At 72.9% G+C, this 55767-nt stretch carries 58 protein-coding genes and 1 pseudogene (1 of these 59 only partly in view); 35 read left to right on the top strand and 24 right to left on the bottom strand.

Annotation, left to right across the window (positions count from 1 at the left end; translation table 11 throughout):
- Positions 1-537 carry the 3' portion of a CPBP family intramembrane glutamic endopeptidase gene (locus tag C3492_RS37425; protein ID WP_103817064.1) on the top strand. It extends 264 nt beyond the left edge of the window, so the window shows 537 of its 801 coding nt (coding positions 265-801); its start codon lies beyond the left edge, outside the window; it ends in the stop codon at positions 535-537.
- 8 nt (positions 538-545) lie between these two features.
- On the opposite strand, the gene C3492_RS37420 is transcribed toward C3492_RS37425, so the two are convergent.
- Positions 546-1358 (bottom strand): PhzF family phenazine biosynthesis protein, encoded by an 813-nt coding sequence (locus C3492_RS37420; protein WP_103817063.1) that lies wholly within the window; start codon positions 1356-1358, stop codon positions 546-548.
- A gap of 233 nt (positions 1359-1591) precedes the next feature.
- On the opposite strand from C3492_RS37420, the gene C3492_RS37415 reads away from it, so the two are divergent.
- The 4 genes from C3492_RS37415 (at position 1592) to C3492_RS37400 (ending at position 5451) form a co-directional block, all read left to right on the top strand.
- A complete protein-coding gene (locus C3492_RS37415) occupies positions 1592-2227 on the top strand; it encodes a PadR family transcriptional regulator (RefSeq protein ID WP_103817097.1) in 636 nt (211 codons plus the stop codon).
- A 351-nt stretch (positions 2228-2578) separates the two neighbouring features.
- Complete coding sequence (locus C3492_RS37410) at positions 2579-3214, top strand: Clp protease N-terminal domain-containing protein (protein ID WP_258056138.1); 636 nt, start codon at positions 2579-2581, stop codon at positions 3212-3214.
- 84 nt (positions 3215-3298) lie between these two features.
- Positions 3299-4303, top strand: a complete 1005-nt coding sequence (locus C3492_RS37405) for a DMT family transporter (RefSeq protein WP_103817062.1) — start codon at positions 3299-3301, stop codon at positions 4301-4303.
- 200 nt (positions 4304-4503) lie between these two features.
- On the top strand, positions 4504-5451 hold the full coding sequence (locus C3492_RS37400; protein ID WP_103817095.1) for a DMT family transporter: 948 nt from the start codon (positions 4504-4506) through the stop codon (positions 5449-5451).
- A gap of 10 nt (positions 5452-5461) precedes the next feature.
- On the opposite strand, the gene C3492_RS37395 is transcribed toward C3492_RS37400, so the two are convergent.
- Positions 5462-6142, bottom strand: coding sequence for a pyridoxamine 5'-phosphate oxidase family protein (locus tag C3492_RS37395; protein ID WP_103817061.1), 681 nt, complete (start codon positions 6140-6142; stop codon positions 5462-5464).
- A gap of 51 nt (positions 6143-6193) precedes the next feature.
- Here C3492_RS37395 and C3492_RS37390 point away from each other — a divergent pair, with 51 nt between their 5' ends.
- A complete protein-coding gene (locus C3492_RS37390) occupies positions 6194-7525 on the top strand; it encodes an aminotransferase class I/II-fold pyridoxal phosphate-dependent enzyme (RefSeq protein WP_103817094.1) in 1332 nt (443 codons plus the stop codon).
- 92 nt (positions 7526-7617) lie between these two features.
- On the opposite strand, the gene C3492_RS37385 is transcribed toward C3492_RS37390, so the two are convergent.
- On the bottom strand, positions 7618-8559 hold the full coding sequence (locus tag C3492_RS37385) for a DMT family transporter (protein WP_181140752.1): 942 nt from the start codon (positions 8557-8559) through the stop codon (positions 7618-7620).
- A 74-nt stretch (positions 8560-8633) separates the two neighbouring features.
- Between C3492_RS37385 and C3492_RS37380 the strand changes: the two genes are divergently transcribed.
- The gene (locus C3492_RS37380; RefSeq protein WP_103817059.1) at positions 8634-9536 is read left to right on the top strand and encodes a LysR family transcriptional regulator; all 903 of its coding nucleotides are present in this window, start codon (positions 8634-8636) and stop codon (positions 9534-9536) included.
- A 76-nt stretch (positions 9537-9612) separates the two neighbouring features.
- Here C3492_RS37380 and C3492_RS37375 read toward each other — a convergent pair whose 3' ends face one another.
- A complete protein-coding gene (locus C3492_RS37375; protein ID WP_103817058.1) occupies positions 9613-10083 on the bottom strand; it encodes a pyridoxamine 5'-phosphate oxidase family protein in 471 nt (156 codons plus the stop codon).
- A 97-nt stretch (positions 10084-10180) separates the two neighbouring features.
- Here C3492_RS37375 and C3492_RS37370 point away from each other — a divergent pair, with 97 nt between their 5' ends.
- Positions 10181-10825: a cysteine hydrolase gene (locus tag C3492_RS37370; RefSeq protein WP_103817057.1), complete on the top strand. Its 645-nt coding sequence runs from the start codon at positions 10181-10183 to the stop codon at positions 10823-10825.
- A gap of 6 nt (positions 10826-10831) precedes the next feature.
- On the opposite strand, the gene C3492_RS37365 is transcribed toward C3492_RS37370, so the two are convergent.
- Together C3492_RS37365 and C3492_RS37360 are read right to left on the bottom strand one after the other, a co-directional pair.
- A complete protein-coding gene (locus C3492_RS37365; protein ID WP_103817056.1) occupies positions 10832-11293 on the bottom strand; it encodes a Rieske (2Fe-2S) protein in 462 nt (153 codons plus the stop codon).
- Between the two features lie 179 nt (positions 11294-11472).
- Complete coding sequence (locus C3492_RS37360; RefSeq protein ID WP_258056137.1) at positions 11473-12036, bottom strand: fasciclin domain-containing protein; 564 nt, start codon at positions 12034-12036, stop codon at positions 11473-11475.
- Positions 12037-12452: 416 nt separating this feature from the next.
- Here C3492_RS37360 and C3492_RS37355 point away from each other — a divergent pair, with 416 nt between their 5' ends.
- The 3 genes from C3492_RS37355 to C3492_RS37345 all read left to right on the top strand — a co-directional run bounded on the left by C3492_RS37355 (position 12453) and on the right by C3492_RS37345 (position 16108).
- Positions 12453-12938 carry a hypothetical protein gene (locus C3492_RS37355; RefSeq protein WP_146075776.1) on the top strand — a complete coding sequence of 162 codons (486 nt, stop codon included), beginning with the start codon at positions 12453-12455 and terminating at the stop codon, positions 12936-12938.
- Positions 12939-13077: 139 nt separating this feature from the next.
- Positions 13078-15756, top strand: a complete 2679-nt coding sequence (locus tag C3492_RS37350) for a LuxR C-terminal-related transcriptional regulator (protein WP_258056136.1) — start codon at positions 13078-13080, stop codon at positions 15754-15756.
- 154 nt (positions 15757-15910) lie between these two features.
- Positions 15911-16108 carry a hypothetical protein gene (locus tag C3492_RS37345; RefSeq protein ID WP_103817092.1) on the top strand — a complete coding sequence of 66 codons (198 nt, stop codon included), beginning with the start codon at positions 15911-15913 and terminating at the stop codon, positions 16106-16108.
- A 14-nt stretch (positions 16109-16122) separates the two neighbouring features.
- Here C3492_RS37345 and C3492_RS37340 read toward each other — a convergent pair whose 3' ends face one another.
- Positions 16123-16701, bottom strand: coding sequence for an ion channel (locus tag C3492_RS37340; protein ID WP_103817091.1), 579 nt, complete (start codon positions 16699-16701; stop codon positions 16123-16125).
- Positions 16702-17186: 485 nt separating this feature from the next.
- On the opposite strand from C3492_RS37340, the gene C3492_RS37335 reads away from it, so the two are divergent.
- The 11 genes from C3492_RS37335 to C3492_RS37280 all read left to right on the top strand — a co-directional run bounded on the left by C3492_RS37335 (position 17187) and on the right by C3492_RS37280 (position 27318).
- Complete coding sequence (locus C3492_RS37335; protein WP_103817053.1) at positions 17187-18533, top strand: hypothetical protein; 1347 nt, start codon at positions 17187-17189, stop codon at positions 18531-18533.
- Positions 18534-18635: 102 nt separating this feature from the next.
- On the top strand, positions 18636-19103 hold the full coding sequence (locus C3492_RS37330; protein WP_103817052.1) for an SHOCT domain-containing protein: 468 nt from the start codon (positions 18636-18638) through the stop codon (positions 19101-19103).
- Between the two features lie 33 nt (positions 19104-19136).
- Positions 19137-19562 carry a hypothetical protein gene (locus tag C3492_RS37325; protein WP_103817051.1) on the top strand — a complete coding sequence of 142 codons (426 nt, stop codon included), beginning with the start codon at positions 19137-19139 and terminating at the stop codon, positions 19560-19562.
- A gap of 64 nt (positions 19563-19626) precedes the next feature.
- Positions 19627-20580, top strand: coding sequence for a CorA family divalent cation transporter (locus C3492_RS37320; protein WP_103817090.1), 954 nt, complete (start codon positions 19627-19629; stop codon positions 20578-20580).
- Between the two features lie 418 nt (positions 20581-20998).
- A complete protein-coding gene (locus C3492_RS37310; protein ID WP_103817050.1) occupies positions 20999-21781 on the top strand; it encodes a HipA family kinase in 783 nt (260 codons plus the stop codon).
- Positions 21778-22227 (top strand): DUF3037 domain-containing protein, encoded by a 450-nt coding sequence (locus C3492_RS37305; protein WP_103817049.1) that lies wholly within the window; start codon positions 21778-21780, stop codon positions 22225-22227. Before C3492_RS37310 ends, C3492_RS37305 begins: the two co-directional genes overlap by 4 nt.
- A 147-nt stretch (positions 22228-22374) precedes the next feature.
- Entirely contained in the window at positions 22375-23136 is a 762-nt protein-coding gene (gene fabG, locus C3492_RS37300) for a 3-oxoacyl-ACP reductase FabG (RefSeq protein WP_103817048.1), read from the top strand.
- A gap of 21 nt (positions 23137-23157) precedes the next feature.
- On the top strand, positions 23158-23919 hold the full coding sequence (locus C3492_RS37295) for an SDR family oxidoreductase (RefSeq protein ID WP_103817047.1): 762 nt from the start codon (positions 23158-23160) through the stop codon (positions 23917-23919).
- 193 nt (positions 23920-24112) lie between these two features.
- The gene (locus C3492_RS37290; protein WP_103817046.1) at positions 24113-25690 is read left to right on the top strand and encodes an ABC transporter substrate-binding protein; all 1578 of its coding nucleotides are present in this window, start codon (positions 24113-24115) and stop codon (positions 25688-25690) included.
- A 120-nt stretch (positions 25691-25810) separates the two neighbouring features.
- Positions 25811-26494 carry a uracil-DNA glycosylase gene (gene ung / locus C3492_RS37285; RefSeq protein ID WP_103817045.1) on the top strand — a complete coding sequence of 228 codons (684 nt, stop codon included), beginning with the start codon at positions 25811-25813 and terminating at the stop codon, positions 26492-26494.
- A 311-nt stretch (positions 26495-26805) separates the two neighbouring features.
- Entirely contained in the window at positions 26806-27318 is a 513-nt protein-coding gene (locus C3492_RS37280; RefSeq protein ID WP_103817044.1) for a tetratricopeptide repeat protein, read from the top strand.
- A 104-nt stretch (positions 27319-27422) separates the two neighbouring features.
- Here C3492_RS37280 and C3492_RS37275 read toward each other — a convergent pair whose 3' ends face one another.
- Positions 27423-27881, bottom strand: a complete 459-nt coding sequence (locus C3492_RS37275; RefSeq protein WP_103817043.1) for a hypothetical protein — start codon at positions 27879-27881, stop codon at positions 27423-27425.
- A 352-nt stretch (positions 27882-28233) separates the two neighbouring features.
- Here C3492_RS37275 and C3492_RS37270 point away from each other — a divergent pair, with 352 nt between their 5' ends.
- The gene (locus tag C3492_RS37270; protein WP_103817042.1) at positions 28234-29145 is read left to right on the top strand and encodes a Gfo/Idh/MocA family protein; all 912 of its coding nucleotides are present in this window, start codon (positions 28234-28236) and stop codon (positions 29143-29145) included.
- Here C3492_RS37270 and lnt read toward each other — a convergent pair.
- Positions 29063-30637: an apolipoprotein N-acyltransferase gene (lnt, locus tag C3492_RS37265; RefSeq protein WP_103817041.1), complete on the bottom strand. Its 1575-nt coding sequence runs from the start codon at positions 30635-30637 to the stop codon at positions 29063-29065. The genes C3492_RS37270 and lnt overlap by 83 nt on opposite strands.
- Before the next feature lie 178 nt (positions 30638-30815).
- Positions 30816-31280: a nuclear transport factor 2 family protein gene (locus tag C3492_RS37260; protein ID WP_181140751.1), complete on the bottom strand. Its 465-nt coding sequence runs from the start codon at positions 31278-31280 to the stop codon at positions 30816-30818.
- Positions 31281-31375: 95 nt separating this feature from the next.
- Between C3492_RS37260 and C3492_RS37255 the strand changes: the two genes are divergently transcribed.
- Positions 31376-31996 carry a DUF4291 domain-containing protein gene (locus C3492_RS37255; protein ID WP_103817040.1) on the top strand — a complete coding sequence of 207 codons (621 nt, stop codon included), beginning with the start codon at positions 31376-31378 and terminating at the stop codon, positions 31994-31996.
- A gap of 38 nt (positions 31997-32034) precedes the next feature.
- Here C3492_RS37255 and C3492_RS37250 read toward each other — a convergent pair whose 3' ends face one another.
- The 3 genes from C3492_RS37250 to C3492_RS37240 all read right to left on the bottom strand — a co-directional run bounded on the left by C3492_RS37250 (position 32035) and on the right by C3492_RS37240 (position 33852).
- Complete coding sequence (locus tag C3492_RS37250) at positions 32035-32214, bottom strand: hypothetical protein (RefSeq protein WP_103817039.1); 180 nt, start codon at positions 32212-32214, stop codon at positions 32035-32037.
- Positions 32215-32409: 195 nt separating this feature from the next.
- Positions 32410-33285: an undecaprenyl-diphosphate phosphatase gene (locus tag C3492_RS37245; protein WP_103817038.1), complete on the bottom strand. Its 876-nt coding sequence runs from the start codon at positions 33283-33285 to the stop codon at positions 32410-32412.
- Positions 33286-33381: 96 nt separating this feature from the next.
- A complete protein-coding gene (locus tag C3492_RS37240) occupies positions 33382-33852 on the bottom strand; it encodes a helix-turn-helix domain-containing protein (RefSeq protein ID WP_103817037.1) in 471 nt (156 codons plus the stop codon).
- A 106-nt stretch (positions 33853-33958) separates the two neighbouring features.
- On the opposite strand from C3492_RS37240, the gene C3492_RS37235 reads away from it, so the two are divergent.
- Complete coding sequence (locus C3492_RS37235; RefSeq protein ID WP_103817036.1) at positions 33959-35128, top strand: thiolase family protein; 1170 nt, start codon at positions 33959-33961, stop codon at positions 35126-35128.
- Positions 35129-35435: 307 nt separating this feature from the next.
- On the opposite strand, the gene C3492_RS37230 is transcribed toward C3492_RS37235, so the two are convergent.
- Complete coding sequence (locus tag C3492_RS37230; protein WP_103817035.1) at positions 35436-36203, bottom strand: TVP38/TMEM64 family protein; 768 nt, start codon at positions 36201-36203, stop codon at positions 35436-35438.
- Positions 36204-36362: 159 nt separating this feature from the next.
- Positions 36363-37514 carry a glutathione-independent formaldehyde dehydrogenase gene (locus tag C3492_RS37225; protein WP_103817087.1) on the bottom strand — a complete coding sequence of 384 codons (1152 nt, stop codon included), beginning with the start codon at positions 37512-37514 and terminating at the stop codon, positions 36363-36365.
- A gap of 374 nt (positions 37515-37888) precedes the next feature.
- Here C3492_RS37225 and tuf point away from each other — a divergent pair, with 374 nt between their 5' ends.
- Together tuf and C3492_RS37215 are read left to right on the top strand one after the other, a co-directional pair.
- Positions 37889-39058 (top strand): elongation factor Tu, encoded by a 1170-nt coding sequence (gene tuf / locus C3492_RS37220; protein ID WP_103817034.1) that lies wholly within the window; start codon positions 37889-37891, stop codon positions 39056-39058.
- A gap of 60 nt (positions 39059-39118) precedes the next feature.
- Positions 39119-39964: a spermidine synthase gene (locus tag C3492_RS37215; protein WP_103817033.1), complete on the top strand. Its 846-nt coding sequence runs from the start codon at positions 39119-39121 to the stop codon at positions 39962-39964.
- On the opposite strand, the gene C3492_RS37210 is transcribed toward C3492_RS37215, so the two are convergent.
- Together C3492_RS37210 and C3492_RS37205 are read right to left on the bottom strand one after the other, a co-directional pair.
- Positions 39926-41224, bottom strand: a complete 1299-nt coding sequence (locus C3492_RS37210; RefSeq protein WP_103817032.1) for an MFS transporter — start codon at positions 41222-41224, stop codon at positions 39926-39928. The genes C3492_RS37215 and C3492_RS37210 overlap by 39 nt on opposite strands.
- A 60-nt stretch (positions 41225-41284) precedes the next feature.
- Positions 41285-42379 (bottom strand): hypothetical protein, encoded by a 1095-nt coding sequence (locus C3492_RS37205; protein WP_103817031.1) that lies wholly within the window; start codon positions 42377-42379, stop codon positions 41285-41287.
- A 61-nt stretch (positions 42380-42440) separates the two neighbouring features.
- Between C3492_RS37205 and C3492_RS37200 the strand changes: the two genes are divergently transcribed.
- Complete coding sequence (locus C3492_RS37200; protein ID WP_181140750.1) at positions 42441-42902, top strand: DUF4442 domain-containing protein; 462 nt, start codon at positions 42441-42443, stop codon at positions 42900-42902.
- A 191-nt stretch (positions 42903-43093) separates the two neighbouring features.
- Here C3492_RS37200 and C3492_RS44335 read toward each other — a convergent pair whose 3' ends face one another.
- Positions 43094-43231: a hypothetical protein gene (locus tag C3492_RS44335; protein WP_181140749.1), complete on the bottom strand. Its 138-nt coding sequence runs from the start codon at positions 43229-43231 to the stop codon at positions 43094-43096.
- A gap of 270 nt (positions 43232-43501) precedes the next feature.
- Here C3492_RS44335 and C3492_RS37195 point away from each other — a divergent pair.
- A pseudogene (locus tag C3492_RS37195) lies at positions 43502-45034 on the top strand (RICIN domain-containing protein); the annotation flags it as partial.
- Positions 45035-45657: 623 nt separating this feature from the next.
- Here C3492_RS37195 and C3492_RS37190 read toward each other — a convergent pair.
- Positions 45658-46710 carry a lysylphosphatidylglycerol synthase transmembrane domain-containing protein gene (locus C3492_RS37190; RefSeq protein ID WP_103817029.1) on the bottom strand — a complete coding sequence of 351 codons (1053 nt, stop codon included), beginning with the start codon at positions 46708-46710 and terminating at the stop codon, positions 45658-45660.
- 249 nt (positions 46711-46959) lie between these two features.
- Between C3492_RS37190 and C3492_RS37185 the strand changes: the two genes are divergently transcribed.
- Positions 46960-47604 (top strand): DedA family protein, encoded by a 645-nt coding sequence (locus C3492_RS37185; protein ID WP_103817028.1) that lies wholly within the window; start codon positions 46960-46962, stop codon positions 47602-47604.
- A gap of 20 nt (positions 47605-47624) precedes the next feature.
- On the opposite strand, the gene C3492_RS37180 is transcribed toward C3492_RS37185, so the two are convergent.
- Complete coding sequence (locus C3492_RS37180; RefSeq protein ID WP_103817027.1) at positions 47625-48152, bottom strand: gamma carbonic anhydrase family protein; 528 nt, start codon at positions 48150-48152, stop codon at positions 47625-47627.
- Positions 48153-48261: 109 nt separating this feature from the next.
- Here C3492_RS37180 and C3492_RS37175 point away from each other — a divergent pair, with 109 nt between their 5' ends.
- Positions 48262-49026, top strand: coding sequence for an acyltransferase (locus C3492_RS37175; protein ID WP_103817026.1), 765 nt, complete (start codon positions 48262-48264; stop codon positions 49024-49026).
- 11 nt (positions 49027-49037) lie between these two features.
- Here the strand turns inward: C3492_RS37175 and C3492_RS37170 are convergent, their stop codons facing one another.
- A complete protein-coding gene (locus C3492_RS37170; RefSeq protein ID WP_103817025.1) occupies positions 49038-49895 on the bottom strand; it encodes an EamA family transporter in 858 nt (285 codons plus the stop codon).
- Positions 49896-50003: 108 nt separating this feature from the next.
- On the opposite strand from C3492_RS37170, the gene C3492_RS37165 reads away from it, so the two are divergent.
- Both C3492_RS37165 and C3492_RS37160 read left to right on the top strand, forming a co-directional pair.
- Positions 50004-50576, top strand: coding sequence for a helix-turn-helix domain-containing protein (locus C3492_RS37165; protein WP_103817024.1), 573 nt, complete (start codon positions 50004-50006; stop codon positions 50574-50576).
- A gap of 32 nt (positions 50577-50608) precedes the next feature.
- Positions 50609-51166, top strand: coding sequence for a YbaK/EbsC family protein (locus C3492_RS37160; RefSeq protein WP_103817023.1), 558 nt, complete (start codon positions 50609-50611; stop codon positions 51164-51166).
- 41 nt (positions 51167-51207) lie between these two features.
- Here the strand turns inward: C3492_RS37160 and C3492_RS37155 are convergent, their stop codons facing one another.
- Positions 51208-52302 carry a cation diffusion facilitator family transporter gene (locus tag C3492_RS37155; RefSeq protein ID WP_103817022.1) on the bottom strand — a complete coding sequence of 365 codons (1095 nt, stop codon included), beginning with the start codon at positions 52300-52302 and terminating at the stop codon, positions 51208-51210.
- 61 nt (positions 52303-52363) lie between these two features.
- Between C3492_RS37155 and C3492_RS37150 the strand changes: the two genes are divergently transcribed.
- The gene (locus C3492_RS37150; RefSeq protein WP_258056134.1) at positions 52364-52729 is read left to right on the top strand and encodes a metalloregulator ArsR/SmtB family transcription factor; all 366 of its coding nucleotides are present in this window, start codon (positions 52364-52366) and stop codon (positions 52727-52729) included.
- A 5-nt stretch (positions 52730-52734) separates the two neighbouring features.
- Here the strand turns inward: C3492_RS37150 and C3492_RS37145 are convergent, their stop codons facing one another.
- Positions 52735-53964, bottom strand: coding sequence for a 4-hydroxybenzoate 3-monooxygenase (locus C3492_RS37145; protein WP_181140748.1), 1230 nt, complete (start codon positions 53962-53964; stop codon positions 52735-52737).
- A gap of 229 nt (positions 53965-54193) precedes the next feature.
- Positions 54194-54601, bottom strand: a complete 408-nt coding sequence (locus C3492_RS37140; protein ID WP_103817021.1) for a CoA-binding protein — start codon at positions 54599-54601, stop codon at positions 54194-54196.
- A 143-nt stretch (positions 54602-54744) separates the two neighbouring features.
- Between C3492_RS37140 and C3492_RS46355 the strand changes: the two genes are divergently transcribed.
- Positions 54745-55701, top strand: coding sequence for a hypothetical protein (locus C3492_RS46355; protein WP_258056133.1), 957 nt, complete (start codon positions 54745-54747; stop codon positions 55699-55701).
- The last annotated feature ends 66 nt before the right edge of the window (positions 55702-55767 follow it).

The raw sequence follows: 55767 nt of genomic DNA, 5'->3' as shown, positions 1-55767 counted from the left end.
GTGGCCCTCGTCGCCCACCTGCTGCTGCGCGAGGGCGCGGGCCTGCGCACCCTCGGCTTCGACCGCACCCGTCCCTGGCCCGACCTCGCCCGGGGTGCCGGCGTCGCGGCGGTGATCGGCAGCACCGGCATCGCCTTCTACCTCGCCGCCCGCGGCCTCGGCTTCAACCTCACCGTCGTACCCGAGGCACTTCCGAACGTGTGGTGGAAGTACCCGGTGCTGATCCTCTCGGCGCTGCAGAACGCGATCCTGGAAGAGGTGATCGTCGTCGGCTACCTGCTGCGCAGGCTGGGGCAGTTGGGCTGGACCCCGGGGACCGCACTGGCGGCCAGTGCGGTCCTGCGCGGTTCGTACCACCTCTACCAGGGCATCGGCGGCTTCGTCGGCAACATGGTCATGGGCGTGGTGTTCGTCTACCTCTACCGCCGCTGGGGCCGGGTCGGGCCGCTGGTCGTCGCGCACTCCCTGCTCGACATCGGCGCCTTCGTCGGCTACGCCCTCCTCGCGGGCAAGGTGGGCTGGCTGCCGACCGCCTGAGCAAGCCCTCAGGCGCGCAGTTCGCCCTCGATGACCGTCACCGCGAAGCCGGTCAGCAGGGTGCGCTCGCCCCGCAGGCCGGTGCGGACCAGCCCGGTGCGGCGGGAGGCCTGGAGTCCGGTGAGGTCGTCGCGGCCGAGGCGGGCGGACCAGTGCGGGGCGAGTGCGGTGTGGGCGCTGCCGGTCACCGGGTCCTCGTCGATGCCGACGTTCGGGAAGAAGCAACGGGAGACGAAGTCGTAGCCCCGGGACGGGTCGTCGGCGCGGGCGGTGGCGATGACGCCGCGCGAGGAGTGGGCGCCGAGGGCCCGGTGCTCGGGGGAGAGCCCGAGCACGGTCTTCTCGTCGGCGAGTTCGACCAGCAGGTCGCCGACGTCCGGGCCGGTGTCGAACGCGGCGACCGGCCGCGCGCCGAGCGCCTCGGCGACCCCGGCCGGGATCTCCACCGGGGTGAGCGGGGCGGTCGGGAAGTCCAGGGTGACCGAGCCGTCCGCGCCGGGCGTGGCGATCAGCACGCCGCTGCGGGTGGCGAACCGCACCGGGCCCTCGTGGGCACCGGTGGTGTGCAGGACGTGGGCCGTGGCGAGGGTGGCGTGGCCGCACATGGCGACCTCGGTGACGGGCGTGAACCAGCGCAGCGCCCAGTCCGCCTCGCCGCCCCCGGGCAGCCGGTGCGCGAACGCCGTCTCGGCGTGGTTGACCTCCAGGGCGACGTTCTGGAGCCAGTCGTCGGCCGGGAAGACGTCGTCCAGGAGCAGGACTCCGGCCGGGTTGCCGGCGAAGGGCCGGTCGGTGAAGGCGTCGACGATTCGGATGCGCATGGCGCCGACGCTAGCGGCTGCGACGGCCCCTGGACCAAGGCCAATCCGGGGATGCCGGACTGGTTCCCGGGCCCGGCCCGCCCGCAGGACAGCCGGCGCGCGTCGCTGCGCACCACGTCCGTCCTCGTCCGGCAAGGAGGTTGTCATGCGATCGCTTCCGATATATCGTTGAAGCATCGCGAACGATATGCGATGCAGACGTGACAGATCAACGATGGAATGGAGTGATCGCGATGCGCACCCACGGTTTCGAGCGTGGACACCGGCACGAGGGCCCCGGCCGACGGGGTAAGGGTGGCTTCGGCGGGTTCGACGGGCGGCGGGCCGCCTTCGGGCCCTTCGGTCCCGGCGGTCCGGGCTTCGGTCCCGGCGGACCCGGTTTCGGACCGGGCCCCTGGGGGCCGCGCGGACGGGGCGGTCCGCGCGGGCGGGCACGGCGAGGCGACGTACGCGCCTCGATCCTGGCCCTGCTCAAGGACCGGCCCATGCACGGCTACGAGATGATCCAGGAGATCGCCGAACGCAGCGGCGGTGCCTGGAAGCCCAGCCCCGGTTCGGTCTACCCGACCCTCCAACTGCTGGAGGACGAGGGCCTGATCGTCAGCGAGAGCGAGGGCGGCAAGAAGCTGTTCTCCCTGACCGAAGCCGGCCGCGCCGCCGCCGACGAGGGGCCGGACGCCCCCTGGGAGGAGGCCTCGCGCGGCGTCGACTGGGAGGCCCTCGCGGAGATCCGCCAGGCCGGCTTCGGGCTGATGGAGGCCTTCGGTCAGGTGTGGAAGACCGGCAGCAAGGAGCAGCGCGAGAAGGCGCTCGCCGTCATCAACGACGCCCGCAAGAAGCTGTACCTCATCCTCGCCGACGAGCACTGAGCCTCCTGGACGAGGGCCGCAGTTCGTGGCGCCCCGCGCTGTCCGTGCGGGGCGCCTTCGCCTGTCCCGGCCGGCGTCTGGATGCGTGCCTGGGCGCCGACTTCGGCCATGCGGCCACCGCTTCGGACCGGGCGTATCGGGCTACGGTGTCGCGGACGTGCCCGCGGGGACGCGGACATTCGATATTGACGAACCGTCAGACCTGGCGAGGACGTGCCGTCCGTGCGCGGGACCGGTCTGATCTCCTCCGTGAGGATGAGATCCGGGGCGGCGATGTCCACTCCGCGTGGGACGCGAAAATGGTTCCCCTCGTGGATGCCCCGTCCCGCGGCGGCTGATGAGGTGGGGGACGTGCAACCCCGTACAGCCCACCGGACCGCCGATGACGGAGCGGTTCCGCACCCGGACGGCGCTGCCGGGCTCGGTGCCGAGCTCGCGGCGGTGGTCGTCGCTGCCCGTCGCAGGGCCGTCAGGGACAGGGACCGGCACACCGACACCGCCCATCTGCTGCACGCCCTGCTGGAACACGATCCCGAGGCCCGCGCCGCCGTCGGGGGCCCGCAGAGCCTCGCCCGGGTCCTCGGCTACCTGGTGCAGCGCAGCATCGGCTACGGACTGCGCTGGCAGAGCAGCGTGGAGGACTCCGCCGCGATGCCCCTCGTCCCCGCGCCGGCCGGACCCGCCGACACCGCGGGTCTCGCCGGACCCCCCGACCCCGTGGGTGCCGCCGGTCTCGACGGACGGGGCAAGAACGCCGAGGGCTGGTCCCCGGCCGCGTCCGCCGCGCTCGCGGACGCCCGCGCGCGTGCCCGGCGGCGGGGCGCGCCCCGCGTCGGCGGCACCGACCTGCTCGCGGCGCTCGCCGCGGACCCTCGGTCCCGGGCGGTCGAGGTCCTCGAACGCGCCGGCATCCCCGCCCGCGAACTGTCCGCGCGGATCGAGGCGGCCGCGGACGTGTACGCCGACGACGGCGGGGCGGCCCGCTGACCCCGCGGCCCCTCCTCCCGCGGCCGTCCATCAGCTGAGACAGGTGTCATCAGGAGTGACGCACCTGTCGTCTCCTGCCATCATGTGCCGGTGCATACGTCTGTGAGCAGTCAGGACAGCCCCGGCAAGGGAGCCGGGCTCGGTCTCGCGCTCGGCTCGGCGCTGGCCTTCGGCGGGTCCGGAGTGGCCGCCAAGCCGCTGATCGAGGCGGGACTCGACCCGCTCCACGTGGTGTGGCTGCGGGTGGCGGGCGCCGCCCTGGTGATGCTGCCGGTCGCGATCCGGCACCGGGCGCTGCCGCGCCGGCGGCCTGCGCTGCTCGCCGGGTTCGGGCTGCTCGCCGTCGCCGGTGTCCAGACCTGTTACTTCGCCGCGCTCTCCCGCATTCCGGTAGGCGTGGCCCTGCTCATCGAGTACCTGGCGCCCGCCCTGGTGCTCGGCTGGGTGCGGTTCGTGCAGCGGCGGCCCGTCAGCCGCGCGGCCGCCCTCGGCGTCGTCCTCGCCGCCGGCGGCCTCGCCTGCGTGGTCGAGGTCTGGTCCGGCCTGAGCTTCGACGCGCTGGGCCTGGTGTTCGCGCTCGGCGCCGCCTGCTGCCAGGTCGGCTACTTCGTGCTGTCCGACCAGGGCAGCGACGCGGGCGACGCGGCGCCGGACCCGCTCGGTGTCATCGCCTACGGGCTGCTCGTCGGCGCCGCCGTGCTGACCGTGGTGGCCCGCCCCTGGGGCATGGACTGGTCGGTGCTGGGGGGCTCCGCGAGCCTGAACGGCACCGCCGTACCGGCCGTCGCCCTGCTCGGCTGGATCGTGCTGGTCGCCACGGTGATCGCGTACGTCACCGGTGTGCTGTCCGTGCGCCGGCTGTCTCCGCAGGTCGCCGGGGTCGTCGCCTGTCTGGAGGCGGTCATCGCCACCGTGCTGGCCTGGGTGCTGCTCGGCGAGCACCTGTCCGCGCCGCAGGTCGCCGGGGGCGCGGTCGTCCTGGTCGGCGCGTTCATCGCCCAGTCCGCCACCCCGGCCGAGGGCTCCGCGGAGCCGGTCGCCTCGGGTGGCGCGGAAAGGGAGTTGTCCGCGCGGGGCACCGCCGCCTAGAGTCCGGATCATGGCGCACCACGCACTCGTCCTCTCGCCCCCGGCCGCCTGAGGCGGGCCTCCGGGACCCGCCCGGCGCACGCGTGCCGGGCCGGACGGTGCTGCCCGCAGATGAAGTCCGCGCGCCCCGCCGGAGCGGGACGCTCCCGAACTTCCGCACGTCCACGTGCGTCTTCTGCGGAGAGATTCCCTTGTCGACCTTGTCGCACCCTGCTTCAGGCCTGCCCGTCGGGCGTGGCCTGCTCTACCTGATCGTCACCGGTGCCGCCTGGGGCACCGCGGGCGCCGCCGCCTCGCTGGTCTACCGGACCAGCGACATGGGCGCCTTCGCCCTCTCCTTCTGGCGCTGCGCGCTGGGGCTCGCCCTCCTGTCGGCCGGCCGGCTGCTGCGGCCGCGCGTCCGCCGTACGGCCCAGGCCCGGCCCGTGCGCCGGGCGCTCACGAGGGCGCTGGCCACCGGGCTCGGCCTGGCCGTCTTCCAGACTGCGTACTTCGCGGCCGTGGCGTCGACCGGGCTGGCCGTGGCCACCGTCGTGACCCTCGGCGCGGGCCCGGTGCTCATCGCCATCGGCGCCCGGCTGCTGCTCGGGGAACGACTCGGCGCCGGTGGTGCCGCGGCGGTCGCCGGCGCGCTCGCCGGGCTGGCCGTGCTCACCTTCGGCGGCTCGGCCGCGACCGTACGTCCGGCGGGTGTGCTGCTGGCCCTGGCCTCGGCGGCCGGTTACGGCGTGATGACCCTGCTGACGCGCTGGTGGGGGAGGGGCGGCGGCACCGACGCCGCCACCACCACGGTGGGCGCTTTCGCCGTGAGCAGCCTGTGCCTGCTGCCGTTCGCGGCGGGGGAGGGGCTGCTCCCGCACACCGCCCACCCGGCCCGGCTGCTGTGGCTGCTGCTGTACATCGCCGCCGTGCCCACGGCCCTCGCCTACGCGTTCTACTTCGCCGGAGCCGCCGTCGTCCGGTCCGCCACCGTCTCGGTGATCATGCTGCTGGAGCCGGTGACCGCGGCCGTGCTCGCCGTCGTCCTGCTCGGCGAGCGGCTCACGGTGACCACGGCGGCCGGCACCCTGCTGATGCTCGGCGCGGTCGCGGGCCTGGCGGTGAGCGAGGCCCGCGCGGCCGGACGGCGGGAGCCGGCCGCGGTGTGACCCTCGGCCGCTACCGCGTCGCCAGGTAGTCCGGCAGCTCGATGCCGGGCGCCAGGTCGGCGTTGCGGACCGGTGTGCCGTAGCCCTTGCGGAGCGGGACGACCCCGGCCCAGTGCGGCAGGCCCATGTCCTCGGGCTCGTCGTTGGCGTCGCCGGTGCGGACCTTGGCCGAGACCTCCTCCAGGTCCAGGCGGATGACCGCGGTGGCGGCCAGCTCCTTCTTGTTCGCGGGCCGGGAGTCGGCGGACCGGCCCGGCACGACGTGGTCGACCAGCGCGTCCAGGGCCAGCCGCCGCTCCTCGGGGTCGGTGACCTCGTGCGCGGTGCCGTGCACCACGACCGAGCGGTAGTTGATCGAGTGGTGGAAGGCGGAGCGGGCCAGCACCAGCCCGTCGACGTGGGTGACCGTCAGGCACACCGGCAGGCCCGGGTCGGCCTGGCCGGTCATCCGCAGCGGCCGGGAACCGGTCGAGCCGTGCACGTAGAGCCGCTCGCCGACCCGGCCGTACAGCGTCGGCAGCACCACCGGCGCGCCGTCCCGGACGAAGCCGAGGTGGCAGACGTACCCCTCGTCCAGGATCGCGTGGACCAGCTCCTTGTCGTAGGACGCCCGCTCGGCGGAGCGCGTGGGCACGGTCCGGTCGGTCGGCGTGTAGGCGGCGGCCCGTGTGTCCTCGGTCGTGCCCTGCATGGCGGTCCCCTCCAGTGGCGGCGGATTTTGTACTAGTGCATAATGCTCTTTGTGCTAGGAGAATATCGGATCACCGGGCGCGGCGCAGCCGAGATCGCGGCCGGCGTCGAGCAGGCGGTCGGCAGCGGCCAGCTGCGACCGGGCGAAGCCCTGCCGCCCATGCGGGAGTTGGCGGCCCAGCTCGGAGTGAACGCGAACACGGTCGCCGCCGCCTACCGCATCCTGCGCGAACGCGGGGTGATCGAGACGGCCGGCCGCCGGGGCAGCCGTGTCCGCCCCAAGCCGGCCACCACCGGCCGTGAGCAGCTGCGCGTGGAGGTGCCCCCCGGAGGCCGGGACCTCTCCACGGGCAATCCCGACCCGGCCCTGCTGCCCCGCCTGGCCCCGGCCCTCGCCGCGGCGGCCGAGCAGGGCGACCGCCGCCCCGTCCGCTACGGCGACGACCCCGTGGACGCGGACCTGGCCCGCCTCGCCCGCGCCGAACTCGACGCCGACGGCGTCCCGGCGGCCCCGCTGACCGTGACCTCCGGCTCCCTTGACGCCGTCGAACGCGTCCTCACCGCGCACCTCAGGCCCGGCGACACGGTCGCCGTCGAGGACCCCGGCTGGGGCAGCCTCCTCGACCTCGTCCCCGCCCTGGGCCTGCACACGGCGCCGGTCGGCGTGGACGACGACGGACCGCGCGCCGACGACCTGCGCCGCGCCCTGGAATCCGGCGCCCGCGCCCTGATCGTCACCGACCGGGCCCAGAACCCGACCGGTGCCTCGGTCACCGCCACCCGCGCGCGTGCCCTGCGCGCGGTGCTGCGCGACCATCCGGGGACCCTGCTCATCGAGGACGACCACGGCCACGGCATCGTCGACCTGCCGCTGCACCCCCTCGCGGGCGTCACCCACCACTGGGCCTTCGTCCGCTCGGCCGCCAAGGCTTACGGCCCCGACCTGCGCCTCGCCGTCCTCACCGGGGACGCCGTCACCGTCGACAGGGTCCGCGGCCGCCAGCGCCTGGGCCCCGGCTGGGTGAGCCTCCTCCTGCAACGGGCCGTGGCCCACCTGTGGACCCATGGCGCGGTCGACCGGGCGGCCGTGGCGGAGGCGTACCGGGCCCGCAGGAGCGGGCTGGTCGACGCGCTGGCGGAGCGGGGGGTCGTCGCGCACGGACGCAGCGGCATGAACGTCTGGGTCCCGGTCCCCGACGAGACGGGAGCCATCGCCCGCCTGCTCCACAGGGGCTGGGCGGTCGCCCCGGGCGCCCGCTTCCGCCTGGCCTCGCGGCAGGCGGTGCGCATCACGATCTCACCGCTCACCGAGGAGGACATCACTCCGCTGGCCGACGCGGTGGCGGCGGCGGTGCGCCCGAGTCCGGCCCGCACCTATGGCTAGGGGACGTCGGAGAGGGGCGTGGCATCGATGCGAGGCTCCGCCGCGTGGGCGCGTGAGGCCACCACGGACCCCGCACCCCCACGGCCCACCCCTCAGGCGCCCTTGCCTCGCACCTGCGTGAGCGCGGCCCCCGCCAGCACGATCACCGCCCCGAGCGGCGTGGTCCACCGCAGGGACTCCCCGAGGATCGCCACCCCCGCGGCCGTGGCGATGACGGGGATGAAGTACGTGACCATCTGGGCGGTGGTGGGCCCGACCTCGGCGACCAGCCCGTACTGGATCAGCACCGCCAGCCCGGTGCCCAGTGCGCCCAGCGCGGCGACGGCCAGCAGGGGAACGACGGCGAAGTGCTCCGGGACGCCGGTGAACATGGGTGTCACCACGGCCAGCTGCACGGTCGCCAGCAGCAACTGGCCCCCGGTCATCGACAGATGGGAGTTCCCCGTGCCGGCCAGTGTCCGCCGGACATAGATCCAGCCGACCGGATAGCTCAGCGAGGCCAGCAGCGCCATCGCCGTACCCGTGGCGTCCAGCCCGTGGAAGCCCTGCCAGGCGCCGAGCACGGTGAGGACGCCCAGGAAGCCCAGGCCGAGCCCTGCGACGCGCACCCGGGTCGGCCGGTCCTCGGACAGGGCCACCAGGGACAGGGCCATGCCCCACAGGGGGGACGTGGCGTTGCAGATGCCGGCCAGGGTGGACGGGATCGTGAGCTCCGAGTAGGCGAACAGGGAGAACGGCAGGGCGTTCAGCAGGAACGCGGCGACCGCCATGCGCCCCCACAGCCGGGCCCCGCGCGGCAGCCGCTCCCGCTTCACCGCCATCGCCGCCACCAGGACCGCCGTACCGAACACCAGCCGTCCGAGGGTGACCTGGAAGGGCGCGTACCCCTCGGTCCCCACCTTGATCAACAGGAAGCTGAAACCCCAGATCAAGGACAGGATGCCGAAGCGGGCCCGCCAGCCGAGGCGGGTGCGCGGCCGGGTGGGGGCGGGGGACTGGGACCTGGTTCGGGTCGATGCGGTGACCGTGCTCATGGTCTCCACGATGGGGGAGACAACCTCGTAGCACAATCGAGATTTCTCACGTGATACCTCTTAGAATCGCTTACATGTTGAACCTGGAGCGGCTGCGCACCCTCGACGCCCTGGCCCGGCACGGCTCGGTCAGCGCCGCCGCCGACGCGCTGCACGTCACCACGTCCGCGGTCTCCCAGCAGCTGGGCAAGCTGGAGCGGGAGGTCGGCCAGCAGCTCCTCGCCAAGAACGGCCGGGGCGTACGGCTCACGGACGCCGGCCGGCTGCTGTCGGAGCACGCGGCGCGCATCCTGTCCCAGGTCGAGCTGGCCCAGTCCGACCTGGAGGCGCACCGCGGCCAGGTCGTCGGCGAACTGAGGCTGTCGGCGTTCCCGACCGCCGCTCGCGGCCTGTTCCCCGCCGCGCTCGGCGCCCTGCGCACCGAGCACCCCGGACTGCGCGTGCGCTCCAGCGAGCTGGAACCCGAAGCGGGCATCGCCGGGGTCGTGCGCGGCGACCTCGACCTCGCGGTGGTCCTGGACTGGTACAACAAGCCGATGCCCGTACCCGACGGCCTGGTCAAGGCACCCCTGCTGGACGACCCGGCCGAGGTCGCCATGCCCGCGGCGCACCGGCTCGCGGACCGGGACGAGGTGGACCTCACCGAGTTCGCCGAGGACGAGTGGATCACCTGGGGCGAGGGCGAGTTCTGCCACGAGTGGCTGATGTTCACCCTGCGGTCCAAGGGCGTCGAGCCGATCGTCGGCCACCGCGCCGGGGAGACCCACACCCAGCTCGGGCTCGTCGCGTCCGGGTTGGGCGTGTGCATCGCGCCACTGCTGGGCCGGCACCCGGTGCCCGAGGGCGTGGTCCTGGTGCCGCTCAAGCAGCGCGTGCGCCGCCATGTGTACGTCGTCTGGCGGGCGGACGCCGACCGCCGGCCCTCCATCCGCGCGGCCGTCGAGGCGCTGCGTACGGCGGCCCGGAAGCTGGGCTGAGTGTGGCCCGGCGGTCGCGTAGCCGGTCTGCGCCGGGCCCGGGCCGCACGGCGAGGTCATCGGCACCCCCCGGGGCCTACGCCCCGCCCAGCTTCCGGAAGTCCCACGACACGATCTTGTCCGGGGTCAGCCGGGCCCAGGCGTGCCGGCCGTCGTGCGGCATCTCGTCCAGACCGAAGTTCTTGCGCGCGAACAGCGTCTCGGCGGTGTCCAGTTCCGCGCACAGCTCGCCCTGGCGCGGCACCTCGCCGACGAACTCCACCCGGCCGGACAGCTCCACCCCGCGCAACTGGTCGTACTCCTCACCGGAGTCCACCACGACGGCGACCCGGGGGTCGCGGCGCAGCTGCGCCCAGCGCCGGCTGCGCACCACCGAGTACAGCCACAGCGACGTGCCGTCCCAGGCGAACCACAGGGCGCTGACGTGCGGTGCGCCGTCGGTCGAGACGGTCGCGACCCGGCACGTGCGCTGGGTGGTGAGGAACTCGTCCAGCTCGCCGGGCGTCATCATGATCTTCCGGCCCCGGCGCTGCTGTGCGACGGTCATGCGGCCCCCTCTTCTCCCACGTCGTGTCAGAAAACTATGGTGATCTTCTGACATCACGTCAGAAAAGAGAAGCCGTCGTCTTCAAAGGGGCGCTGCCATGCCGTCGTACGAGCGACTCGACGACCTCCTCGATCCCGCGAGCACCGTGCTGCTCACCGTCGAGTGCCAGCAGGGGGTCGTCGGCCCGGACAGCGCCCTGCCCGAACTCGCCCGTGTCGCACGCTCCTCCGGTGCCCTGCACCGAGTGGCCCGGCTGGTCGCCGCCGCCCACGAGACCGGGGTGCAGGTGATCCACGCGATCGCCGAGAGCCGCCCCGACGGCCGGGGCGCGAACCGCAACGCGCGCCTGTTCCGGGCCGCCGAACGGCTCCCCGTGCGGCAGTTGACCGGCAGCACCGCGGTCCGCGTCGCGCCCCCGATCGAGGTCACCGAGGAGGACTTCGTCGTACGGCGGCTGCACGGGCTGTCCCCGATCCACGGCACCGAGGTCGACGCCCTGTTGCGCAACCTCGGCTGCCGCACGCTGATCGTCGCCGGGGTCTCGGCCAACGTGGCCGTTCCCAACGCGGTGTTCGACGCCGTCAACCTCGGCTACACCGCCGTCGTTCCGGCCGACGCCATCGCGGGGGTGCCCGCCGACTACACCCCCGCGATGATCCGCAACACCCTCGCGCTGGTCGCCACGGTCGCGACCACCGACGAACTGCTCGGCTGCTTCGGACGGGCGCGCGGACGGCGCTGAGCCCGCTCAGGCCAGCGTGATCTCGTCGCCGGAGACGGTGATCTTCGCCGCGGGCAGCGGTTGCGTCGCGGGCCCCTTCTTCACACTGCCGTCCGTCACGGAGAACTCGCTGTTGTGGCACGGGCACACGATCACGCCGTTCGCCACGCTGCCCACCGCGCAGCCCTGGTGGGTGCACTTGGACGAGAACGCCTTGTAGGTGCCCGCCGACGGCTGGGTGACCACGACGCCCTGGTCCTTGAAGATCTTGCCGCCGCCCTCGGGGATGTCGGCGGTTTTGGCCAGCGCGGTGCCGCCGGCCCCGTTCTCGGTGGTCCCGCCGGATGTCGAGCCGGTGTCGACGGCGCCGGACGAGTCGTCGCCCGAACCGCAGGCGGTCAGCGCGGCGGCGAGCCCCGCCGCTCCGGCCGCAGCCATGACGGTACGGCGGGCCGGTCCCGCTGCGGGGTGGAGGGATGGGCTGGTCATCTGAGGGTTCCCTTCCGCGGAGCTTCTCGTGTTCCGTCATGGGGTACGGCCCGGAGACGGCGGCCGTTCAGACGGGCACCCGGATCCTTCCCCTGCGGTGACGACCCGGAAGCTGCGCGGGGGGGGGCTCCCGTTCCCGGGCCCTTGGGGGACGCCGGGCCGGGAGCGGGAGCCTTGCGTCAGGACGGGGGCTGGAGAACCGCGTCGATGACGTAGATGGTGGCGTTCGCGGCCTTGATGTTGCCGCAGACGATATTCGCCTTGCCGTTGACCTTGAAGTGGGTACCCGAGCCCGACGTCGTCAGTTTGCTGCCCTCCACCGTGGTGAAGGAGCCCTTGGCGAGTTGGTCCGGGGTGATCCGCTGGTCCACGACGTGGTAGGTCAGCACCTTCTTCAGCTGCCCCTCGTTCTTGAGCAGCGAGGCGAGCTGCGACGCGGTCACCTTCTTGAAGGCCTTGTCGTCGGGCGCGAAGACGGTGACGTCGGGCTTCCCGTCGAGGGCACTGCTCAGCCTCGCCCGGACCGTGGCTGCCACGAGCTGGCTGAGCTCCGGGTAGGCGGCTGCCGCCTCAACGACCTTGTCCCTGGCCGTGTCGGCCTTCTGGGAGAGCGACGCGCAGCCGGGGCCGAACGTCCCCGACGGGCTGGGGGACGCGTCCTGTGCGTGGCTCTGCGACGTCGCACCTCCGAGCGCGAGCGGAACGGCGACCAGAGCAGCCCCGGTGGCCCTTGCTGTACGCATGCGGGTGAACCTCATCGCAACCTTCCTCCCGTGGAGGCGTGAGCACTGCGACGGTCTGGACCGCGGACGTTGTCGTTTCCGCGGGGCGGGGCGGGGCGACTGCTGCGCCAGGCCATGGGCCGTTCCACCCGGCCACTCAGCGAGCGTAACCAGCAGGTGCGGATGACCGCATCTCGAAGCCCGGCCCCCGTGACAGCCTTCGTTCGAACTGTGTTCTTCCGCCGGGGCGTCGGGACCTGTCACCACTCGACCGACCGCGTGTCCGGCTGAGGGCACAACGGGTGACGCGTTCGGCGTGGACCGCCGTACCCGCCACCACAAGCCGTTCACTGAGGGGCGTGATCAGGCTTGGTACGGCGCTCGCGGGCATTGGCGGAGCCCTTGGCGGAGGCTTCCTCGGAGCGACAGCCCACTACGTGGTCAGAACCCTGGGACAGCGCCACAGAGACGAGCAGTCGGGACTGCAGGCCCAGCGGCAGGCCGTCCACCGGCAGTTCAGGCATGTGTGCGCGGCGAGGGACTGGGTGGCCGGGCTGCCGCAGGCTGTCAGCGCGTCGGACTCGCCTGAGCACCGGCACCAGGTCAAGGCCGAAGCGGTCAGGCGCAGCGACGAGTGCCACGCCGTCTGGGACGTCACCCAGGTGGACATCGACAGTGGTGAGGTCCGCTCGGCCATGGCCGGCCTCGACCGGGAAGTCGCCACCGTCCTGGGCAAGGTGGCGAAGGGGGACTTCGCCCCGGACATGAACCGGCTTCAGCGGCGCCTCGACGAGCTGACGGCTGCCGCGAAGCACCGCCTGACCACCCGTCTCGGCGCACGACCTCACGAACTGACACGCCTTCGGAGGGGCGGTGCGGCCGGCCGCCACCAGGAGCCTCCGCGATCCGGAAGGGTAAGCTGACACCGAAGGGCGCCGTCCTCACTGTCCCCCGGCGTCCGTCACAGCCGGCGTTTCGGGGAGAATCCGGTGCTTGCTGTGCCCAGGGCGGTTGGGCCCTTCCTGCGTCGTCCACAGGGCGACGACCGAGGTGGTGAGGAGCATGGCCGTACCGGGCGGGAACGGACGGGCGCCGGCCACATCACATGCCGATCCCCGCGGGGACCCGTTCCTCCGGACGCAGTTCGCCGTACCGGCGCGTCCCGTGACGTTCCTGCGGCGCGACCGGCTGGTCGTGCACCTCGACGAGGCCCTTCTGACCCCGTTGACGGTGGTCCACGGAGCCGCGGGAGCGGGCAAGACCCTGCTGGCCGCCGACTGGGCCTCGGCCCGGGACGAGCCCGTCGCCTGGCTCACCGCCCGGGTGGCGGACAAGGGAGGCGGCACCTTCTGGGCGTACCTCCTGGAGGCCCTGCGCCTCGCCGGCGTGACGATGTCCGCCGACATCGGCCTCCCCGCCGAAGCGGGCCGCGCGGACGACAGGCTGCTCACGCGACTTGCCGCCGAACTGAGCACCCGGAACGCTCCGGTCGTCCTGATCATCGACGAGTACGACCGGGTGACCGACCCGGAGATCGCGGACCAGCTGGAATTCGTCCTCCACCAGGCGGGCCACGGCATGCGCCTGGTTCTCGTCACACGCACCGAGCCGCTCCTGCCGCTCCACCGCTACCGGGCGGCCGGCACCATCACGGAGATCAGGAACGCCGAGCTGGCCTTCACCCCGGGCGAAGCGGCCGCTCTCCTGGCGCTGCACGGACTGCGTCTCCCGGCCGACGACGTGGGCGCGCTGGTGGAGCGCACCCGTGGCTGGGCCGCCGGACTGCGGCTGTGCGCCCTGGCCGCGCAGGGAGAGACGGATCCGCGGACGTTCCTCACGGAGTTCGAGGCCGACCGCAGCACGATCGCCGACTTCCTGCTCGCCGAGGTGCTCAAGCGGCAGACAGCCGGGACGCAGGACCTGCTGCTGCGGGTCAGCGTCCTCGAACGCTTCTGCCCCGATCTCGCCAACGCTCTCACCGGGCGCACCGACGCCGAAGGCGTCCTGACCGCCCTGCACGGCCAGAACGCCTTCGTCGAGTACCTCGGGCACGCCTGGTTCCGTCTCCATCCGCTGTTCGGGGAGATCCTCCGCGCCCACCTCCGAGTGCGCTCCCCGGAGCTGGAAGCCGAGCTCCATCGCCGCGCGGCACGCTGGCTGCGGCGCTCGGGGTCCCTCGGCGAAGCGCTCGGCCACGCGGCCGCGGCGGACGACTGGGAGACCGCAGCCGGCGCCCTCATCGGCGACCTCGCCCTGGGAGAGCTCTTCACCGGCCCGCACTCCGACGATCTGTCCCGGCTGTTCTCCCGCATGGGACCCGATCCCACCAGTGCGGCCACGGACCTCGTCCGCGCGGCCTGCGAACTGTCCCGTTGCGAGGTCGCGCTGGGTTCCTCCCGTCTGCGACGGGCGGCACAGGCCCTGGCGGCGCAGTCCGGATCACCGGAGGCCGATCCGGCCGACCTGGCCGCGACCCGACTGAGCTGCGCCTTCCTGGAAGCCCTGGTAGCGCGCCTGACGGGTGCGCCGGGACGGGCGGAGAGGGCGGCCCAGTGCGCGGAGCAGTCGCAGCGCGAGGTTCCCGGCACGCTTCTCGACGCGCACCCCGAGCTGATCGCACTGCTGCTCACCCATCTCGGCTCGGCACGCTTGTGGGCGGGCCGTGTCCGAGCTGCCCGAGCGGCCCTGACCACGGTGGTCGACGCCGGCGCGGCGGGGGCGACGGCGCCGGCACGCCGGGAGTGTCTGGGCCACCTGGCCCTGATCGACTATCTGAAGGGCTGGCCCGGCAGAGCCGAGCGCAAGGCGTTGGCCACGGTCACCGCGGTGGACCACGGCGACCCGCCCCCGGCGCCCGGACCGGGACTGGCCTCGCTGGTCCTGGCCGCGGTGGCCGTCGAACGCGACGAGCTGGACCGGGCCCAGGCGCTCCTCGACGCCGCGGTGGACCCGCGGCACCCGCCGCCGGATCCGGTGACGCAAGCGGGACGGGCCATCGTCACCGGGAGGATCCTGCTGGCCCGCGGCGACACGCAGGCCGCGCTCGAAGTGGCGGACCGAGCCGTCGTGGCCGATGTGGCGTCCCCCTGGGCCGAAGCGCACACGGCGTCCGTGGCCGCCGCCGCTCACCTCGCCGAGAACCGGCCGGAGACGGCCGTCAAGCTGCTGGAAGACGTGCCCGGTGACGAGCCGGTGTGCCTGGTGGCGGCCGCGCAGGCGGAACTGGCCGCGGGCAGACCCGGGGCCGCGGCCGAACTGCTCGGCAGAATGCGGCCACAGGGCGACCTCGGCCCCGCCATCACCGTACGGGCCGCCCTGGTCAGAGCCCAACTGGCAGGCGAGGAGGGGGACTACGCCGCCCAGCGCGCGCTCGTCTCGCGGGCGCTCCGGGAAGCCCGCCGCGAGCGGCTGCGACGCCCCTTCGCGGACGCCGGGCCGTGGCTGCGCACGCTCCCGTGGGGCGTACCGGCCGAGGGCTGGCTCTCCTCCGGACCCACGAGGCGCGGCGTCCCGGCGCGCAACGGGGAGCGACCGGCGCTGCCGGTGGTCGAGGAACTGAGCGGCCGGGAACGTGACGTCCTTCGCCGGCTGGCCCAGATGATGTCCACGGAGGAGATCGCCGCCGACCTGTACGTGTCGGTCAACACGGTCAAGACCCATCTCAAGAGTGCCTACCGGAAGCTGGCCGTGAACCGGCGTCACGACGCGGTGCGCCGCGCCCGGGAACTGGGACTTCTGTGACGGCACACCCCCGCGAACGGGCGTGCCGGACCCAGGCGGCCGGGCGGCAGGCGGTATCACCTCCCACGGGCGAAGCGGTTCCATGGACCGGGGCCGGAGGATCGCACGGACAGGGACCGGCGGCCCCCTCGGGGAGACGTGGGGAGAGCAGCTCATGCGCTACGAGATTCGCGTCGACGGACGGATGACCGAGACGCTGGTCAAGGCGTTCCCCGAGCTGGACCACGTCCTGATGGCCGGTCAGACCGTCCTTTTCGGAGCGGTCGTCGACGAGGCCCACCTGTACGGGCTGCTGGCCCGCTGCCAGTCACTGGGGCTCAGGGTGCTGGAGATGCGCCAGATGCCGTCCTGATCCGGCCGTCGACCTCACTCCGGTGTGCCCCGCCCCTGGCGCCGAAGACCGGTGCGGACGGCGGCCCCGAGCACCCGTACCGCGAGACCCACGATGAGCAGAGTGCATGTCATCTGGCACATCACCAGCACCCTTCCCGTCCGGGAGACCGCGAAGATGTCACCGAAGCCGACGGTGGTGAACGTGGTGAGCGTGAAGTACAAGGCGTCGGTTCTGGTCAGGTGCTCGTTGAAGGACCCGGGCGCGGCGCGTTCGAGCAGGTAGTAGCCGCTCGCGAAGAGGACCAGATACAACGCCACGGTGGCGGCCACGGCCTCGACGGCCTTCAGCCGCGGCGAGGGTGAGCGCCTGATGAGCCACACCTCCCAGCCGAAGAACAGGCCGGCCGCCAGCAGGCCACCCACGAGGGCCAGTGCGGTGAGGTCCTCGCCGTGCCAGTCCAGTGGCAACAGGTAGTACGCGGTGACGAGGCCGGCCGCGACACCGGCCGAGCGGGCGATCGAGGCGGCCGTGGCCCAGGGGCCCGGCCGGCGGGAACCCGCCGTCCCCTCCGGCGGGTCCGGCTGCTCGCCGGGAGCCACTGGATCCGTCATCTGGTGCCTCTTCGTCCGCTCCGCCACGGGCCGACCGCCGGCCCTGCGCACCCACCTCATCGTCCGGGTCCACCGCACGGATCACCCGCCGTGGGTGACCCCACGGCCACCGGTCGGCGGCACTCTGGCCCGGTGAGGTGCCCGCACGGCCGCGTCGTCCTTCCGGAAGAAGTCCGCTCGGAAGAGTCCCGCCGATCGGGTGAGGAAGGGCCAGGACCGACTCCCGCGGTCACGAGCCGTACGCCGGAAGACAGCGGCTCCCCGCCGGGCCCCTCCCTCGGGCCGCCGACCCGGCTCACCGGGATGGCCGGCCCCGTGCAGGCGACCCGCCTTCGCCCGGCGAGCCGCACGGCGTGCACCGGGCCTCCCGGGCCGGCGCGACCGGCACGGGCGCCGCGCACTCGTACGGTCGTGAATCTCCCCGAGGAGGAGCCTTCCAAGGTCCGGGTCCCTGACACCGCCGACACTCCCTCCGAAGGAGGACCATGGATTCCGGCACCGCCTCCGGACCGGCCGGCCCGGACGAGCCCGCACCGGCCGGTCATGTCCTGACCGCCGACGAACACGCGGAGTATCTGCGGCTCCGGCGTGCCGCGCGTCTGCGCCACCGACGCCTGCGTCGCCTGGGCGCATCGGTCCTTCTGGTGCTGACGCTCGTGCTCGCCCCGCCGGCCGTCGTCGCCGTCTGGGTTCACGCCACGGTCGCCGACACCGATCGGTATGTGCAGACCGTGGCGCCGCTCGCCTCGGAGCCGGCCGTGCAGAACGCCCTCGTGAACCGGTTGACCGACCGGGTGGTGAGCCAGGTCGACGTCCAGGCCGTGACGTCGTCGCTCACCAAGGTCCTGGCGGACAACGGCGCGCCGCCCCGTGTGGTCGACGCGGCCGGGGAGCTGACCGGCCCGCTGCGCTCCGCCCTGCGGACGGTCGTGCACCGGATCGTCCACCGCGTCGTGACCAGCGATGTCTTCGAGCAGGCATGGGTGGCGGGCAACCGCCGGGCGCAGTCCTCGGTGGTGGGCATGCTCACCGGAGAAGGGCAGAAGGCGCTCCAGGCGAAGGGCGACACCGTCCAGCTCGACATCGGTGTGGTGATCGACCAGGTGCAGAAGCGCCTTGTGGACGCCGGATTCAAGCACGCCTCCGCGATCCCGCGGATCGACCGTTCGGTCACCCTGTTCCGGACCGACGCACTGCCCAAGGCCCAGAACGCGATGCGGCTGCTCGACATCCTCGGCGTCTGGGTTCCCGTACTGGCCCTCGTCGCGGCCGTCGCGACCGTGTGGACCGCTCCGGGACACCGGGTGATGCTGATGGTCACCGCCCTCGGCGTCGGCGCCATGATGGTCGTGCTGCTCGTGGCCCTGGTCGTCGTACGGCGTGTCTATCTCGACTCCGTCCCACCGACCACATTGCCCCCCGATGCGGCGGCGGTGATCTTCGACACCTTCGTCCGTTTCCTGCGTGACAGTGTCCGCACGCTGCTCGTCGTCTCCTTGATCACGGCGTTGGCGGCCTGGCTGTACGGGCCCAGCCGCGCGGCCCGGGCCGTGCGGTCCGTGGTGCGGAAGGGCACCACGGCGGCGGGGCGGGAGCTGGGCGGCGCCGGGGTGCGCACCGGCCACTTCGGACAGTGGCTGGCCGTTCACCGGTCCTGGACCACCGGCGTCACCATCGGGGCCGGTGCCCTGGCCCTCGTGCTGTGGAACCACCCCACGGTGGGCGCCGTGGCGCTCGTCCTGCTCCTGGTGGTGGTCGTGCTCGCCGTCACGGCGGTCCTGTCCGCGGCGGCGGGACCGGTGCCGGACCGAGTGAACCGGCCGGTCCCGTGACGGACGTTCACCCGTACCGGGTGAGGTGGCGGCGGCCCCGCTCCGCGCACGCTGGGGGTACGGAACGACTACCGGGTGCGGACCCGGAACGGAGGGCGAGACATGAGCGCGCAGATCCGCCTTGCCTATGACTACCCCGCGCTGAGCGTCTTCTGGTCCATGCTGGTGTTCTTCCTGTGGATCACGTGGTTCATCATGCTCTTCCGTGTCGTCGCCGACATCTTCCGCGACGACGACCTGGGTGGCTGGGGCAAGGCAGGCTGGCTCGTGTTCGTCGTCGTCCTGCCCTTCCTCGGCGTCTTCCTCTACCTGATCGCTCGCGGCAGGAACATGGGCCGCCGGGAGGTGCAGCAGGCCCGTGCGCAGCAGCAGGCCGTCGACGACTACATCCGCCGCACCGCCCGGGCGGACGCCCCCCTGAGCAGTGCCGACGAAATCGCCAAACTGTCCGCGATGCACACGCACGGAGACATCACCGACGACGAGTTCCGGCGCGCCAAGGAACTGGTCCTCGCCGGCAGCGGGCCGTCCGGACGCTCGGACGGGACCCCCTCCGCCGCAGCGCGCTGAACACGCCGCACAGCACAGAAACGAGGTCGCACGATGCCCGCCGCACACCCCGCGTCCACACACACCGCCAGACAACAATGGGCAACCGGCCTCACGGCCTTCGCCGCCGTCATGCTCGTCCTCTCCGGGATGCTGGACATCTTCCGCGGCATCATGGCGATCGCGCACGACGACGTGTTCCTCGCGACACGCAGCTATGTCTTCCGGTTCGACCTCACGGGCTGGGGCTGGATCCATCTGATCCTCGGCGCCGTCGCGCTGCTGGTGGGCTTCGGTCTCTTCGGGGGCGCGTTCTGGGCGCGCGTGTGCGGAGTGGCCATCGCCTCGCTGGTCATCATCGCCAACTTCCTCTCCCTGCCGTACTACCCGGTCTGGTCGATCGTTCTGATGGCCTTCTCCGGATTCGTCATCTGGGCCCTGTGCGTAGGGCGGCAGGGCGCCTCCGGCGTGTTCGACTGAGCGCCACGCCGCCGGGGCGTGGGCGAGGACCGCGGTGAGGGCGATGATCATAAGGATGGTGTCGATGCCTGAGGGGGCCACCACGCGCCTCTCCGTGGCGGAGGCGCGTCAGCGGCTCGCCGTCGATCCCTTCCTGCTGCTCGATGTGGAGCTGCCCGTGGAGGAGACCCAGGCGGACGAGCCACTGGCCCACCGGCTCGGGCTGGATGCCGAGGAGCTGGCCTGGTTCGGCAGGAAGGGAGAGTCCGCGCGGGCCGAGTTCCTGGGTGACGTCGCCGCCTTCGTCGTCCCGGTGGTCCATGGCGGCCGGGTCGCCCATCTCCACGTCCTGGCCGGTGAACGCCACCTGGTCGTCTCCCACCGGGGCCGGGCCGCGCCGGCGGCGGAGTTGACCACGTACCTGCGGCGGGAGAAGCCGCACGATGCCGTGGCCACGCTGTTCCTGGTGCTCCAGGAGGCGCTGGCGACGTTTCGCCGCGCCGCGGTGGGCGCCCTGCTCCAGGTGGAGGGGTTGGAGGACGACATGTTCGCGCAGCGGCGCCCGGAGCAGATCTACCGTCTGTCCCACCTGCGCCGCCGAGCCGCCCTCCTGCACCACTCGCTGCGGCCGTACCTGCAGGTGGTCGAGGAGATGATCACCCGCAGGATGATGAACCCCGACTTCCCGGTGGAGCGGCAGCGGCTCGCCCATGAGTTCCAGCGCGCGGCCCGACTGGTCCTCGCCGACATCGAGTCCCTCCAGGAGGCCACGCGCCGGGCCTTCGCCAGTTACGGGTCCCTGGTCGCGGGCGAGCAGAACGGTGTCATCAACCGGTTGGCCATCGTGTCGGTGATCTTCCTGCCGTTGTCGTTCCTGACGGGCTTCTTCGGTATGAACTTCGCCTTCATGACGGACGAGTTGGAGAGCAGGGTGGTCTTCTGGCTGCTGGCCATAGGGCTTCAGGCTGTCGTCCTGCTCGTCTCCCTATACGTATTGCACCGCACCCATGCCTGGCGGAGACTGCGGGACCAGGCCTAGACCCACTCGGTGAAGTGCTCGTCGAGCATCGTGATGATCTGCAACGGCCCCGCGGGCAGTCCCCGGGTCAGCCCTTCAGGGAGCGAGGCCCGGTAGCCGACCGACGCCTCGGGCAGTGCCGCATCCGGCGGCGACCGTGGTCCAGCCCCTTGGGTTGTGGAGGCGCCGCGAAGCCCCGCCTTCCACGGCTGGGGCAGTCCTCGCCGACGATCACCCTCGGTTACTATGCTCACTTCGTGCCGGAGGCTGGAAGCAGGGGGGCGAACGGCCCTTGAACGCGATGCCGGGGAGAGGCGAGAACCGCACGCCGGTCGAACTCCCCGGAGTCTCCCCAGGGCCATCGACGCGTCGTTCCTGCTTCCAGGACCCTCCACGGCTGATCGTGGACGCAAGGCTGAAGAGACGGGCTGCCTGGAACATGCTGAAAGAGGTCACCGCGACCCGCTACATCACGCCCCTGCGTGAGGGGGGCTCGCTGCCGGGGCTCGTCGAGGCCGACGACTTCGGGACGTACGTCATGAAGTTCACCGGTGCCGGACAGGGCCGCAAGACACTGGTCGCCGAGGTGGTGTGCGGCGAACTCGCCCGGCGTCTCGGATTCCGCATGCCCCGTCTGGTCACCCTCCACCTGGACCCCGTCCTCGGGCTCGGCGAGCCCGAGCAGCAGGTGCAGGACCTGCTCCGGGGCAGCGGCGGCACCAATCTCGGCATGGACTTCCTGTCCGGCGCCCTCGGCTACGACCCGCTCGCCTTCCCGGTGAGCCCCGAGGAGGCCGGCCGGATCGTCTGGTTCGACGCGCTGATCAACAACGTCGACCGCTCCTGGCGCAACCCCAACCTGCTCGTGCACCAGGGCGAGCTGTGGCTCATCGACCACGGCGCCACCATGATCTGGCACCACAACTGGCCCGGCGCCGAGGCATCGGCGGCCCGTCCCTACGACGCCTCGGACCACGCCCTCGCCGGTTTCGCCCCGGACGTCACGGCCGCCGCGGCCGAGCTGGCCCCCCGGGTCACCGAGGACCTGCTCGCCGAGGTCACCGCCGAGATCCCGGACGTCTGGCTCGCCGACGAGCCCGGCTTCGACACCCCGGACGACCTGCGCCGGGCCTACGCACGGCCGCTGCTCGCGCGGGCGGCCGTCATCGCCGAGCGGATCACCGGCATCGGTGGCGGCTCCGGAACCGAGGAGGGCAAGTGAGCGAGCGCCACATCCACATGGCCGGCCATGTGACCGAGCGGCACATCACCCGGGCGGGCCAGGGCGGCGACCGGGACGTGTTCGAGTACGCGCTGCTGCGAGTCGTGCCCCGGGTGGAGCGCGGGGAGTGCATCAACGCGGGCGTGGTCGTCTACTGCCGTGCCCGGGGCTACGTCGGTGCCCGTACCGATCTCGACGAGGCCCGGCTGCTCGCACTGGACCCGGCCGCCGATGTCGCCGGGGTGCGCGCCGCGCTCCGTGCGATCGAGCGGCACTGCGCGGGCGGCGACCAGGCCGGACAGGCGGCGGGCGACGACGCGGGGCGCCGCTACCGCTGGGTGATCGCTCCCCGTTCCACCGTGGTCCAGCCCGGCCCGGTGCACACCGGCCTGACGGCCGACCCGGCCGCCGAGACGGAGCGGTTGCTGGACCTCCTGGTGAGGTAATGGATCACACCGGGCGGATGTGCCGTTGACACCGGGTGCCAGGGCTTCTAGCGTCTCGGGTGCTGAAGGTACTAAGCGGTCGCTCACCGCACCAGGGGTCCTCTCCGAGGGCCCGACAGGTTCTCTCAAGGGCGAGGAGACACAGCAATGTCCACCACTGAACAGCGGGTCGCGGTCGTCACCGGCGCGGCGCGCGGCATCGGCGCCGCCACCGCCGTACGACTGGCGGCCGAGGGTCGCGCGGTCGCCGTGATCGACCTGGACGAGGCCGCCTGCAAGGACACCGTCGAGAAGATCACCGCGGCCGGCGGCAAGGCCATCGCGGTCGGCGCGGACGTCTCCGACGAGGCGCAGGTCGAGGCGGCCGTCGCCCGGATCGTGGAGGAGCTGGGCGCCCCGACGATCCTGGTCAACAACGCGGGCGTGCTCCGCGACAACCTGCTGTTCAAGATGAGCGCCTCCGACTGGGACACGGTCATGAACGTGCACCTGCGCGGCTCGTTCCTGATGACCAAGGCCGTCCAGAAGCACATGGTGGACGCCGGCTGGGGCCGCGTCGTCAACCTCTCCTCCTCCTCGGCGCTCGGCAACCGCGGCCAGGCCAACTACTCGGCCGCCAAGGCGGGTCTCCAGGGCTTCACCAAGACCCTCGCCATCGAGCTGGGCAAGTTCGGCATCACCGCCAACGCCGTCGCCCCCGGTTTCATCGCCACCGAGATGACCAAGGCCACCGCCGACCGGGTGGGCATGGGCTTCGAGGACTTCAAGAAGGCCGCCGCCACCCAGATCCCGGTGCAGCGCGTCGGCGAGCCCGAGGACATCGCCAACGCCATCGCGTTCTTCACCGGCGAGGCCGCCGGCTTCGTCTCCGGCCAGGTGCTGTACGTCGCCGGCGGACCGCTCAACTAAGGATCCAGGGGTAACACGGACATGACTGAACTCCCGGAGCCGTCCGGCAGGGTCGCGATCGTCACCGGCGCCAGCCGCGGTATCGGCTACGGCGTCGCCGAGGCGCTGATCGCGCGCGGCGACCGCGTGTGCATCACCGGCCGGGGCGAGGACGCCCTGAAGGAGGCCGTCGAGAAGCTGGGCGCCGAACGGGTCATCGGCGTCGCCGGCAAGGCCCACGACCTCGACCACCAGACCGAGGTCGTCGAACGCACCATGGAGGCCTTCGGCCGGGTCGACTTCCTCGTCAACAACGCGGGCACCAACCCGGTGTTCGGCCCGATCGCGGACCTCGACCTGAACGTCGCCCGCAAGGTCTTCGAGACCAACGTGATCTCCGCGCTCGGCTTCGCCCAGAAGACCTGGCACGCCTGGCAGAAGGACAACGGCGGCGCGATCGTCAACATCGCCTCCATCGCGGGCCTCGCGCCCTCGCCCTTCATCGGCGCCTACGGCGTGAGCAAGGCCGCGATGATCAACCTGACCCAGCAGCTCGCGCACGAGTTCGCGCCCAAGGTGCGGGTCAACGCGATCGCCCCGGCCGTCGTCAAGACCAAGTTCGCCCAGGCCCTGTACGAGAACCGCGAGGAGGAGGCGGCGGCCGCCTACCCGCTCGGCCGGCTCGGCGTGCCCTCCGACATCGGCGGGGCCGCCGCGTTCCTCACCTCCGAGCAGTCCGACTGGATCACCGGTCAGACCCTCGTCGTGGACGGCGGCATCTTCCTCAACGCCGGCGTGGGCTGAGCCGCGCATCTCTTCCGGGCGTCGATTTTCGGACGGATCGGCGCCCGGAACGCCGTACGGCGTCCGCACAGCGGAATGACAACGTCGTCACCGTTCAGTCGATCAAGAAGGCCTGAATTCGGGCAGGTTCAGGCTCCCGGACGCTGCGGTATGGTCTGCCGACCCTTGGTACGGCAGATCGAGGAGCGTGCGCGTGTTCAACCGGAACCGATTCCTGCGGAGAGTCGCGGCGATCGCGTCCATATCCCTGGTGGCCGGATGCAGTCTGCTGTCCGACGGCGACCCCGACAGCCAGGGGCCGATCGTCGTGGGTACCACCAGCGCCCCCAGCACCCTCGACCCGGCCGGTGCCTGGGACGGTTCCTGGGAGCTGTACCGGAACATCTTCCAGACGCTCCTCGCCTACCCGAACGGCGCCACCACCCCCCAGCCCGACGCCGCCGAGAGCTGCTCCTTCACCGACTCCACGAGCCGCACCTACCGCTGCAAGCTGCGCCCCGGCCTGAAGTTCGCCGACGGCGACCCGCTGACCGCCGAGGCCGTCCGGCACTCCATCGACCGCATCCGCACCATCGACGCCCCCGGCGGCCCCGCCGGGCTGCTCGGCAGCCTGGACAGCGTCCGGACCAGCGGCGACCGCGAGATCGTCTTCCACCTCAACCAGCCCGACGCCACCTTCCCGTTCGTGCTGGCCACCCCCGCCATGTCGATCGTCGACCCGGACGACTACCCCGCCAACTCCCTGCGCAAGGACACCACGGTCCACGGCTCGGGCCCGTACAAGCTCCGGTCCTACGAGGAGGGCGGCAAGGCCGTCCTGGTGCGCAACGACACTTACCGGGGATTCGCCGAGCGGCAGAACGACGCGGTGACCATCCGGTACTTCAAGGACTCCGCCGGCATGGTGAAGGCGCTGCGGGACAAGCAGATCGACGTCACCTACCGCGGCCTCGCCGCCGACGACATCCTCGCGCTCCAGGAGCACGACAGCGAGGACCTGCAACTGGTCGACGGGGCCGGCACCGACATCAGCTACCTGGTGTTCAACCCCAAGGACCCCTGGGCCAAGCAGCCCGCCGTGCGCAAGGCCGTCGCCCAGATCGTGGACCGGGGCGCCATCGCGCACAAGGTCTACAAGGACACGGTCGACCCGCTGTACTCGATGGTCCCCAAGGGCCTGACCGGCCACGCCACCCCGTTCTTCGACGACTACGGCGAACCGAGCGTCCCCAAGGCCCGCAAGATCCTCTCCGACGCCGGCATCACCCGGCCCGTCCCGCTCACCCTCTGGTACACCACCGACCGCTACGGCTCCGAGACGGCCCTGATGTTCCGGGAGCTGAAGCGGCAGCTGGACGACTCCGGCCTGTTCAGCATCACCCTCAGGAGCCGCCCCTGGAAGAGCTATGTGGTCGGCTACCAGGACGGCGAGTACCCGGTGTTCGGACGCGGCTGGTTCCCGGACTTCCCGGACGCCGACAACTTCATCGCCCCGTTCGTCGGCGAGCACAACGCGCTCGGTACGCCCTACCCGGCCAAGGAGATCACCGACCGGCTGCTGCCCCACGCGCGCGCGGAGAGCGACCGCGCCCAGACCGTCAAGGACGTGGAGGCGGCCCAGCGGATCATGGTGAACGACGCCCGGCTGATCCCGCTGTGGCAGGGCCGGCAGTTCCTCGCGGCCAACGTCGACATCTCCGGCGGCGAGCAGGCCCTGGACCCCTCGACGATCATGATGATGTGGACGCTGCACCGCAAGACCAGCTGGTGACCCCGGCTGCCGGGCTCGGTGGACCGTCCTCGCGGCACCGGTTGTCAGTGGTCGCCTGTAGGTTCGGAGACCTGGAAGTGACCGCACGCCGTAGTTGATCGACATCGTGAGGACGTTGACGTGACCGACATCGCCATGCTGCCCGAGTCCTGGCGCGGGGTTCTGGGCGACGAGCTGCAGCAGCCCTACTTCAAGGAGCTGACCGAGTTCGTCGAGGAGGAGCGGGCGAGGGGTCCCGTCTACCCGCCGCGCGAAGAGGTCTTCGCCGCGCTGGACGCCACACCGTACGAGCGGGTGAAGGTCCTGATCCTCGGCCAGGACCCGTACCACGGCGAGGGCCAGGGCCACGGCCTGTGCTTCTCGGTCCGCCCCGGCGTGAAGACCCCGCCCTCCCTGCGGAACATCTACAAGGAGATGCAGGAGGAGCTGGGCCTGCCCGTCCCGGACAACGGCTATCTGATGCCGTGGGCCCGGCAGGGCGTGCTGCTGCTCAACGCGGTCCTCACGGTCCGGGCCGGCGAGGCCAACTCGCACAAGGGCAAGGGCTGGGAGAAGTTCACGGACGCGGTGATCCGTGCGGTGGCCTCCCGGCCCGACCCGGCCGTCTTCGTCCTGTGGGGCAACTACGCGCAGAAGAAGCTCCCGCTGATCGACGAGACCCGGCACGTGGTGGTCAAGGGGGCGCACCCCTCGCCGCTGTCCGCGAAGAAGTTCTTCGGCTCACGCCCGTTCACGCAGATCAACGAGGCGATCGCCGCGCAGGGGCACGAGCCGGTCGACTGGCGCATCCCGAACCTGGGCTGACGGCGGCCGGGTCCGGGGAGCGGCCCGCAGGGGCGCGGGGCCGCGCCGATGCGCGGCTCCGCCGCGAGTGCGAGACCGGCAGCTGGGGCCGGGCTTGTCCGGCGCGTGCTCTGCGTCCCCTGGCCGAAGGCTGGGGGCGGCCCGGCGAGAGTGTGTCCATGGCGTCGCGCGGCGGACGCGAACTGTCCGACAGGTCCCGGGGCCCGCAGTCGGCCACCGGCCGTCGGCGCGACGGCGCCGCCTGTCCGGGAATCCGGTTCCCGCCGGTTAGCGTCAGCAGCGGACCATTGCCGACGGCCCGGAGGGACCCCGTGGCGGAGCGACAGGAACAGGCGGCGCCGGACGCCGTGCTGACGCGGATCGGGCAGGTCGTGATGCTGCACCACGGAGGCGACCGCGAAGAGGCCCGCAGCCGCTTCCTGGACCTGTGGGCGGAGGTCGGCGAGGACGGCGACCCGCTGCACCGCTGCACCCTGGCCCACTACTTGGCCGACACCCAGGACGATCCGGCCGACGAACTCGCCTGGGACCTGCGGGCGCTGTCGGCGGCGGAGGAGGTCGCCGACGGCCGCGTGGGCGCCGACCCGTCGAGCGTGCGGGGCTTCTTCCCCTCGCTGCACCTCAACCTGGCCGCCGACTACGCCAAGCTGGGCCGCGCCGAGGCCGCCCGCAGCCATCTGCGCCGGGCCCGTAGCGCCGCGCGGTGCCTCACCGACGACGGCTACGGCGCCGGCGTCCGGTCCGAGATCAGCCGTCTGGCACTGCGGCTGGGCGAGGACGGCCCACTGGGCGACGAGGGCTGTAGACCGCCGCGCCAGGGATAGGCCCTGTCACTTTGATCACCCCGGCTCGGCTCGGCTCGACGGCACCTCTCCTCGTAGCCGGCCTGATCCGCGGCGCCGGTGGTTCACCGCCTTCGGGGTGCCGGTCAGTGGCCGTACGCCTGTGCGCAGATCCGTGCTTGCGGACTGTCCTGCTGCCAGCCGCCGTACGTCTTGCCCAGGGCGCAGACATCCAGAGGACCGGTCACCGCCGGGGGCGGGAGGGGCACGGGGGAGTGCGGTCGGCGGGAGGGGGCAGGGAGCGGGGGCCCGGGTGGGGCCGGCGGGCGGTGGGTGATCCCGGGTGCGGCCGGGGCCCGGTGCCGGGCGGGTGGTCCGGAGCGCTCCGGGCGCCGGGACGGGCCGGTCCTCTCCAGCGCCTCGCGGGCCGGTGCCTGCACCACCCGGGGCTCCGCGCTGCCGTCCGGCCGGGTCACCGTCGGCCGTGAGGGCGCGCTGTCCGGCGGCGACCCCGTCGGCGTCGCGTGCCGCACCGTCACACAGCCGGAGAGGGCCGAGACGGCCACGGTGACCAGAAGCGCTGCGGTGGTCGTCGTTCGATGCACCCGCGCAACTCTGCTGGGCCGGCAGCCGGTTCGGCACCCGTGGAGCCCGATCCGACGCACGTACGGGTGAGCGGATGCCCCCCGCCGGGGGACGCGCCGTACCGGAGCTGACGTCCAGCCACCGCAGGCGCCCGTGCGCGTCCACACGGGGCATCCGCTGTACGGCTGCTGGAGGGATCCCCGCCCGCCCACACGGCCGACCGGGCCGTCGTCGCCGTACCGGACACGGTCATGGAGGCACCGCCACCGGCCGGGCCCGCGCTCCTCCGCGCGACTTCGACGGCATCGCCGGCCGGCCACCCCCCGTATGCTTCCGGCAGGAAACACGCGGGCAAGCCGTAGGGGAGAGCACGTGAAGGTCGGCTGCATCGGACTCGGGGACATCGCGCAGAAGGCGTACCTGCCAGTGCTCGGCACGCAGCCGGGGGTCGACCTGCACCTCCAGACCCGCACGCCCGCCACCCTGGACCGGGTCGGCGACAGCCTGCACCTGCCCCGGGAACAGCGGCACACCACCCTGGACTCCCTGCTCGCCGCCGGTCTCGACGCGGCCTTCGTGCACGCGCCCACCACCGCCCACCCCGAGATCGTCACCCGGCTGCTGGAGGCCGGCGTGCCGACGTACGTGGACAAGCCCCTCGCCTACGAACTCGCCGACTCCGAGCGGCTGGTCGGTCTCGCCGAGCGGCGGGGCGTCTCCCTGGCCGTCGGCTTCAACCGCCGGTACGCCCCCGGGTACGCCCAGTGCCTGGACCACCCGCGCGAGCTCATCCTCATGCAGAAGAACCGGGTCGGGCTGCCCGAGGAACCGCGCTCGATGATCCTGGACGACTTCATCCATGTCGTCGACACCCTGCGGTTCCTGGTGCCGGGCCCGGTCGACGACGTCACCGTGCGCGCCCGCGCCGAGGGCGGGCTGCTCCACCACGTCGTGCTCCAGCTCGGCGGCGACGGCTTCACCGCGCTCGGCGTGATGAACCGGCTCAGCGGCTCCACCGAGGAGATCCTGGAGGTGTCCGGACAGGACACCAAGCGCCAGGTGGTCAACCTCGCCGAGGTGATCGACCACAGGGGGCAGCCGACCGTGCGTCGGCGCGGCGACTGGGTGCCGGTGGCCCGCCAGCGCGGCATCGAGCAGGCGGCCCTCGCGTTCCTCGACGCCGTGCGGGCCGGGAAGCCGCTCAGCGCCAGGGACGCGCTGGCGACTCATGAACTGTGCGAGCGGGTGGTCCGAGCGGTTCAGGACCGCTGCGGCGCAGCCTGAGCGCCCGCGCCCCCTCGGTCACGCACAGGGTCGCCAGCACCAGCAGCGCCCCGTCCACCGGCCAGTCGCCGTAGCGGACGTACGGCGTGACGCCGTGCGCGAGCGGTACCTCGTACACGCGCGCGGCGCTCGCGTCGGTGCCGAGCCACGGGCCCAGGCGCTGTCCGCCCGGGCCGTACACCGCCGAGACCCCCGTGAGGGTGGCGTGCACCATCGGGCGGCCGGTCTCCGCGGCGCGCAGCGCGGCCAGCGAGGCGTGCTGCTCCGGCGCCCAGCTGTGCTGGAAGGACGAGGTGGACGACTGGCCGAGGAGGACGTCCGCACCGTCCTCGGCGAGGTGCCGGCTCATGTCCGGGAACGCCGTCTCGAAGCAGATCAGCGGGCCGATCCGCAGCCCGTGCCCGACGTTCATCACGGTCTGTTCGGTGCCCCGGTGCCGGTCCTCGCCGGCCGCCCGGCCCACCGAGGTGGCCCAGCCGAGCAGCGAACGGGCCGGTATGTACTCGCCGAACGGGACCAGCCGCATCTTGTCGTACCGGTCGCCGGTCGGGCCGTCCGGGCCGACCAGCACCGAACTCTTGTAGATGCCGGGCCGGTCGGAGCGGCGGGCGTCCACGTTCACCAGCACATCGGCGCCGGTCTCGCGGGACAGCGCGGCGAGCCGCCGGGCCAGGTCGGGGCGGTCGTCCAGGTCGAAGCCGACGCTGGACTCGCCCCACACCACCAGGTCGGCGCCCTGCCCGGCGAGCCGCCGGGTCAGCCGCTCCTCCTGGTCGAACCGCTTGTCGCCGCTGTCCTGTCCGGCCACGATCCCCGGCTGTACGACGGCGATCCGCACCCGCCCGTCGACGTCCGGGCGCGGCGCCCAGGCCCACGCGGCCGAGGTCACGGCGGCCGTGGCGACCAGTGAGGCCACGGCCGGCACCCGCGACGCGCGGACGGCGAGCAGCACCGCCACGGCCACGTTGACGGCCACCACCAGGAAGCTGAGCAGCCAGACCCCGCCGACCGAGGCCAGCCGCAGCGCCGGGCCCACCTGCCACTGGCTGGCGCCGAGCATGCCCCACGGCCCGCCGAGCCCCTGCCAGGACCGGACGAGCTCCACCGCCAGCCAGGCCGACGGCAGCACCACCAGTGCGGCGGCACACCGGCCCGCCGACGGGACCCCGCCCAGGAACCGGCGCACCAGCCGGCCCCAGGGCGCCCAGAGCAGTCCCAGCAGGGCGGCGATCAGGAAGATGAACACGTGCAGGCTCGGCAGCAGCCAGTGATGGACGGCTGTCAGGAAGCCGATGCCACCCCACCAGCCGTCGTACGCGGCCCGCCGCCCGGTCGGCGCGGAGCGGGCCAGCAGGATCCACGGCACCAGCGCGATGTACGCGAACCACCACAGCGCGGGAGCCGGGAATGAGAGCACCGGCAGGGCACCGGCGAGGGCGGCGGCGGCCGAGCGGCGCCAGGGAGAGGTCAGCCAGCGGTTGATCGTTCTCATAGGGAGCCTCCCTACCCAGCGATGGGTCCAGTGTGCGCGGTGAGTGGGAGGCCGTGCGCCTTCCGGCCAGGGCGGGGCGTCGTACGGCGTCCGCGGGCACGGGGCCGGCCGCGCCCGCGGTCCGGAGCCGCATGCCGGGACGGCCCCGCACCGCGCAGGGGCGCGCGGCGTCGCGGCGTCAGGGAGCGCCCGGCCCGCGGCGCCACTTCTCGTGCACGACGACCTCGCTCAGGCGCCAGCCCTCGGCGGTGCGCAGGAGCCCGAAGTCGTAGCGGCCGCCGCACACCAGATCCGGGGTGGCCGAGCCGTCGGGCCCGGTGCAGCGCATGGGGTTGAGGTAGTCGGCGCGGACGCGGGCGGTGTCGCCGGTGTCCTGGTCCAGGATGCCGAAGCGGACCTGCCGGTTGACGATCAGGTGCTGGCGCACGGCGAACAGGGTCAGGCTCTCGGCGAGCCAGGCGGCGACCCGGCCGGCGTCGCCCTCGATGCCGCCCGCCGAGCGGTAGTCGGCGCGTCCGTCCGCCGTGAACAGCCCTCGGTACCCCGTCCAGTCGCCGTCGTCCACCGCCACCGCGTACGCGGTGACCAGGTCGTCCACGGCCAGGCGGTCCCTCACGGTCGCGAACTCCGCACGCTGGGTCATCGGCACAGTGTTGGGCACGGCGGGCGCGGAGCCAAGAGGTGTGCGGGGTGAATATTCGGTGGTGCCGGACGGGGCACGCGGCCGAACCTTGAACGGTGAACGAACAGAACGAGCAACTCACCGGCACCGACCCCAGGTTCGGCGTCCGCGCCCGGCACACGGAGACCACGGTCACCGTCTACCAGGCCTACCGCCCCGGGATCGGCCGTGCCGCCGCCCGCACCGGACGATTTCCGTCCGCCTGGAACCGGGACCGGATGACGTGGATCAAGCCGTCGTTCCTGTGGATGATGTACCGCTGCGGCTGGGGCACCAAGGAGAACCAGGAGACGGTCCTGGCCGTCGAGATCGGCCGGGACGGCTTCGAGTGGGCCCTGCGCCACGCCTGCCTGTCCCACTACGTGCCCGCGCTGCACGCGGACCGGGCCGCCTGGAAGGCGGAGATGGCGCGCTGCCCGGCCCGGGTGCAGTGGGACCCGGAGCGGGACCTGCGCCTCGACCCGCTGCCGTACCGGTCGTTGCAGCTCGGCCTCGCCGGGGAGGCGGCGGCCCGGTACGCGGACGAGTGGATCGTCGGCATCGAGGACGTCACGCCACTGGCCACGGAGATCCACGGGCTGGTGCGGGCGGGGGAGCTGGAGCGGGCGAATGGGCTGCTGCCGAAGGAGCGGCCGTATCCGGTGGCCGACGAGGTGCTGGCGCACCTGCGGGCCTAGGGCGACGCCGGGGTGCCGGCGGGGTGCGCCGGGCCGGGTCAGGCCGCCTCGATGACCTGACCGCGGATCGCCTCGGCCCACTCGATCACCAACAGCTCGTACTCCTCGCGCTCCTGGGCCGAAAGGGTGCCGCCCGCACGCAGCCACAGCGCCCGGATCTGCTCGTTCACCTCGGCAGCGGAGCGCACGGAACCAGGGGACGGGGATTGGGGGGACATGCCGACCAGCCTAGGGGCAAGGGCTGACGGTGCGCTACCGCGCGGCTACGCAGAACGTATGGGGTTGGTCACCGGCCGCGGCCGGTCATCCGTTCGTGGCCGCGAACAGCCCGGCGCCCGCGGGGCGTTGCCCAGGTCGTGGGCGGGCCGCCGCGGGCGCGAAGATGTCCGAAACAGAGGTGGTGGCCCGGGCCGTCAGCCCGCCGACTCCGCCGCGTGCGGGCTCAACGCGCCGGCGCCGACCAGGGCGATGATCACCACACCGAGGGCGATGCGGTACCAGACGAACGGCATGAAGCTCTTGTTGGAGATCCACTTCATGAACCACGCGATGACCGCGTATCCCGAGGCGAACGCGATCACCGTCGCGAACAGGGTGGGCGGCCAGTCCACATGGCCCTCGCCGAGCGAGTCCTTCACCTCGAAGGCGCCGGAGGCGAGGACGGCCGGGATGGCGAGCAGGAAGGAGTAGCGGGCCGCGGCCTCGCGCCGGTAGCCCATGAACAGGCCGCCGCTGATGGTCGCGCCGGAGCGGGAGACGCCGGGGATGAGGGCGCAGGCCTGGCAGAGGCCGAAGATCAGGCCGTCCTTGACACCGAGGTTCTCCAGCGACTTGCGCTGCTTGGGCGCCCGGTGCCGGCCGCCGGTCTCGTCGCGGGCCGCCATCCGGTCGGCGATGCCGATGATCACGCCGATGACGATGAGCATGGTGGCGGTGATCCGCAGATCGCGGAACGGCCCCTCGATCTGGTCCTTCAGCGTCACGCCCAGCACCCCGATCGGGATGGAGCCGACGATCACCAGCCAGCCCATCTGCGCGTCGTGGTTGTGCCGCATCGTCCTGTCGAACAGCGAGCGGAACCAGGACGAGATGATCCGGCCGATGTCCTTGCGGAAGTAGATGAGGACCGCGGTCTCCGTGCCGATCTGCGTGATGGCCGTGAAGGCCGCCCCCGGGTCCTTCCAGCCGGAGAACGCCGCGGTCAGCCGCAGGTGCGCGCTGGAGGAGACGGGCAGGAACTCGGTCAGCCCCTGGACGAGTCCGAGGACGAGGGATTCAAACCAAGACATGAAGGTATGGCGTCCAAGCGCTGAGGGATGAAGAGGTGATCATGTGACGGAGGAAGCGTAGCGGGCCCCGCCGACAGCGCGGCGGCGAGGTCCCTCCTACGCGGCCGACGGCCCGGTGACGGTCCAGCCCGGGGTCTGCGGACGGGCCGTCAGGTCCGCGTGGCGCACGGGGTCGCCGCAGGCCTGGCAGGTGACCACCGGCACCAGTTCCTCGCCGCAGCTGTGCTCGACGACCATGGGCAGGTCGACGCCCTTGCGGAGATGCCGGTCGCCCCACTCCTTGAGGGTCATCAGGACGGGCTCCAGTTCCAGCCCGGCCTGCGTGGGCCGGTACTCGAAGCGCTGGGGGCGCTCGCTGTAGAGGCGCTTGGTGAGGATGCCGGCCTCCACGAGGCGGCGCAGCCGGGTGGACAGGATGTCGCGCGGGGCGCCGATGTTGCGCACGAGCTGGTCGAAGCGGCCGTTGCCCAGGCACACCTCCCGCAGGACGAGCAGGGAGTACTTCTCGCCGACGACCGTGAGGGCGTCGGCGATGGAGCAGGGGCGCGAGTCCTTCGTGGCGGCCATGCGGCCCAGTCTAGAGGAGGGTTTGAATTTCCAACCCTAGGGGTTATGGTGGATCCAGATTTCCTACTCACCGGTAACTCGTCCGATCAAGCTGGAGGCCGGCGCCATGCGAGACGCGGTCATCGTCGAAGCCGTACGCACCCCCGTCGGCAAGGGCAAGCCGAACGGCTCCCTCGCCCACGTCCACCCCGTGCAACTCCTCGCCCACACCCTGCGCACCCTGGTCGAGCGCTCCGGCGTCGACCCGGCGCTGATCGACGACGTGATCGGCGGCACCGTCGACCAGGTCGGCGAGCAGGCCATGAACACCACCCGGTACGCCGCGCTCGCCGCCGGCCTCCCCGAGTCCGTCCCGGCGACCACCGTGGACCGCCAGTGCGGCTCCTCCCAGCAGGCCGTCCACTTCGCCGCACAGGGCGTGATCTCGGGCGCGTACGACCTCGTCGTCGCCTGCGGCGTGGAGTCGATGAGCCGGGTGCCGATGTGGTCCAACGTGCCCGAGGGCAAGGACCCGTTCGGGCCCGGTGTCGCCGAGCGCTACCCGGACGGCCTGGTCCCGCAGGGGATCAGCGCCGAACTCATCGCCGCCAAGTGGTCCCTCACACGCGCGCGGATGGACGAGTTCGCCGTCTCCTCGCACCACAAGGCCGCCGCCGCGTGGCGGGCCGGGCTGTTCGACGCCGAGGTCGCCCCGCTCGACGGCGTCGCCCGCGACGAGTGCGTCCGCCCGGACAGCACCCCGGAGATCCTCGCCGGACTCAAGCCCGCGTACTACGACCCCGGCTTCGCCGAGCGCTTCCCGCAGATCGAGTGGAACGTCACCGCGGGCAACGCCAGCCCCATCAACGACGGTGCCTCGGCCGTGCTGATCACCTCCAGCGACACCGCGGCCCGGCTCGGCCTGCGCCCGCTCGCCCGCCTCCACAGCTTCGCCGTGACCGGCTCCGACCCGCTGCTCATGCTCACCGGGGTCGTCCCGGCCACCGAGAAGGTGCTGCGCCGGGCCGGGCTGAAGCTGGACGACATCGACCTGTTCGAGGTCAACGAGGCCTTCTCCAGCGTGGTGCTCGCCTGGCAGCAGGAGACCGGCGCCGACCTCGCCAAGGTCAACGTGCACGGCGGCGCCATCGCCCTCGGGCACCCCCTCGGCGCCAGCGGCACCCGACTGACCACGACCCTGGTCCACGCGATGCGCGAACGCGGCGCCCGCTACGCCCTGCAGACCATGTGCGAGGCGGGCGGACTCGCCAACGCGATGATCCTGGAAGGCGTCTGAGCCCGGGCTCCCGCCGGGGGCCGGACAGGGACAGGCCAGCGCCGAACCGCGCCACGTCGCCCCCCGGGGCGCACTCCGCCCGGACGTCGGCTTCCTGCCCTCGTCGTTCGGGCGGACGTCCTCGCGGTGTCGCAGGGGCCGCCGGTGGTCATCCAGGGCCGCCACCGGGGTGCCCGGCGCCATGCGCGCGGCCTGCGCCCGCCGTGGCCCGCTCACATCGGGGCGGGAGTGGCGCGGTGGGCGTGCCGGGCACGGTGACGGTGCCGGACCACGCGGAAGGCGCTTCCCGGTGGACGGGTGCCGCCGTTCAGCGGTCGCGCAGGTGGTGGCGCTTGCGCCAGGCCACCACCGTGCCCGCCAGTGCGGGTACGGCGATGCAGGCCATCGCGATCAGGAAGGCGGGAGAGGTCGGCGCGGAGGCGCGGGCGCCGGCGACGGCGTAGGCGGCGGTGTTCGGGATCGAGCCGAGACCGGTGGCCAGCAGGAAGGGCAGCCAGCCCATGCGGGAGACGGCGGCGCAGTAGTTCGCCGCCCAGAACGGCACTCCCGGGAAGAGCCGCAGGGCCAGCATGGACCGGAACCCGTGCCGGCTGAGCTGTCCGTCGGCCGCCCGCAGCCAGCGTCCCCGCAGCAGCGGGCGCAACGCGTCCTGCCCGAGCAGCCGGCCCAGTCCGAAGGCCACCCCGGCCCCGAGCACCGTGCCCGTCAGCGCCGTCGCCAGCCCCACCTGCGAGCCGAACAGCGCGCCCGCGGCCAGGTTCAGCAAGGGGCGCGGCACGAACGCCACGGTGCACAGCCCGTACGCCGCGGCGAACACGACGGCCGCCGCGGCCCCGCCGAGCTGCGGCGGCCAGCCGTGCGTCAGCAGCCGCTGCGGCTCGAAGAGCAGCACGCACGCGCCGGCACCCACCAGCAGGGCGACCAACAGCGACAGCCGTGTGTACGGGGACAGCAGCACGCGGGTGCAGCGAGCGGCCGATCCCGGTGGGCGCAGGGGAAGAGCGGGGGCGACGAGCTCCTGGGCGGCGGCCCGGGGAGAGGCCGTGGCGGTGCCAGAGCGGTTGGCATCGAGCATCCGTTGACATTAACCGACGAACGTGTGTGATCGCCGTCAGCTGTGTCCCATGACGGTCACAGCGCCCGGAGGGCGGTGAACGGGAAGCCGAACGAGAAGGGGTCCAGGCGTTCGTGACGCCTGGACCCGTGCCTCACGCGGCGGGCCGGGCCGCGTGCCTCATGCGGCCAGAGCGTGACCGGGGTGCAGGACCACCTTGGTGTAGCCCTCGATCCGCTTGTCGAACTTCTCGTACGCCTGCGGCGCCTGGTCCAGCGGCAGCTCGTGGGAGACCACGAAACTGGGCTTGGCCCGCCCGGCGATGATCATGTCGCGCAGCTGGCGGTTGTACCGCTTGACGTTGCACTGACCGGTGCCCATCTGCTGGCCCTTCTCGAACATCCGGCCGATGGAGACCAGCAGCTGACCGTGCTTGGCGTGCTCGTCGGGGCCGCCGGGGTCCGACGGCACGTACAGACCCGGTACGCCGAGCATGCCCGTCGGCCGTACCGTCTCGACCAACTCGTTGAGGACGATGGCGGGTTCCTCGTGGCTGGCGTCGTGGGCCTGGGCCTGGTAGCCGACGGCGTCGACGCCCTTGTCGGTTCCCTCACCTCCGGTCTGTTCCTTGATCTGTTCCGCCGGGTCGCCCTTGGTGAAGTCGATGGGGATGGCTCCGATCTCCTCCGCCTTGGCCAGCCGCTCGGGCACCCGGTCGACGGAGAAGACCTTCGCCGCACCGCGCAGCAGCGCCGAGTAGGCGGCCATCAGGCCCACCGGCCCGGCGCCGTAGACGGCCACGGACTCACCGGGGGACACCTGGGCGAGTTCGCAACCGTGATAGCCGGTCGGGAAGATGTCGGCGAGCAGCACGAAGTCCGTCTCGAACTCCTCGCCCGGGGGCAGCTTCAGGCAGTTGAAGTCGGCGTACGGCACCCGCAGCCGCTCGGCCTGGCCGCCGATGAACGGCCCCATCGCCACATAGCCGTAGGCCCCGCCGGCGAATCCGGGGTTGACCGTGAGGCAGAACCCGGTCTTCCCGACGAGACAGTTCTTGCAGAATCCGCAGGCGACGTTGAAGGGCATCACGACGCGGTCACCCTCGGACAGGGAGGTCACGCCGTCGCCGACCTCCTCGACGATGCCCAGGTTCTCGTGTCCGAAGACGATGCCCGCCTCGGCCGCCGTGCGGCCCTCGTACATGTGCAGGTCGGACCCGCATATGGCGGTCGACGTGACCCGTACGAGGACGTCGTTGGGGTGCTGGATCTGAGGGTCCTGGACCTCCTTCACCACCACGCTGAAGGGCTCTTCGTAGACGACGGCTTTCACGTCTGTCACCTCCGCGTCGAGCGTCACCCCCCTGTATTCCAGGGAACGCCCCTACGGAAGGGGCCGCAAGCCACGTCGAGATTGATCGATGCATCGAGCATCGAAATCGCGGAAGCGAACGACGCCCGAAAACCATTCGACGCCGGAACATGCCGTCGGCGATGATCGACGGCATGTTCCGGTATGCCTTCCTCGTCGCAGCATCCGCCGTCGCGGGTGCTCCGAAGGCTGCCGTCCCGCACCTCGTGGCCGCCGTCGACGGCGCCCGAAGCTGACCCTCTCCGGATCGTCCGGCGGACCCCGCAGGGGGAGGGTCGGCCGGTTCCCGGGGTCCCGCGTCTTCTGTCACGGCTGAGAGGCTTCGAGGTACAGCCATGTCCAAAACGGCCTACGTGCGCACCAAACCGCACCTGAACATCGGCACCATGGGTCACGTCGACCACGGCAAGACCACCCTGACCGCCGCCATCACCAAGGTCCTCGCCGAGCGCGGCACCGGCACCTTCGTACCGTTCGACCGCATCGACCGCGCCCCGGAGGAGGCCGCCCGCGGCATCACCATCAACATCGCCCACGTCGAGTACGAGACCGACACCCGGCACTACGCCCACGTCGACATGCCGGGCCACGCCGACTACGTCAAGAACATGGTCACCGGAGCCGCCCAGCTCGACGGGGCCATCCTGGTCGTCTCCGCGCTCGACGGGATCATGCCGCAGACCGCCGAACACGTCCTGCTCGCCCGGCAGGTCGGCGTCAACCACATCGTGGTCGCGCTGAACAAGGCCGACGCCGGGGACGAGGAGCTGACCGACCTGGTCGAACTGGAGGTCCGCGACCTGCTCACCACCCAGGGGTACCCGGGCGACGCCGTACCCGTCGTCCGCGTCTCCGGGCTGAGGGCCCTGGAGGGCGACCCGCGCTGGACGGCGTCCGTCGAGGCGCTGCTCGATGCGGTGGACACCTACGTGCCCATGCCGGAGCGGTACCTGGACGCGCCGTTCCTGCTGCCGGTCGAGAACGTGCTCACCATCACCGGGCGGGGCACGGTCGTGACCGGGGCCGTGGAGCGCGGGACCCTCCGGCTGGGCGACCGGGTGGCGGTGCTGGGCGCGGACACCGAGACCGTGGTCACCGGCATCGAGACCTTCGGCAAGCCGATGGAGGAGGCGCAGGCCGGCGACAACGTGGCGCTGCTGCTGCGCGGGGTGCCCCGGGACGCCGTCCGGCGCGGGCACGTGGTCGCGGCGCCGGGCAGTGTGGTGCCGAGCCGGCGGTTCACGGCGCGGGTGTACGTGCTGTCCGCGCGTGAAGGGGGTCGTACGACGCCGGTCGTCAGCGGCTACCGGCCGCAGTTCTACATCAGGACCGCGGACGTCGTGGGCGCCGTGGACCTCGGCGAGGTGGCCGTGGCCCGGCCCGGGGACACGGTCGAGATGAGCGTCGAGCTGGGCCGGGAGGTGCCGTTGGAGCCGGGGCTCGGCTTCGCGATCCGTGAGGGCGGGCGGACCGTGGGAGCGGGGACCGTCGTCGCCGTGGGGTGAGCGGGCGCGGGAGGCGCCGGGGCGAACGGGTGCGGGGATGCGGACGCCGACAATGGAGAGGTGAACGCATCGATACCCGTCACCCGCACCACCGACCACGGCACCGCCAAGCTGATGCCCGATGTCGACCGTGAGCGGGCCTGGCTGCTCACGGTCGACGGGGCACCGCAGTCGTACGTCGACCTCGACGATCCGCAGTACCTGGAGTTCGAGTACGCGCGGCGGCTGGGATACGTCCTGGACACCGTCGCCGAGGCCGGCCGGGCGGTGGACGCGGTGCACCTGGGCGGGGGAGCGCTCACGCTTCCCCGGTACCTCGCCGCCACCCGGCCCGGCTCACGGCAGGACGTGGTCGAGGCCGACCGGGGACTGCTGGAGCTGGTCACCGAGCGGCTGCCGCTGCCGGAGGGCTCCGGCATCACGCTGCACGCGGCCGATGCCCGGGCCTGGCTGGAGGGCGCGCCGGACGACCACGCCGATGTGCTGGTCGCCGATGTGTTCGGCGGGTCCCGGGTGCCGGCGCACCTGACCACGCTCGCCTACGTCCGTGAGGCCGAGCGGGTGCTGCGGGACGGCGGGGTGTACCTGGCCAACCTCGCGGACGCCGCGCCGTTCGCGTTCCTCCGGTCCCAACTGGCCACGCTGGCCGCCGTGTTCGAGGAGCTGGCGCTGATCGCGGAGCCGGCCGTACTGCGCGGGCGGCGGTTCGGGAACGCGGTGGTCGTGGCCTCGCACCGGTCGCTGGACACCGCCGCGCCGGCCCGGCGCGCCGCGGCGGACGCCTTCCCGGCGCGGGTCGAACACGGCGCGGCGGTGCGGGAGTTCATCGGTGCGGCGCGGCCGGTCGAGGAGGCCGACGCCGTACCCTCACCCGAGCCCCCCGACGGGGCGTTCGGCATCGGCTGACGGCGCCGGGGAACCGGCGACCGGATGCGTGCGGCGGGTGAGATCCCGGACGTCCGGGACCAGCAGCACCAGGACGGTGACCAGGACCACCAGACCGGCGCAGCCCCACAGGGCGGCCGTGCGGCCGACGGCGTCCTCGGCCGGGCCGGCCAGGGCCGTGGCGAGCGGCATGAGGGAGACCGAGCCGAACCAGTCGTAGGCCGAGACCCGGGAGAGCTTGTCCTCGGGGATCTCCTGGTGCAGCGCGGTCATCCAGGAGACGCCGAACACCTCCACCGTCGTACCCGCGACGAACATCACCCCGTACAGCACGCCCGCCGGCACCGGCACGGCCAGCGCGGCCCCCGGCAGGGCCAGCGGGAAGACGCACAGCGTGCCGGCGAGCAGCAGACGGCGGGGCTTCCAGCGGGTCATCAGCAGGGCACCGGCCACCGTGCCCGCTCCGAACGCGGCCAGGGCCAGGCCCCAGGGGCCCGCGCCGCCCAGGCTGTCCCGGGCGACGAGGGGGCCGTAGACCGCGTCGGCCGCGCCGACCACCGCGTTGGCGATCGAGAACTGCACGACGATGCCCCACAGCCAGGGCCGGCCGGTGAACTCCCGCCATCCCTCGCGGAGATCGGCCAGCATGCCCCCGCCCGGCGCGCGCGGCCGGATGTGGCCGACGTCGAGGAAGGAGCGCAGTGCGGCGGCGACGGCGAAGGCCGCCGCGTCGAGGGCGAGCACCCAGCCGGGGCCGACGGCCGCGACCAGGGCGCCGCCCAGTGCCGCACCGCCGAGGGCCGCGCCCTGGGTGGCCATGCGGAAGACGGCGAACGCCCGGCCCGCCTGTTCGCCCTCCACGGAGGACATCAGCATGCCCTCCGCGGCGGGGCCGAAGAACGCCTGACCGGTGCCGCCGAGCGCGGTGAGCAGCATCATCTGCCACAGCCGGGGCTCACCGGCGAGGACCAGGGCCGCGAACGCCGCCTGGGAGAGACAGTTGAGCGTGTTGGCGGCGACCATCACCCGGTGCCGGGGAAGCCGGTCCGCGACCGCGCCGCCGATGAGCAGGAAGACCACCAGCGGCAGGGTGCGGGACGCGGCCACCAGGCCGACGTCCCCGCCGTCGCCGCCCGACTCCAGCACGGCGAACGCGGCGGCGATCAGTGAGCCGTTCGCGCCGAGGCTCGTCACGATCGCGGCCGCGGTCAGCAGGGAGTAGTTGCGACCCGCCCAGGCTGGTCGACGGGGGCGGGCGGGGGAGCCGGAGGTCTGCGTCACCGGCCGACTGTCCCCGCCCGGCTCCCGCTGTGCCAAGTGGGTTTGCGGACGTCGTGGGGGTCATTCCGCGATCGGGTCGCCGTGCAGCCGTACCGTGCTGAGGATCTTGTTCATCGTCGCGTCGGGCACCTCGTCCTTGACGCCCTTCGCGCCGTAGAACGTCCACGAGACGAAGCTGCCCGTGGAGTTCTTGAAGGCGAACGTGGTGGCCTTGCCGTCGGTGTCGCACTTGTTCTTCTTCGGCACGCCGATGACGTACGACGTCGCGACGCTGCCCTTCACGCCCGACGCCGTAGTGAAGGACTTCGCCTTGCCGATGCGCAGGTACTTCTTGGCGGCCTCGGACTGGTCGGTGTAGCCGCCGAAGGCGAAGGTGGCCGAGTCGCCGCGGGCGATGCTCGCGGTGTCCTTGGCGCCGTTCTCGCCCTTCGTGCCGCCGGCCGCGAGCGCGTGCGACTCCTTGGTGCCGTTCTCCTCGGAGGTGCAGTAGTCCGGCTTCAGGAACGTGGTGCCGGAGAAGCCGATGTAGGCGGAGCCGTCGCCCTTCGTCTCGTCCTCGAAGAAGGAGAAGACGCCGGGCCGCTCCACCTCCCAGTCGGCGGGTACGTCGAAGGCCGTGCCGTACTTGGGGTTGACCACGACCTTCCAGCCCGCCACGGTCGGCTCCTCGGTCTCGTTGCCGCGCGGGTCGCCGCTCGCGGACGACGTGGGCGAGGCGGGCCCGGTGGCCGTCGGCGACGGGCTCGTGTGCTGTCCGCCCTTGCCGTTGTCCGCCTCATCGTCCTTCGAACCGCCCAGGACCAGATAGCCGGTCACGGCGGCGGTGACGACGACCGCCGTGGCCGCGACGATCGCGACGAGCTTGGTGCGGCCGCCACCGCCCTGCGGGGGCTGGGGCACGGGCGCGCCGGGGGGCTGCCCCGGCTGCCCCCACTGCGGCTGCTGTCCGTACGGGCCGGCCTGCGGCTGCTGTCCGTAGGGGCCCGTCTGCGGCTGCTGACCGTAGGGCTCGGCCTGCGGGTACTGCTGGTAGCCGGGCTGCTGGTACGGGTTCGGCTGCTGGTAACCGGGCTGCTGATACGGGTTGTTCTGCTGGTTCTGCTGGTTCTGCTGCGGGTTGGGCGCGCCCCCTGGCGGCTGCTGATCTGGCCACATGGCCAGTAACCCTAGTGGCTTCCCTGGTCAGGCTCGGCTACTCGTGAGTAACATGCTGGTCATGAGCGCAGACCAGATGTCGATCGGCGACATGCTCGCCGCCACCGTGCCCATGGCCCGGACCCTCAACCTGGAGTTCCTTCAGACCGCGCCCGACAAGGCCGTGGTCCGCCTGCCGGACCAGAGCGCGTACCACAACCACGTGGGCGGCCCGCACGCCGGTGCGATGTTCACCCTCGGGGAGTCGGCCAGCGGTGCCATCGTGCTGGCCGCCTTCGGGGACCAGCTCTCGCGCGCCGTGCCGCTCGCCGTACGGGCGGAGATCGCCTACAAGAAGCTGGCCATGGGCGTCGTCACCGCCACGGCGACGCTGGGCCGCCCGGCCGCCGAGGTCGTCGCCGAACTGGACGCCGGACAGCGCCCCGAGTTCCCGGTGTCGGTCGAGATCCGGCGCGCGGACGGTGCCGTGACCGGCGAGATGACCGTCGTGTGGACCCTCCGCCCGAACGACCGGCAGAAGTGAGCCCCGCGCCCCGCTCCCGGCATGCCGGAGCAGGGCGCCGGTCGCGCGGCTGATCGCGTGCCGAGCTTGCCGGGGACGGCCGTTCGCGGCCGTCCCCCGCCGCGGTGACGCCTCCGGGCCGGACCGTCGCGGGAGGCCGGGGACCTGATGGTCCACGGGCCGCGCCAGGGCGCGTACTTGGGACAAGCCGCTCAGAGATTCTCGACGGCCTTGCCCTCGGGAACGCGCTGGAAGAACAGTCCGCCACCGGCGGGGTTTGCCACCAGAAACGAGCGACGCGCGGGTTCCGCGCAGTCGAAGGTGGCCTGGGACTGTTTGATCGAGGACATCGGCGCCCCATGGCAGGGGCCTCAGTTGCCCGGCTTCCGGCGGGGAACTCGACGGCTGATCGGGGGCCGGTTCGGGGATACCAGCGGTAACCTTCGCGCGTCGAACGGAATTTGCCGCCGAAGGCATTCTTGCTCCTTGTTTCCCGTGAGTCGCCTGTGCCAAGGTGAGCCTCCCCACGGGAGGGCAAAGGCAGACGGTGTCGACGTCAAGGCCGGCCCTTCAGGTATGCACCAATCAGGCACTGCTTTCCCGCAGGACCCGCCCCCCACATGCGGTCCCGCGGCTGGAAAGGAAATGGTTCCGTGCAGTCCTCTCACCCCCCACGCCCGCCCTATCCGCCCCTGCCCGGCCCGGCCGGGGAGTCCGACCGCTCCCTCGTCGCCCGGCTGAACGGCCCGGACGACGTCCGCCACCACGCCGTCGCGCTGCTGCTCGCCCGGCACTGGCGGGCCACCCGCGACTACGCCGTGATCTGCCTGGCCGTCGCCGGGCCCACCGCCCAGCAGGTGGCCACCGCCGCCTTCCACCGGGTGCTCGGCCGTGCGGCGGGCGGCGTGATCGGCGGCGCCCTGCGCCCGCGGCTGCTGGTCGCCGTCCGTGACACCGTCCGCGCCTGGGCCGCGGACGAGGCCGCCCGCATCGTCCTGCCGGAATTGCGCAAAACCACGGGAGGGCGCGGACTGGGTGCCACAAAGCCTGGACCGCCGGAAAGCAGGCAGCTCGCCGCCCGCGCATTCCGGGCCCTTCCCGGCGCCGCGCAATGCCTTCTCTGGCACACCGAGGTCGAAGCCGAACCCATAAACATACCCGCTGGTCTGTCGGGGATCGACACGGCCACCGCGACAACTGCCCTGGACCAGGCGCGCGAGCAATTCCGCGCCGGTTGCGTACGCGCGCACCGTGAACTCGCGCCCAGCAAGGAATGCCGCTTCCTCAACCGGCTCCTCGACGTCCCCATCCGGCGCGGCGGCGTCCTGCTGCCGGACGTGCGCCGGCATCTGACGGTCTGCGCCCACTGCCGGTACGCCGCCGAACAACTCGGCCTCTTCGACGGTGGCCTGCCCCTGCTGCTCGCCGAGACCGTGCTCGGCTGGGGAGCCCGCCGCTACCTCGACTCCCGCCCCGGCCGCGGTGTCCAGGGGGAGTGGCCGCCCTCGCCGGTCACGTCGGCCGCACCCGCGGTCACCGGCGGCCGGCACCGCACGGAACCCGGGCAGCGCCACCGCAAGGCCCTCGCCGTCGGCGTCGGACTCACCTCGCTCGCGCTGCTCGCCACCGTCCTCGTGATCCGGGGCCGGTCGGACGACAACGGTGTCCCCGGTCCCGGCGCCACCTGGGGTGCCCCGGTCGGCGGCACCACACGGCCGAGCGGCCCCGGCGTCCGCCCCGCCACTCCACCCTCCGCCGCCTCCGCCGCGACCTCCGCCGGCGCACCCGTCGAGGTCGCCCACGGTGCTCTGCGTGGCCTGGCCTCCGGGCTCTGCCTGGACGTGCGCGGCGACCGGATCACCCCGGGCGCGGGCGTCCGCCTCGCCCCGTGCTCGGCGGCGGCCTCGCAGCAGTGGTCGTACCGGGACGACGGTCTGCTGCACAGCGCCGCCGACCCCACCCTGTGCCTCGCCGCCGACCCCCGGACGAAGAGCGTCACGATGGCCGGCTGCGTCGTGGCCGCCGGGGAGGTGTCGTACGACGTCACGGTCCGTGGCGAGATCCTGCTCCGCCGACACCACGAGTCGGCCCTGACACCGGCCTCCGACCGTCCCGGTGCGCGGGTCGAGCTCGGCCGACGTGACGGGTCGGCGAAGCAGAGGTGGGTGCTGGGGGCGGGCTTGGACACGGGTGCGGCGGCGCCTCCTGGTTCCCGGTCGGACGGCTTCGGTGCCGGGGTGGACGGGTTGGGTGCGGGTCCGCGGGGTTTCGGTGCCGAGACATCCGGTTCCGGTGTAGCCGGGTCGGGTGCGGGATCGCGGGGTTTCGGTGCCGAGGTGGATGGGCCGGGTGCGGGGCCGCGGGGATTCGGTGCGGGGGTGGATGGGCCGGGTGCGGGGCCGCGGGGATTCGGTGCGGGGGCGGACGGTCCGGGTGCCGGGCCGCGGGGATTCGGTGCGGGGGCGGACGGTTCGGGTGCCGGGCCGCAGGGAATCGGCGCTGGATCGGCGGGACCGGCCGTGCCCGGTCGGCCGGGCGAGCGCGGCGAGTGCAGTGGGTCCGGCGGGTCCGGAGTGCTCGGTGCCGGGCGGCCGGAGGAGTCGAAAGGTGGTGCCGGACAAACCCGAGGGCGCCTCGTCGACGCCCGAGTCGGATGGGCGGGTGGGGGAGCCGGGTTCGCCGGGCCGACGGCACCGGTCATGGCGCGCCCCGGCACGAACACCTGCGACGACGCCTCGTCGACGCCCGAGTCGGATGGGCGGGTGGGAAGACGGGTTCACAACACCCCCGCCCGGATCAGCGCCGACAACACCACCGCCCCCGGCAGCAACGGCACCCAGTCCGACAGCACCCGGTACCCGATCACGGTAGCCGTCGCCACCGCGGGCTCCGCGCCGAACGTGACCAGCGTCCACACCAGCGCCGCGTCGACCGCCAGCCCGCCCGGCGCCGGCACCGCCCCGACCGCCGTGCCCGCGGCCAGATAGGCGAGCACCACCTGCTCCCACGGCAGGCCCAGCCCGAGGGAGGCCCCGACACAGGCCAGCGTGCCGGCCTGCACCAGCGGCATGGCGACCGCCCCGCCCCACAGGGCGAGCACCCGGGAGGGGCGGGAGTGCACCACGCGCACGTCGGCCAGGGCGGAGCGCAGCAACCCGGTCACCGGCCGCCGTAACGGCCGTACGACCGTCAGCAGCACCCCCGCCACCGCGACCGCCCCGCCCGCGACGGCGGCGAGCGGAACCAGCAGCCGCCCGTCCGGGACCAGGTCCCCGAGGCTCCGCCAGGCCGGGGAGAGTGCCAGGAACACCAGCAGGACCAGCGTCTTCGCCGTGGACCTGGCCAGCGAGTACAGCCCGATCGACGCGGTCGCCCGCTCCAGCGGCACCCCCCGGCCGCGTAGAAAGCGCAGGGTGACCGCGTGGGCACCGAGCCCGGCCGGGAGCGCGTGGTTGGCGGCGCCGGCCGCGAACTGCGAGGCCAGCAGCAGCCCCGCCGGCAGCCGGTCGGGCAGGGCGCCCTGCCGGGCGCAGGAGGCGGCCACCCAGGTCAGACAGGTGAAACCGGCTCCGGCCAGCAGCCAGCCCGGGTCGGCCGCGACCAGCCGCCGTACCCCCTCGTACACCACGGGCCGGTTGACCACGGCCCAGCCGGCGGCGAGCAGCAGGGGGGCCAGGCACAGGGCCAGCCGTACCGGCCGGGCGGACATCCGGGACGCGGGGCGGTCCGGTGGCGTGGCCCCGGCACAGGGATCCGGGGCCGGCGCGGCGGACCCCGGGCAGGGCGTCGCGGCCGGGGGGAGCGAGCGGGACGGGGACAGTGAGGACACGGGGACGTCGTCCTTCCACGGCGGGCCCCACGGGGGGCCTGGGGGAGGCGGGCCGGGCGGAACCGCGGAGAGCCTTCCCCTCCCGCGTGACACCGGGATGGCCGGAAACGTAAGGGGCGAGGGCGGGACGGTGCCGCGGGCCGGGCGCGGGCAAGCGGCCGTTCACCGCCGACCAGGTAGCCTTCCCTTGGGGCGCGCTTTGCATGCGACGACCCGGCGGGCAAGGACAGCGACAGGGGAGGACCGGCGGTGCACGTCCAGGAATGGCTCGACTCGGTGCCGGCGGCCGCCGTCTACGCCGTGGTGGCTCTGGTGATCGGTCTGGAGAGCCTGGGCATCCCGCTGCCGGGGGAGATCATCCTGGTCTCGGCGGCGCTGATGTCCTCCCAGCACTCGGGCGTCAACCCGGTCGTCCTCGGTGCCTGCGCGACCGCGGGCGCGGTGATCGGCGACTCCATCGGCTACGCCATCGGCCGCAAGGGCGGACGCCCGCTGCTGGCCTGGCTCGGCAAGAAGTTCCCACGTCACTTCAGCGAGGGCCATGTGGCCACCGCCGAGCGGTCCTTCGAGAAGTGGGGCATGTGGGCGGTCTTCTTCGGCCGCTTCGTCGCGCTGCTGCGCATCTTCGCCGGTCCCCTCGCGGGCGTCCTGCACATGCCGTACTGGAAGTTCCTCATCGCCAACGTCCTCGGCGGCATCTGCTGGGCCGGCGGCACGACGGCCGTCATCTACTACGTGGGCATCGTCGCCGAGGACTGGCTGAAGCGCTTCTCGTACGTGGGCCTCGCGGTGGCGGTGCTGATCGGCCTGGCCTCCATGCTGATCCTCAGGCGCAAGGCGAAGAAGGCCCAGCCGGACCAGCGGGAAGCGGAACCGGTGAGCGCCGGGGAGTGACCGGCACGCGCCGGCGAACCCTACTCGTGCACCCCCCGGTGCGCCTTGCCCAACTCGGCGTACAGGGTGCCGTTGAGCGTGACCCCCTCCCGCTCCTCCTCGGAGAGGGGCCGCTTCACCTTCGCCGGCACCCCCGCCACCAGCGACCCGGCCGGCACCACCATCCCCTGCGGCACCAGCGCCTGGGCCGCGACCAGCGAGCCCGCGCCGATCACCGCCCCGTTGAGCACGGTCGCCCCCATCCCGATGAGGCAGTCGTCCTCGACGGTCGCCCCGTGGACCACCGCGTTGTGCCCGATGGAGACCCGCTCCCCGACGGTGACGGGGAACCCGGGATCGGCGTGCAGGGTGACGTTGTCCTGCACATTGGCCCGTGCCCCCACGGTGATCTTCTCGACGTCGCCGCGCACCACGGCCCCGTACCAGACACTGGCCCCCGCGTGCAGGGTGACGTCCCCGATCACGGACGCCGTGGGCGCCACGAACGCCTCCGGATCGATGCGCGGTTCCTTGCCCCCGATACCCACGATCAGCGCCTTGTGCGTCATCACCGTCTCCTCGTGTCAGCGGTACCCGGCACCGTACGACACCCGGTGGGGCAAAGATCACAGCGGCCCGCCCTCTCCGCCGGAAGCAACCGGTGAGTAACGTGACCCCGTGCCGAAGCGCAAGAACACGTTCTCGTCCTGGCGACAGGGCCTCGCCCAGCGAGCCGTACACGCGGCCTGGTCCTGGATGCAGCGCCACGGGTCCGTCACGGCCGAACGCCCCGCGGGCTACCGTTTCGGCTCCATCGGCGAGGCCACCCGGCTGGCCTTCCCGCTCGGCACGGTCTTCGGCGAGCCGTGGATCCGGCTCGGCTCCCACTGCATCATCGCCGAGCAGGTCACCCTCACCGCGGGCCTGATGCCCGACCTGGACCTCGGCCCGGAGCCGATCCTGCGCATCGGCGACGGCGTGGTCCTCGGCCGCGGCAGCCATGTCATCGCGGACACCACTGTCACCATCGGCAGCGACTGCTACTTCGGCCCGTACGTCTACGTCACCTCCACCAACCACTCCTACGACGACCCGCACGAGCCCATCGGCAGGCAGTGGCCGCGGATGGAGCCGGTCGAGATCGGCCCGGGCTGCTGGATCGGCACCGGCGCGGTGATCCTGCCGGGCGCGCGGATCGGCCGGAACGTGGTCGTGGCGGCCGGCGCGGTGGTGCGGGGCACGGTGCCCGACCACGCGGTGGTGGCGGGCGCGCCCGCCAGGGTCGTACGGCGCTGGACGCCCGACGAGGGCTGGCAGCCGCCGTTGCGGACCCCCGCCCCGGTGCCGATCCCGGACGGCATGACGCCGGGGCAGCTGCGGGCGCTCGCGCATCTGGACGAGGACGCGGTGGCCCGGCTCGCCGCGCTGGAGCCCGAGGGCTGACGCGGGCCGGCTCAGCCGGTCGCCAGCAGCAGCGTGCCGAGCAGGGCCAAGCCCGCTCCCGCCGCCTGGATCGCGCGCAGCCGCTCGCTGAGGAAGCCACGCGCGGCCAGCGCGGTCACCACCGGATACAGCGAGGCCAGCACGGCCGCGACGGTGACCGGGCCGTTCCGGGCGGCGACGGCGTAGGTGCCGTTGGCCGCGACGTCGGCGAGTCCGACGAAGGCCAGCGCGGGCAGGGACGCCCAGGGGAAGCCGCTCTCCGGGAGGGCGGTGCCGCCGCGCCGGACGGAGACGGCGAGCGCGGCCCCGCCCACCGCGACATTGGTCAGCCGCTGCACGAACAGGGCGAGGAACAGCCCCGTCACATTGGTGGAGGCCTCCGTGATCAGTGCGAAGACCGTGCCGAAGCCGAGCGCCGCGACCAGGGTGAGCAGGATCGCGCGCCGCTGCACGGACGCGCCCCGCAGTTGCGGGCCGCCGGCGAGGACGACCCCGGTGACGGCGACCGCGATGCCCGCGGCCTGGAGCAGCCCCGGCCGCTCGCCGAGGGCGAGGCCGACGCCGAGGGGGACGGCGACGCTGAGGGTGGCGAGGGGGGAGACGACACCCATGGGGCCGAGGGCGAGCGCCTGGTAGAAGGAGAGCAGGGCCACCGGTCCGACCAGGCCCGCCGCGAACGCGAACCACAGCCGGGGCCCGGCCTCGCCCCAGCCGCCCGTGGCCGGCACGATCGCGCCCAGGACGGCCGCCGCCACGGCCTGCGAGACCACCACGACCGTGAGCGCGGGGGTACGACGGGTCAGCAGTCCGCCACCGAAGTCGGCCAGCCCCCACAGCAGACTGGTGGTCAGGGCGAAGAACGCTGTCACGGCCGGCCTCGCAGTACAGTTCGGTGAACGATCAGGTGCAATCACCGTAATGCAGTTCATTGAACTGAGCTATCAATTATATTGAACTTCCCGGATATTGGACCCAACGTGTCGGACCTCGACCTGCTGACCCAGTCCCTGGCGCGCAACGTGAAGCGGTGGCGCACCGAACGCGGCTTCACCCTGGACGCGCTCGCCGCCCGCGCGGGGGTCAGCCGCGGCATGCTCATCCAGATCGAGCAGGCCCGGACGAACCCCAGTATCGGAACCGTCGTCAAGATCGGTGACGCGCTCGGCGTCAGCGTCACCACGCTGCTCGACTACGAACAGGGCCCCAAGGTGCGCATCGTCCCCGCCGAGCAGGCCGTACGGCTGTGGCACACCGAGGCCGGCAGCTACAACCGCCTGCTGGCGGGAACGGAGGCGCCCGGCCCGCTGGAGATGTGGGACTGGCGGCTGATGCCCGGCGAGCGGAGCCCGTCCGACCCGCATCCGGCGGGCACGGTGGAACTCGTCCACGTCACCGCCGGTGAACTGACGCTCACCGTCGACGGGGTGAAGCACCTGGTGCCGGCCGGGGCGAGCGCCACGTTCGAGGCGAGTACGCCGCACACGTACGGCAACGAGGGTGCGGAACCCATGGAGATGGTGATGGCCGTCTCGGTGCCGCCGGTGCGCTGAACCGCGCCGGAAGGGGCTGCTAGCGTGCGGCCATGCGCGCACCCATCGGAGACTTCGACACCGCCGTTCCGGCACCGGACCGCCTGGAGGAGCTGACCGCTCCCGTCGCCGACGCCGTACGCGACTGGCAGGGCGCGGTCCCGGCCGACCGGATCCTGTACGTCGACACCGAGCCGCAGTGGGCCGACACGGCCGTCTTCGTGGAGCACTACGGCCGGGACCTGCTGGAGCGGTCGGCGAACTGTGTGGTGGTCGCCGGCAAGCGGGCCGGCGAGACCACGCTGGCCGCCTGTGTGGTGCTCTCCACCACCCGGGTCGACGTCAACGGGGTCGTCCGGCGCCAACTGGGCGCCCGCAAGGCCTCCTTCGCCTCCATGGAGACGGCGACCGGCGAGACCGGCATGGAGTACGGCGGCATCACCCCGCTCGGCCTGCCCACCGGCTGGCCGGTCCTGCTGGACTCGGCCGTCGTCGACCTGCCCTACGTCCTGGTGGGCAGCGGCCGCCGCCGCGGCAAGCTCCTGGTCCCCGGCAAGGCCCTGGCCGAGCTGCCCGGCGCGGTGGTGCTGGACGGCCTGGGCGTCGCCTGACCCCTCGGCCGGCCCGTCGCCCGGTCCCGCGCCGGCGCGGCTCACGTCGTCGCGTGGTGCGCCAGTGTCAGGTGGGGGTCCGCCTCTCCCGGGAGCGGGGCCGGGTCGGCGTGGACCAGGGCGGCCGTCAGGCGCGGTACCGCGTGGAGCAGGGCGTGCTCGGTCTCGACGGCGATCGCGTGGGCCTGGCGCAGTGTCGCCTCGCCGTCCACCACCACCGTGAGCTCGGCCCGCAGGCGGTGCCCGATCCAGCGCAGGCGCAGCTCGCCCACCTCACGCACCCCCGCCACCTCGCGCACCGCGCGCTCGGCCCGGTCCACCAGTGCCGGGTCGACGGCGTCCAGCATCCGCCGGAACACCTCCCGCCCCGCGTCCCGCAGCACCAGCACGATCGCGGCCGTGATCGCCAGCCCCACGAGCGGGTCGGCCAGGTGCCACCCCAGTGCCGACCCGCCGGCGCCCAGCAGCACGGCCAGCGAGGTGAACCCGTCGGTACGCGCGTGCAGCCCGTCGGCGACGAGCGCGGCCGAGCCGATCTCCCGGCCCACCCGGATCCGGTACCGGGCCACCCACTCGTTGCCGGCGAAGCCGAGCAGCGCGGCCAGCGCGACCGCCGGCACCTGCGCGACCGGTCGCGGGTCGAGCAGCCGGCCGACGGCCGCCCACGCGGCGAACGCCGCCGACGCGGCGATGGTCAGCACGATCACCAGCCCCGCGAGATCCTCGGCACGGCCGTACCCGTAGGTGAACCGGCGGGTCGCCGCCCGGCGGCCCAGCACGAAGGCGATGCCGAGGGGGACGGCGGTCAGCGCGTCGGCCGCGTTGTGCACCGTGTCCCCGAGGAGCGCCACCGATCCGGACACGGCCACCACGGCCGCCTGGGCCAGCGCGGTCGCCCCCAGTACGGCCAGCGACAACCACAGCGCGCGCGTGCCGCGCACCGAGGATTCCAGCGCCTGATCCAGTTTCCCGGCGGTCTCGTGGGAGTGCGGGGTGAGGAGATGGGCCAGGCGGTGGCGCAGGCGGGGGCTGCCGTGCGCATGCTCGTGCGGGCCGTGCCGGTGCGGACCGTGCTCACGCGGGCCGTGCTCATGAGGGCCGTGCTCATGAGGGTGATGAGGGTGCCGGTCGCTCACGTCGATCCCCTTCCGGTGGGCGGGAGTGGACGCACGGCGCCCACGGAGCCATTATGTGCGTATGAGCGCACGCATGCACCTGTCACCTGCGCACCATGCGCACGAGCGCAGCCCGGGCGAGGAGCAGTTCGCGCTCGCCGCCGAACTCCTCGCCCTGCTCGGCGACCGCACCCGGCTCGCCCTGCTGCACACCCTGGCGGCCGGCGAGGCCGACGTCAGCACGCTCACCGAGGCGTGCGGCGCCGCGAGGCCGGCCGTCAGCCAGCACCTGGCCCGGCTGCGACTGGCCGGAGTGGTGGACACCCGCAAGGAGGGCCGCCGGGTGATCTACTCACTGCGCCACGGACACGTGCGGCGCCTGGTGGAGGAGGCTCTCAGGACGGCCGACCACCGCCTCGCCGAAGGGGGCGGCGAGGCGGGGCGCTGACCGGTTCAGAAGGCGCGGGCCGTCCCGAGGTACTGCTCGGCGAAGGCCGCCGCCGCGACCGGTGAGGTGAATATCCGGCGCAGCCGGGCCAGTGTGGTGCCGGCGCGGTAGGGGTCGCCCGAGGAGGTGCCGTGGTAGATCCCGGACAGCCACTCCGAGAACTCCTGGTAGTCCCACACCCGCCGCAGGCACGCGTCCGAGTAGCCGTCCAGCCCCGTGGCGTCGCCCCTGGTCAGCCGGGCGACGAGGCCGTCACCGAGCAGGAACGCGTCGTGCAGGGCCAGGTTCATGCCCTTCGCGGCGATCGGCGCGACGAGGTGTGCGGCGTCGCCGGCCAGGAAGAGCCGGCCGAACACCATCGGCTCCACCACGTAGTTGTGCATGTCCAGCACCCGCTTCTCCAGCAGCCGGCCCTCCGTCAGCGTCGGGCGGTCCGCCGCCCGCAGCCGCCGCTGGAGCTCGGCCCAGACGCGCTCGTGCGACCAGGAGTCCGGGTCGTCGCCGGGCGGGCACTGAAGGTAGTAGCGGGTCAGTTCGGGGCTGCGCGGCATGTGCCCGGCGAACCCGTCCGGGTGCATGCCGAACAGCACGCGGTCCGAGGACGGCGGCGCCTCGGCCAGCAGCGCCAGCCAGCCGATGCCGTAGTCGTGCCGGGAGATCCGCGCCCGTGGCGGCAGTGCGGCCCGGCTCGCCCCGCGCGCCCCGTCACAGCCGGCCACGAAATCGCACGTCACCAGGTGCCGTTGACCGCTGTCCGGGTCGGTGTACGAGACGGCGGGCCGGTCCGAGTCCAGGTCGTGCAGGCGTACGTCCCGCACCCCGAAGCGGATGTCCCCGCCGCGCACGTCGGCGTACTCGCGCACGAGATCGGTCACGAGCAACGGCTGGGGGTAGACCCAGTGGTGGTGTCCCGTCAGCTCCGTGTAGGCGAAGCGGTGACCGCGGCCGTCGAAGCGGAACTCGCACTCGGTGTGCCGCTCGGCGTGCTTGGACAGGTCACCGGCCAGGCCGCGTCGTTCGAGGCCGCGTACGGCCCGTTCCTCGATCACGCCGGCGCGCGGCCGCTGTTCGATGAACGCTCGGCTCTCGGTCTCCAGGACCAGGCAGTCGACACCTGCGGCGCGCAGGATGTTGCCGACGGTCAGGCCGGCCGGTCCGGCGCCGATGACGACGACCGGACGGTGCGTGGGGGAAGGGGATGTGGGATGGGGGGAAGGAGGCGTCACGCGGGGCATTATGACGGTGTCCCGTCAACCGGTCGGCCGCCGGGACACCGTGGATGAGCAGGACACCTCTCCGCGCGCGGACGCGGTCAGTGCGCGGGCGCGTCCGTCACCACGACCTCGTCGATGCTCCGCTCGATCGCCCCGGGCCGGGACGCGGTGCCCGTGGCCCAGCAGAGCTGTCGACGGCCGGGAGAATGTCAGTATTCAGCACCGAATGGCGAGAAGAAGGTGAGACAGGCTAGTTCAGGCGGGGGATCTCGATCGCCGGGCACCGGTCCATCACCATCTCCAGGCCCGCCGCCCGGGTCCGCTCGTAGGCGGCCTCGTCGACGACCCCCAGCTGGAACCACACCGCCCGCGCGCCCTTCGCCACGGCCTCGTCCGCCACCGCGCCGGCCAGGTCGCTGTTGACGAAGACGTCCACCACGTCCACGTCGAAGGGGATGTCCGCGAGGGAGGCGTAACCCTGCTCCCCGTGCACCGTCTCGGCCTTCGGGTGCACCGGCACGATCCGCTTGCCGAACCGCTGGAGCACCCGCGCCACCCCGTAGGCGGGCCGGTTCTGGTTCGAGGACAGGCCCACCACCGCCCAGGTGTCACCCAGCTCGGTCAGGATCCTGCGGATCGTCGCGTCGTCGCCGTACATCGGCCGCCTCCTCGGGCTGCGGGAAACTGTGCGTCGGAGCAACATCGCCGCGGCGGGTGTGGATTCCCGCCGTACCCCCGCCACGCTGTCCGGAATCGGCGCAAGCCGCTGCATACGGGCGCCCGCCCGCCTACGCTCACCCCGTGCTGCGCATTCTCGACGCCAGAACCGGTGAGCCCGTCCCCGCCGCGCCCGCCCGCCGCGGCCTGACCCGTATCGAGACCCACGCCCGTGGCCTCGACCCGACGGCCCTGCGGGTGCTGCTCACCGCGGATCTGCTGGTACGGGCGCTGGAACTGGGCGGAACCCCGGTCTGGACGATCCTGACGGCCCCCCGCGACCAGCCGGAACTCCGCACAGCCGCCACTCACCTCGCCGTCCGCCCCTTCGAGGACGACCGCGACCTCGCGTCCGGACTGGGCGAGGCCCAGGTGATCCACGTCGCGGGGTGGCCTACGACGGGTACGGCGGGCGGGTCGGAGGTGGCGCCGGGGGAGTCGCATGAGGGGCTGGTGCAGGGCGGGCCTCCGGGCGAGTCGGCCGAGGGAGCGGCGCCTGCCCCGGCACGGGAGGAGAGCGGCGAAGGCCCGTCGGCCGCGGTGCCGCGGGGCGAGCGGGCCGAGGGCCCGGCGCCAAGGGCTGGGTGGGCCGGGGATTCGGTGCGGAGCTTGGTGCCGGGGGCGCGGGGTGAGGGGCCGCTGGCCGCCGTCGCCCCGGTGGAGTGGGTCGGGGCGCAGCCGTCGCTCCCGGCGCTGCTCGGCGACCCCGCCGCGCTGCGGCTCGCCCTGCTCTCCGTCCCCCGGCACCAGCCCGCGAGGCTCGACGGCAGCGCCCTGGACCGGGCCGCCGGGCAGCTCGCGGACTGGCGGCGGGCCGTGGCCGGATGGGCGCGGCATCCCTCGCGGCCGGTGCCGGAGCCGGTGCGCGGACGGTTGCGCGCCGCCTGGGAGAACGATCTCGACCTGCCGGGGGTGCTCGACGTGCTGCGGGACGTGGCGTGCGCCCCGGACCTCACGGACGGAGCCCGCTTCGAGACGTACGCCTACGCCGACCGTCTGCTCGCGCTCGACCTGGCGCACGACCTCGGGAGCCCCGCGTGAAGCCCGGCGGCCGTGGGTCGGCTGCGGCGGCTGGTGGTGTTGCGGTGGGCCGGGTCCGGGTGGTCT

This window comes from Streptomyces sp. Ru62 (genome assembly GCF_002920615.1).
GTDB lineage: Bacteria > Actinomycetota > Actinomycetes > Streptomycetales > Streptomycetaceae > Streptomyces.
This window is presented reverse-complemented; position numbering and strand designations above follow the sequence as displayed.

Bases quoted from the DNA above. Each gene is read 5' to 3' on its own strand.
- C3492_RS37335 (WP_103817053.1), top strand. From the start codon at position 17,187: ATGGATTCCGGCACCGCCTCCGGACCGGCCGGCCCGGACGAGCCCGCA.
- C3492_RS37360 (WP_258056137.1), bottom strand. From the start codon at position 12,036: ATGCGTACAGCAAGGGCCACCGGGGCTGCTCTGGTCGCCGTTCCGCTC.
- C3492_RS37260 (WP_181140751.1), bottom strand. From the start codon at position 31,280: ATGACCCAGCGTGCGGAGTTCGCGACCGTGAGGGACCGCCTGGCCGTG.
- C3492_RS37230 (WP_103817035.1), bottom strand. From the start codon at position 36,203: ATGCTCGATGCCAACCGCTCTGGCACCGCCACGGCCTCTCCCCGGGCC.
- C3492_RS37295 (WP_103817047.1), top strand. From the start codon at position 23,158: ATGACTGAACTCCCGGAGCCGTCCGGCAGGGTCGCGATCGTCACCGGC.
- C3492_RS37245 (WP_103817038.1), bottom strand. From the start codon at position 33,285: ATGTCTTGGTTTGAATCCCTCGTCCTCGGACTCGTCCAGGGGCTGACC.
- C3492_RS37420 (WP_103817063.1), bottom strand. From the start codon at position 1,358: ATGCGCATCCGAATCGTCGACGCCTTCACCGACCGGCCCTTCGCCGGC.
- C3492_RS37240 (WP_103817037.1), bottom strand. From the start codon at position 33,852: ATGGCCGCCACGAAGGACTCGCGCCCCTGCTCCATCGCCGACGCCCTC.
- C3492_RS37310 (WP_103817050.1), top strand. From the start codon at position 20,999: ATGCTGAAAGAGGTCACCGCGACCCGCTACATCACGCCCCTGCGTGAG.
- C3492_RS37145 (WP_181140748.1), bottom strand. From the start codon at position 53,964: ATGCCCCGCGTGACGCCTCCTTCCCCCCATCCCACATCCCCTTCCCCC.
- C3492_RS37160 (WP_103817023.1), top strand. From the start codon at position 50,609: ATGCGCGCACCCATCGGAGACTTCGACACCGCCGTTCCGGCACCGGAC.
- C3492_RS37200 (WP_181140750.1), top strand. From the start codon at position 42,441: ATGAGCGCAGACCAGATGTCGATCGGCGACATGCTCGCCGCCACCGTG.
- fabG (WP_103817048.1), top strand. From the start codon at position 22,375: ATGTCCACCACTGAACAGCGGGTCGCGGTCGTCACCGGCGCGGCGCGC.
- C3492_RS37235 (WP_103817036.1), top strand. From the start codon at position 33,959: ATGCGAGACGCGGTCATCGTCGAAGCCGTACGCACCCCCGTCGGCAAG.
- C3492_RS37375 (WP_103817058.1), bottom strand. From the start codon at position 10,083: ATGACCGTCGCACAGCAGCGCCGGGGCCGGAAGATCATGATGACGCCC.
- C3492_RS37415 (WP_103817097.1), top strand. From the start codon at position 1,592: ATGCGCACCCACGGTTTCGAGCGTGGACACCGGCACGAGGGCCCCGGC.
- C3492_RS37325 (WP_103817051.1), top strand. From the start codon at position 19,137: ATGCCCGCCGCACACCCCGCGTCCACACACACCGCCAGACAACAATGG.
- C3492_RS37370 (WP_103817057.1), top strand. From the start codon at position 10,181: ATGCCGTCGTACGAGCGACTCGACGACCTCCTCGATCCCGCGAGCACC.
- C3492_RS37180 (WP_103817027.1), bottom strand. From the start codon at position 48,152: ATGACGCACAAGGCGCTGATCGTGGGTATCGGGGGCAAGGAACCGCGC.
- C3492_RS37350 (WP_258056136.1), top strand. From the start codon at position 13,078: ATGGCCGTACCGGGCGGGAACGGACGGGCGCCGGCCACATCACATGCC.
- C3492_RS37250 (WP_103817039.1), bottom strand. From the start codon at position 32,214: ATGTCCCCCCAATCCCCGTCCCCTGGTTCCGTGCGCTCCGCTGCCGAG.
- C3492_RS37365 (WP_103817056.1), bottom strand. From the start codon at position 11,293: ATGACCAGCCCATCCCTCCACCCCGCAGCGGGACCGGCCCGCCGTACC.
- C3492_RS44335 (WP_181140749.1), bottom strand. From the start codon at position 43,231: ATGTCCTCGATCAAACAGTCCCAGGCCACCTTCGACTGCGCGGAACCC.
- C3492_RS37380 (WP_103817059.1), top strand. From the start codon at position 8,634: ATGTTGAACCTGGAGCGGCTGCGCACCCTCGACGCCCTGGCCCGGCAC.
- C3492_RS37395 (WP_103817061.1), bottom strand. From the start codon at position 6,142: ATGCAGGGCACGACCGAGGACACACGGGCCGCCGCCTACACGCCGACC.
- C3492_RS37340 (WP_103817091.1), bottom strand. From the start codon at position 16,701: ATGACGGATCCAGTGGCTCCCGGCGAGCAGCCGGACCCGCCGGAGGGG.
- C3492_RS37205 (WP_103817031.1), bottom strand. From the start codon at position 42,379: ATGTGGCCAGATCAGCAGCCGCCAGGGGGCGCGCCCAACCCGCAGCAG.
- C3492_RS37150 (WP_258056134.1), top strand. From the start codon at position 52,364: ATGAGCGCACGCATGCACCTGTCACCTGCGCACCATGCGCACGAGCGC.
- tuf (WP_103817034.1), top strand. From the start codon at position 37,889: ATGTCCAAAACGGCCTACGTGCGCACCAAACCGCACCTGAACATCGGC.
- C3492_RS37345 (WP_103817092.1), top strand. From the start codon at position 15,911: ATGCGCTACGAGATTCGCGTCGACGGACGGATGACCGAGACGCTGGTC.
- lnt (WP_103817041.1), bottom strand. From the start codon at position 30,637: ATGAGAACGATCAACCGCTGGCTGACCTCTCCCTGGCGCCGCTCGGCC.
- C3492_RS37140 (WP_103817021.1), bottom strand. From the start codon at position 54,601: ATGTACGGCGACGACGCGACGATCCGCAGGATCCTGACCGAGCTGGGT.
- C3492_RS37330 (WP_103817052.1), top strand. From the start codon at position 18,636: ATGAGCGCGCAGATCCGCCTTGCCTATGACTACCCCGCGCTGAGCGTC.
- C3492_RS37320 (WP_103817090.1), top strand. From the start codon at position 19,627: ATGCCTGAGGGGGCCACCACGCGCCTCTCCGTGGCGGAGGCGCGTCAG.
- C3492_RS37385 (WP_181140752.1), bottom strand. From the start codon at position 8,559: ATGAGCACGGTCACCGCATCGACCCGAACCAGGTCCCAGTCCCCCGCC.